The following is a 57671-nucleotide window of genomic DNA, read 5'->3' as shown; positions in this document are numbered from 1 at the left end:
AATGCATTTGATATTCAGCCTAATCAAGAATTTGTTTCTATTGGGCAGCCAATACAGAACACGCAATTATATGTATTAGACCAAAATCAACGCTTGCAATCAATAGGAACTGAGGGTGAGTTATATATTGGTGGTGCTGGTTTAGCGCGTGGATACTTAAATCGTCAGAATCTTACTACTGAAAAATTCATTTCGCACCCATTTCGATTGGGGGAACGACTATATCGAACAGGAGATTCAGTAAGATATCTAACTGATGGAAATATAGAATTTATAGGTAGAATGGATCATCAAGTCAAAATGCGTGGTTTTAGGATTGAATTAGGAGAAATTGAAGCCACTTTAGAAAAATGTTCGTTTATTAAAGAGGCTGTCGTATTAGTTAGAGAAGACCGTCCAGGTGATCAACGATTGGTTGCATATGTAATAAGCGATGGAAATACCGAGGAGTGGAGAGAGTATTTACAAAACCAATTACCGAATCATATGATTCCAGCGCACTTTATAGAGTTAGAACACTTCCCACTTACTCCGAATGGGAAAATTGACCGAAAGGCCTTGCCAGCACCTGATGAGCAAGCTATTGAAGATTTAAATGTGCTACCTCGGACGCCATCGGAAGAGCTTATTGCCTCGGTTTGGAGCCAAGTGTTAGGAACAGAAAATATTGGTATTCAAGATTCCTTCTTTGAACGTGGTGGGCACTCACTACTTGCTACTCAAATTGTCTCTCGATTGCAAGAACTGTTCCAAATTAAAATTCCATTACGTGAACTTTTCAAGCACGATACAGTGGAAGCATTGGCGAAACGGGTGGATCAGTTACGAAAAGAAGATAAAAAACGAGAGGTTGCTCCCCTTGTACCTATGAAACGAGAAGAAATTATCTCACTTTCCTATGCGCAGAAACGTCTATGGTTTATTGATCAATTAATGCCAAATAGTGCTATGTACAATATTCATGCAGCGTGTCGCTTAACAGGTGAATGGTCAATTGAAGCATTGGAGGCCGGATGGAATCAATTGTTGGAGCGTCATGAATCATTAAGGACGATAATTCTAGAACAAGAGGGTGAACCTTTTCAACAAGTTCAATCTCATGTATTCAGACATATTCCTCAAACGAATCTAACAGATCTCTCTTTGGAAGATAGGGAAAGAGAAATGAAACGGCTCATTCAAAACGAAGCTGAGGAACCATTTCATTTTGGACAAGATCCTCTGATTCGAACACGAATATTGAAAGTGGACAGGGAAGAATGGATTCTCATTTGTACGATGCATCATATTATTTCAGATGGATGGTCAATGGGAATCTTACTTGAAGAATGGATGGCTTTTTATGAAGGAGCATTAAGCGGAAAACCGGCGGAATTGAAGGAATTATCTATCCAATATGCAGATTTTGTCATGTGGCAGAAGGAATGGCAAAAAGAAGAAAATTTGAATCAGCACCTTCAATATTGGAAGGAAGAATTATCTGGGGAACTACCGGTTTTACAATTACCGATGGATCGTCCTCGACCTGCAGTTCAAACCCATCGTGGTGCAAGTCAGTCCTTAATAGTGGCGAATTCCCTACAGGAAAAGCTCAAAGATTTAAGTCTGCAAGAAGGATGCACTTTATTTATGACATTGATGGCAGCGTATCAAAGCTTCCTTTCTCGTTATACAGGACAGGATGACATCTTGGTTGGAAGCCCAATCGCTAATCGAAATGTGAAAGAGATTGAGGGATTAATAGGTTTCTTTGCAAATACGTTGGTTTATCGAGCTGATTTCAGTGAAAATCCGTCGTTCCAAGAACTTTTGTCGCAGGTAAGAAAAAAAGCACTAAAAGCATACGAGTATCAGGACATCCCATTTGAGAAAGTGGTAGAATCCGTAAAGCCGGAACGGAATACAAGTCATTCACCAATATTCCAAACTATGTTTACTTTACAGAATGCGAAGCAAGAATTTCCTCAGCTATCTGAAAGACAAATGGAACTCATGGAAAGCCATGCTTCTGTAGCGAAATTTGATTTGAGTTTATTTGTTACTGAGACGGAAGAAGGATTATCACTAACCTTTGAATACAATACTGATTTGTTTGATGATACAACCATTGAACGTATGGCAAGTCATTTTGAGCATTGGTTAAATCAAATTGTCTCTCATCCAAAAGGTGTATTATCAGAACTGAATATGTTATCGAAAGTAGAATATAAGCAACTACTAGAGGAATGGAATAAATCGCGTGTTATAGATATGGAAGAAAGTACGATTCATACAATGTTTGAAGAACAGGTGAAAAAAACACCAGAAGCAATTGCAGTAGTGTGCGAAGATGAAGAACTAACATATCGAGAGTTGGACGAACGCTCGAATCAGTTGGCACATTATTTACAAAAAAATGGTGTAACATGCGAATCATTAGTTGGGATTTGCGTCACACGTTCATCTGAGATGATTGTCGGTCTCTTAGGAATTATGAAGGCGGGAGGAGCATATGTCCCAATTGATCCAGTGTATCCGGAAAGTCGACTACAGTACATTTTAGAAGATGCTCAAATAAAGGTACTGGTGACACAGGAAAAGTTACAACAAAAAATGGTTATACCTAAACTCGTCAACGTGATTTGTATTGATAGTAATCGAGCAGAAATAGAACAAGAAGTAACTACGGTATGTACGAGTGAAGTGACGGGCGATAACTTAGCCTATATTATCTATACTTCAGGTTCCACTGGAAATCCAAAGGGAGTAATGATTGAGCACAGGAATACAGTAACAATGATTCATTGGGCGCATCATACGTATTCCCGAAAGGAATTAGCGGGAGTGTTAGCTTCAACTTCGCTATCTTTTGATTTATCCGTTTTTGAAGTATTTGTTCCCTTAACGATGGGTGGTAAGGTGATTGTCACTGAAAATGCTCTACATCTAGAGAAGTTGTCTACCAAAGGTGTAACTTTGGTTAATACTGTACCATCGGCAGCGAAGGAACTGGTTCGAGCAAAAACAATCCCTTCTTCGGTAAAGGTGATGAATTTGGCTGGAGAACCATTGCCATATTCGCTTGTTCAAGATTTATACGAGAGAAGTACGATCGAAAAGGTGTACAACCTATATGGACCGTCCGAAGATACTACGTATTCCACGTATATGGAATTAGAAAAGGGTGTCATGTATAGGGTACCACCAATTGGTAAACCAATATTCAATACAGAAGTATATGTACTAAGTGCCGAACAAAAAATGGTTCCAATTGGTGTAGTTGGTGAGCTATACATTGGTGGATCAGGGTTAGCACGTGGATATTTAAACCGCCCTGACTTAACGCAAAATCTTTTTATATCGCATCCGTTTAAAGAAGGAGAGCGAGTATACCGGACTGGAGATCTAGTAAGGTATTTACCAGATGGAAATTTGGAGTATGTTGGACGAATTGATCATCAAGTAAAAATTCGTGGGTTCCGGATTGAACTAGGAGAAATTGAAGCGGCATTACAAAGGCATATATTAGTTAACGAAGCTATTGTAATGGTGCGGGAAGATTATCCTGGCGATCCACGTTTGATCGCCTATGTTGTAGGAGACGGGGATGCTCAAAAGTGGCGTGATTATCTCAAGGATCAACTACCAAATTATATGATTCCATCCTATTTTGTTGGATTAAATGCATTTCCACTCACTCCTAATGGGAAAATTGATAGGAAGGCTTTACCAGCACCAGAGAAGCAGGAGATAGCGAGTTGTTATATTGCTCCTCGTACGTCTACGGAAAAAACAATTGTTTCGATATGGCATGAAGTTTTAGGTATGGAAAACATCGGAATTCAGGATTCGTTTTTTGAAATTGGTGGACATTCATTACTTGCTACGCAAGCTGTTTCCAATCTTAAAGAGGCTTTTGGAATCGAGATACCATTGCATGATTTATTTATGTTTCATACGGTGCAGCAATTGGCAGAACAGATTGATCAATTGCTCGATAACAAAAATCAAGAAATGCAGAATGATAGTAAGGAGAATGTAAGTCTTCAAGACTATGTTCAAAAAGAAGCAGAAGTGAGTAATGATGAAGAATTATTGGAACTACTTAAGCAATTAGAGGAGCTATCAGAGGAAGAAGCACAAGGGATATTCGAGAGTAATTTGATTGAGGAAGGGGTAAAAAAATGAGAAGTGATTTACTTGCAAAGCTGAGTTCACTTTCTCCTGAGAAGAGAGCATGGCTTCAGAAGCAAATGCAAAAAAAGGAGAATAAAGAAGCACTCCCGTTGTCTTATGCACAACAACGTTTGTGGTTTATGGACAGATTTAACCCAAACAGTTCTTTATATAATATTCCAACAGTATGGCATCTAAAAGGAAATTGGATACCTGAAGCATTAGAGAAGGGATTCAATCGACTCATTGAACGTCATGAATCATTACGAACTGTTTTTAAAGAAATAGGAGAACAGCCTGTGCAACAAATTGTCGAATTCCTTCCTAGCGCATTACCTGTAAGGGATTACTCTCAACTTCCTCTAGAAGTAAAAGAAAAAGAGGTAGATAGTTTAATTGCGAGAGAAGCGCAAGAACCATTTGATTTAATGAATGGTCCTTTAATTCGTAATCAGCTTGTTCAATTAGAGAAGGATGAATGGTTATTACTGTGTACGATGCATCATATTATTTCTGATGCTTGGTCCATTGGTATATTCATGAATGAATGCCTTGCTTTCTATGAAGAAGAAACAGGCGGAAATCCTGCTAAATTAAGTTCATTATCTATTCAATATGCAGACTTTGCGAAGTGGCAAAAGGAGTGGTTGCAAGGTGATGTGCTAAATCGTCAGCTTACGTATTGGCAGGAAGAATTGTCTGGTGAGCTTCCTATCTTACAACTGCCAGTGGATCGACCTCGACCGGTTAAGCAGACTTACTCTGGGGCTGCGCATCACGTGATTTTTCCTTATAAATTGCTCAGTCAATTGAAGGATATAAGTCGACAAGAAGGATCCACTTTATTTATGACTTTAATGGCCGCATACCAGAGCTTTCTCGCTCGTTATACGGGACAAAAAGATATTCTAGTTGGTAGCCCGATTGCAAATCGGAACCATAAGGGAGTAGAAGGATTAATTGGTTTCTTTGTTAATACATTGGTTTATCGATCAGATTTGAGTGGCACCCCTACTTTTCGGGAGATTTTGAACCAAACAAAGAAAAAGGCGTTAAAAGCTTACGAATATCAAGATATACCATTTGAAAAAATGGTAGAAGCTGTGCAACCTGAACGAAGCATGAGTCATTCCCCTATATTTCAGACCATGTTTACGCTACAGAATATAAAACAAGAACGACTAGATTTGCCTGATAGAAGTATTGAAATGGTAGAAAGTAATATGTCTATTGCTAAATTTGATTTGAGCTTAACTGCCTATGAAGTGGAAGAAGGTCTATTCGTCTCATTTGAATACAACACGGATTTATTTGATAGTAGTACCATTGCACGTATGGCAGGACATTTTGAGAACTGGCTAAATGAAATCACGTATCATCCAGATGAATCATATACAAAGCTGTCAATGTTATCGGATACTGAGCAAAAACAACTCTTAGAAGAATGGAATGATACGGACGTAGTTTATGGTCATGATTGTATGATTCATGAGCTATTTGAGCAACAAGTTGCACGGACACCTGATGCAGTGGCGGTAGTTTATGAGGGTGGAAAGCTAACGTATCAAGAACTAAATGAAAAATCGAATCAATTGGCACATTTTCTACAAAAACGAGGTATCGGACCTGAATCATTGGTTGGTATATGTATTGAACGTTCTCCTGATATGATTATCGGTCTCTTTGGGATTTTGAAGGCAGGTGGGGCTTATGTCCCACTGGACCCAAGTTATCCTGAAAACCGCCTGAGATATATTTTGGAGAGTTCACAAATTCAAGTGCTGTTAACAAAAGAGGCACTACAGGACTGGTTACCTAAAGATATTCAAGCAATTTGTTTAGATCGGGATCAAGTGATGATTTCTAAAGAGAGTAATTTAGCTCCGGTAAGTGGAGTAACAGCAAATAACTTAGCCTATATTATATACACTTCGGGTTCGACGGGAAATCCAAAGGGGGTAATGATTGAACATCATTCCGTTATCAACCGCCTACAGTGGATGCAGAAAAAATACCCATTGTCCGGGGAGGATACAATCCTACAAAAGACACCGTTTTCATTTGATGTTTCTGTATGGGAATTATTTTGGTGGTCATTTGTAGGAGCACGTGTTTGTTTACTTCCACCAGGAGGAGAGAAAGATCCTGCGGTGATTGAAGAGTATATTGAACGATATCGCGTGTCCACCATGCACTTTGTTCCGTCGATGTTATCTACTTTCTTAGATTATATGGAACTATATAATTCGAAAAGGGATGTATCGTCTTTAATTCAAGTTTTTACTAGTGGAGAAGCGTTAAACACTGAGCAGGTTCGCCGGTTTAAGGGGATCTTTTACAATGTTCAGCAAACAAAGTTAATTAACTTGTATGGTCCTACTGAAGCAACTGTGGATGTGACTTATTACGATTGTGATTTAGAAAAAGAACCAATGCTTATTCCGATTGGTCGTCCGATTGATAATACAGAGTTGTATGTGTTAGATCAATATCAACAAGTCGTCCCGATTGGTGTGGCAGGGGAACTTTACCTTGGAGGAGTAGGATTAGCACGTGGCTACTTCAATCGACCGGATTTAACTACTGAACGTTTTATTCCGCATCCCTTTAAGGATGGGGAACGATTATATCGAACGGGTGACTTGGTGAGATATATGAATGATCGTAACTTAGAATATATTGGAAGAATAGATAACCAAGTTAAAATTAGAGGATTCCGAATTGAATTGGGAGAAATTGAAGCAGCTTTACATGATCACTCATCTGTAAAAGAGGCAGTCGTGTTGGTGAAGGAAGATCGACCAGGAGATAAGCAGTTAATAGCTTATGTAGTGGGTGAAGGCGATACTGGGGAGTGGCGTGAATATCTCAAGAAGCAACTGCCACATTATATGGTTCCGGCATACTTTTTCAAAATTGAAGGTATGCCACTCACTCCAAATGGTAAGGTGAATCGGAAAGCCTTACTGGAATTAGAAGAACAGTTCATAAGTGAAGATATTACCTCATCACGAACACCAGTGGAGGAGCTTATCGTTTCCGTTTGGAGCCAAGTGTTAGGAATAAAAAATATTAATGTTCAGGATTCCTTTTTTGAAATCGGTGGTCATTCACTACTAGCTACTCAAGTAGTTTCACGTTTACAGGGAATTTTTCAAATTGAATTACCAGTACGTGAACTATTTGAATATACAACGGTGGAGTCACTGGCAAAGCGATTAGATCAGTTACGTAAAGGAGATAAAAAACGAGAGATTCCGCCGCTGATACCAATGAAACGAGGAGAAGCTATCCCACTATCTTATGCCCAACAACGCTTATGGTTCATTGATCAATTTACACCTAATAGTGCCCTTTACAATATACCAATGGTATGCCGCCTTACAGGGAATTGGCTACTTGAAGCATTGGAAACGGGATGGAATCAACTAATAGAACGTCATGAATCACTGCGGACGGTCTTTCACGAAGTGAACGGTCAACCCGTACAGCAAATTGAACCGTATGCTTTTCAATCAATTCCGAAAACGGATTTAACTATGCTTTCTTCTGAAGATCAAGAAGAAGAAGTTAAACGTTTAATTCAACAAGAAACAGAAGTGCCATTTGATTTAACAGAGGGTCCATTAATCAGGGCAAGTATTTTGCACGTGGGAGAGGAAGAATGGATACTCCTTTGTACTCTACATCATATCATTTCAGATGGATGGTCAATGGGAATCCTACTTGAAGAATGGATGGCATTTTATGAGAAAGCAACGGATGGAAAGGTAGCGGAACTTGAACCATTGCCGGTTCAATATGCCGACTTTGCTCAGTGGCAAAAAGGATGGCTAAAGGAGGATGTGCTTGATCAACAACTCCAATATTGGAGGGAAGAATTGTCTGGGGAGCTTCCTGTACTCCAACTTCCTATGGATCGCCCGCGTCCCGCGATACAAACTCATCACGGGTCGATATACACTCTGGTTCTGCCAAGCACGTTACATGATAAATTGAATGAACTTAGTCGAAAAGAAGGGGCTACACTCTTCATGACGCTTTTAGCTGCATATCAAAGTTTTCTATCTCGTTATACGGGACAAGAAGATATTCTGGTCGGAAGCCCAATTGCGAATCGGAATTATAGAGAAATTGAAGGACTAATTGGTTTCTTCGTTAACACGCTGGTTTATCGAGCTAATTTGAGTGGTAGACCGACATTTCAAGATGTACTGTATCAGGTTCGTCAAAAGGCATTGAAGGCGTATGAATATCAAGATATTCCATTTGAAAAAATTGTAGAAGTTGTGCAACCGGAGCGAAGTACAAGTCATTCGCCAATCTTCCAGACTATGTTCATTTTGCAAAATATGAAACAAGAGTTTCCGGTGTTATCTAGTAGAAGTATTGAAATGATAGAAAGCCATAGTCCAATTGCAAAGTTTGATTTAAGTGTAATGGCAGCTGAGACGGAAGAGGGGTTACTTTTTACTTTTGAGTATAATAAGGATTTATTCAATGCTACTACTATTGAACGGATGGCAGGACACTTTGAGAAATGGCTACATGAAGTTTCTCATCGTCCACAAAATCCGTTGCATGACCTGAGTATGCTATCAGAACCGGAGCGTACTTTGTTATTAGAAACATGGAATGACACTGTAATGGAAATGTCTCATCAGGGTCTTGTTTGCGACAGATTTGAGGAGCAAGTAGCAAGGCGTCCTGATGCGATTGCGGTAGTTGACCAAACAAAACAGTGGACTTATGGTGAACTGGATACACAAGCAAATCAGTTGGCAAATGTTTTACAACGAAAGGGAGTAGCCCCAGAGTCAGTGGTAGGAGTTTATCTTCCGAGGTCAGCTGAGCTGATGGCAAGTTTACTGGGCATTTTAAAAGCTGGTGGAGCTTATGTCGTTTTAGATCCGTTGTATCCAAAATCAAGGTTAGAATACATGATTGAAGATGCAGGAATTCAATTTGTAGTGACGGCGGAAGGACAAGAAGGACATTTCGCACACGTCGAAATGGTGAGGTTAGAAGAATTAACGGTGGAAAGCGTAATCGCACCTACACGTCAAATAAATCCAGAGAACTTAGCCTATATTGTCTATACCTCTGGTTCTACAGGAAAACCGAAGGGTGTCATGGTTGAATATCGCTCATTAATGAATATGGTTTCTTGGCATCAGGAAGTTTATCATATTTCAGCAGAGGATCGTGCGACTCAGATTGCAGGGGTTGCTTTTGATTCGGCTGTCCAGGAGATTTGGCCGTATCTAACTGCTGGCGCAGCACTCTACTTGTCAACAGAGGAACTGAGAATTAATCCAGAAGCACTAAGGGACTGGCTCATTGATTCACGAATAACAGCTAGCTTTGCACCTACGCCTATTCTGGAAAGGCTCTTGAAATTATCTTGGCCAGATAAAACGGATCTTCGTTTTATCATTACTGGTGGGGATCAATTAACGCAGTATCCATCTAACGATATTCCTTTTGCGGTAATTAATCAGTATGGGCCATCGGAAAATACCGTTGTTACCACAGATTGTTATGTACCTGTAGGAGTGACAACAGGTACGCCATCGATTGGTCGACCGATTGCGAATACAGAAGTTTATGTGTTAGATTCTCATCTTCAGCTAGTACCAATTGGTGTAATTGGAGATCTCTATATTGGAGGGAAGAATCTTGCACGTGGATATGCTAATCGTCCGGATCTTACAAAGGAAAAATTTATTCCACATCCTTTCAAGTCAGGAGAACGTCTCTATTATACAGGAGACAAAGCAAGTTATCTTTCTGATGGTAATCTCCAGTTCCATGGCCGTATAGATGACCAAGTGAAAATTCGTGGTTTCCGGATTGAATTGGGAGAAATAGAAGCTGTTTTGCAGGCACATTCTTCTGTGAAAGAAGCAGTTGTATTGGTACGAGAGGATAATCAAGGTGACAAGAGATTAGTAGCTTATGTAGTTGGTGAAGGAAGTGTACATGAATGGCGAGAACATCTACAAACACATTTACCAAATTACATGGTTCCAACAAACTTTATTGAGATGGAAGTTTTACCACTTACACCGAATGGAAAACTTGATTTGAAGGCATTGCCTATACTTAGTGAACAATCCGCCGAAAATACTGTATACCCACGAACTCCGCTGGAAGAACTTATCGCTTCAGTGTGGAGGCAAGTGCTAGGAATAAAAGAAATTGGTGTTCAGGATTCTTTCTTTGAGCTTGGTGGTCACTCTCTACTTGCTACACAAGTGGTCTCACGTTTACAGGAAGTCTTTCAAATCAAATTGCCAGTACGTGAACTGTTCGAATATTCAACGGTCGAGGCATTATCAAAACGAATAGATCAGTTACGTAAGGGGAGCGAAAAACGAGAAATTCCACCATTGGTGCCGATGGAACGCGGAAATAATATTCCACTATCTTATGCCCAACAGCGCTTATGGTTTATTGATCAATTTGCACCTAATAGTGCACTTTATAATATGCCAATGGCATGCCGCCTTACAGGGAATTGGTTACCTGAGGGATTGGAGTTGGGATGGAATCAGTTAATAGAGCGTCATGAATCTTTGCGGACGGTATTTCATGAAGAAGAAGGTCATCCTGTGCAGCAGATTCAACCTTATATTTTCCGTCCTCTTCCGCAAATGGACCTAACTAAGCTTTCATTAGAGGAGAGAGAAAGAAAGTTGGAGCAATGGATTCAAACTGAAGTCGAATCTCCATTTGATTTAGAACAAGGGCCATTGTTCCGTGGGAAACTCATAAGAATTTCAGAAGAAGAATGGGTTCTTCTGTGTAATATGCATCATATTATCTCAGATGGATGGTCGATGGAAATCTTACTTCAAGAATGGATGGCATTTTATGAGAATGCGATTGGTGAAAAACAAGCAGAGCTGGAACCACTACCAGTTCAATATGCAGATTTTGCTCAGTGGCAAAGAGAATGGTTGAAAGATGAAGTACTAAATCAACAGCTTGCATATTGGAAGGAAGAATTATCTGGTGAGTTACCAGTCTTAATGTTGCCAATGGATCGTCCGCGTCCGCCAGTGCAAACCCACCATGGATTAACTCATAATGTGCTGTTGTCACGCTCATTACTGGATAAATTAAACGAACTAAGTCGTCAAGAAGGGGCAACGCTTTTCATGACCTTATTGGCATCGTATCAAAGTTTCCTTGCTCGTTATACGGGACAAACGGATATTATTGTTGGCAGCCCAATTGCAAATCGAAATTATCGAGAAATTGAAGGGCTGATTGGTTTCTTTGTCAATACATTGGTTTATCGAGCTGATTTAAGTAATGCACCGGCATTTCAAGAGTTGTTGTCTCAAGTGAGGATAAAAGCATTGAAGGCGTATGAGTATCAAGATGTTCCGTTTGAGAAAATTGTAGAGGTTATCCAACCTGAACGAAATACAAGCCATTCTCCGATTTTCCAAACCATGTTTACTTTGCAAAATACGGGACAGAAGCTACCAGAACTACATGGAAGAAATATAGAAGTAATAGAAAGTAATGCTCCTATCGCTAAGTTTGATTTAAGTTTAACTGCTGCAGAAGTGGAAGAGGGTTTATTACTTACTTTTGTTTATAGAACTGATTTATTTGACAGCTTAACTATTGAATCCATGGCTGAACATTTTGGGAACTGGTTGAATGTAATCGTGGAGAATCCTGATAAATCATTAGCTAAGTTGCCTATATTGTCAGGATTACAGCAAAAACAGTTGGAGGAGTGGAATAATGATGCTGTAGCATATCCACAGGAAAGTACGATTCATCAGCTGTTTAAAGAGCAAGTAAATCGTACACCTGATGCGGTAGCAGTGGTAGATGAAAAACAGAAGTTAACGTATCGAGAGCTGAATGAAAAAGCTAATCAATTGGCCCACTATCTTCAGCAATGCGGAATTGGGAATGAATCATTGGTTGGACTTTGCTTTGAGCGTTCAGTTGAGATGATTGTTAGTATTATGGGGATTTGGAAGGCTGGAGCAGCCTATGTTCCATTAGACCCATCATATCCAGAGAGTCGTCTACGATATATTTTGGAGGACACTGGAATTCAAGTATTAGTTACGAACGAGTCATTGGAAGACTGGATACCTAAAGAAATCAAGATAGTTTGTCTAGATAGGGATCAAGCAATGATTTCACAAGAAAGCATTCTTTCACCAAAATGTGAAGTAACAGGAGAAAACTTAGCGTATGTTATCTATACTTCAGGATCAACGGGGAATCCAAAGGGTGTCTTGATACAACATCATTCTGTACTAAACTTGTCGCATGGTTTACAAAAAGAGGTTTTCGAACATGAGATACCATCTAACATGCATGTCGGTTTAAATGCGTCAATTGCCTTTGATGCATCTATCCAGCAATTACAAATGCTGCTTTATGGTTCAAGTTTGTATATTATTCCGAATGAAGTACGAAGTGATCCGGAGCAGTTTGTAGCTTATATTAGGGAGAACAAGTTAGAAATCTTTGATATAACACCTTCATTGCTTCAATTACTTATAGATGCCGGATTGTTAGAAACGTGCGATGGCGTTCATGCTCCAAGTAAGGTACTGGTTGGTGGTGAAGCAATTATGCCGTCATTATGGGAACAGCTAGTAGAGACTGATAAAATACAGTTTTATAATGTATATGGACCTACAGAATGTACGGTTGATGCAACATGCTATCATATCAAAAAAGATAGTAAGAGAGTAACAATTGGACGTCCATTGCCTAACGTCCAAACTTATGTATTAGATAGTAATAGGTTGCTAGTTCCAGTTGGTGTGATGGGGGAACTTTATATCGGAGGAGTAGGTCTAGCAAAGGGGTACTTGAATCGTCCAGAGTTAACATCCGAACGATTTATTTCTCATCCATTCAAAGAAGGCGAGAGGTTATATAGAACAGGCGATCTTGTGAGATATCTTCCTGATGGTAATATAGACTACTTAGGAAGAATGGATAATCAAGTGAAGATTAGAGGATTTCGAATCGAACTTGGGGAGATTGAGTCGACTTTACAAGAGCATGACTTGGTAAAAGAGGTAGTTGTAATAGTTAGGGAAAATCAGTCGGGAGATAAGAGGTTAGTAGCTTATGTAGTGGGCGAAGGTAGTGTAGAAGAATGGCGAGAGTATCTTAAAACAAAACTGCCAATCCATATGATACCTTCCTACTTTGTCGAAATGAAAGAATTACCGCTAACCATAAATGGAAAGGTTGATCGGAAATCGTTACCTATACCAGATTATCAAGGAATACAAGAAGGCTACGCAGCCCCAAGAAATGAACGTGAACATAAGCTTTCTATCATTTGGGAACGTGTGCTAGGTTCAAAACGTATTGGTATTTATGATAACTTTTTTGAAATTGGTGGAGATTCAATTCTTAGCATTCAGATTGTCTCTCGCGCAAAGCAAGCTGGTTTACAGTTGACACCAAAACAACTATTTGAACACCAAACGATTGCTGAGTTAGCGCAAGTAGTCAAAGAAGAACAAGGTGTACAAGCTGAACAAGGAATTATAACTGGAGAGACGATACTTACACCTATTCAGCAAAGGTTTTTTGCGCAAAATCATCCTAATCCACATCATTGGAATCAATCCATGTTCTTTAGAACGAAAGAAAAATTGGACATAGGATCACTGGAAAAGGCAGCGCGTAACCTTCTACTTCATCATGATGCCCTGCGTTTAAGATATGAACGTTTACCTAATGGGACTTGGGAACAGTGGAATGAAGGAATTGAAGAACAATTGATGCTGACTGTCATTTCATTAGACGAAGTGCCGGAAGCGGATTGGCATGAAGTTATTCAAAAAGAGATTAATGTTGCACAAGAAAGATTGAATTTACATGATGGTCCTTTAATGAGAATGGTGTATTTTGATGAAGGTGAGGAGACTGGTCGATTATTTTGGACAATTCATCACTTAGCCGTGGATGGTGTTTCTTGGCGGATTTTATTGGAAGATTTGCAAACAGCATATACGCAAGCGGTCCAAGGGCAAAAAATTCAATTACCTATGAAGAGTACATCTTTTAAAGAATGGTCGGAGAAATTACAACATTACGCTCAAACTGGAATATCAAAAGAAGTGCTACATTACTGGGAGCAGCAGGTTGAACAAGACGTAGTTATACTGCCAGTAGATGGTACTATAAGTAATCCAGTAAGCGCAGTAACTGAGGAAATTACTGTGGTGTTAAACGAGAATGAGACCCGTATGTTATTGCAAGAGACTTTAAGCACTCACCGTGTCCAAATCAATGAAGTATTATTAGCAGCATTGGTACAAGCTACAGCAGCATGTACGGGGCAGCCGATACTAAGCGTAGATTTAGAGGGACATGGTCGAGAAGAGATTATTGAAGATGTTGATTTATCGAGAACCGTGGGATGGTTTACAAGTATTTACCCAGTTCATTTAAATATTACTAATGCTAATACGCCAATTGCAGCATTAAAAGCAGTTAAAGAACAAGTTCGCAAAATTCCTAATAAGGGTGTTGATTATGGGGTGTTGCGTTACATGAACACAACAATGTGTGAGCCATTAAGCTCCCAATATACACCGTCTATTAGTTTTAACTATCTTGGACAATTTGACCAAATGTTTTCTAGCGATGCAATGTTTATTCCGGAGAACGAATTTAAGCGTTTAGATCATGCTGCCGGTTCCAAGCGATCGCATGTAATTGATGTAATTGGGGTTGTAACGGATGGAAAACTTCAGTTCACTTGGGTATACAATGTTGGACAATTTGCCAAATCAACGATTCAAAGTATTGCACAGAATATGCTATATCAACTGAGTACATTGATTCAATTTTCAGATAGAGAATCTGCACTGACCATTTCGGATTTTGCAATGGCTAATCTTAGCCAAGAAGGTTTGACAAATGTACTAAACAAAATGCATCGCGGAAAGAACAATCAGATTACTGATTTATATCCACTATCACCTTTGCAAGAAGGTATGATTTTCCACACATTGCATGACCAAGGGGATGAACATGTTGCACCGTATATAGTGCAATTGAGTTTTATGATTCGAGGAAAAATGAATATTTCTACATTTGAGCAGGCGTGGAAATCTGTAATTCAGCGGCATGAAATTTTTCGTACAGCATTTGTATGGGACGAAATTGAAGAACCTGTACAAGTGGTGTATGAAAATATCCCATTTAAAGTGAACAAAGAAGACTGGCGTACAATGACAAGTGAAGAGATAGAGGAAAAAAGAAAAGTCTTTTTGGCATTAGATCGAAAACAAGCCTTCCAATTTGATGAAGCACCATTGATGCGGGTAACAGTCATTCAAGAAGGTGAGGAAGAATATCGGATTGTTTGGACCCATCACCATATTTTACTGGATGGATGGAGTTTACCATTAGTATTTAATGAATTACTTACAGTCTATCAGAAGAGAATGAATGGAGAAGCTGTGAAGTTACCTAAGTCCTCACCATATAAGAAATATATCCAATGGCTAAGAGAGCAAGATAAGGAGCAGGCGGAACAATTCTGGAGAGAGAAGCTAAAAGGTTTTACTGCGCCAACTTTGCTGGGCTTAGAAAGTAAAGAGGAAGAAAAAGGTTACACAGAGAAGGTTACGTATTTATCAGAAGAGCAGACTCAAGCGTTACAAGGATGGGCGAAACGCAATAAACTTACTTTGAGTACAGTAATTCAAGGTGCATGGGCATATCTCATGAGCCGATATAGTGGAGAAAATGACATTGTTTTTGGTGTAACAAGCTCAGGGCGTTCTACGGATATTATTGATGTTGAAAACATCGTAGGTCCTTTCATTACAACGTCACCGACGCGAATTCAATTGATGGATGATATAAAATTAATAGATTGGTTGCAGAAGATACAAGAGGAAGAGATAGAAAGAAGACAATATGAGTATGCTTCTTTGACAGAGATTCAGGGGTGGAGTGAAGTTCCTAGAGGAATACCGCTGTTCAATAGTTTATATGTGTTTGAAAATTATCCAGTGAAAGAGGAGTCTTCAGAAAATCTGGAAATTGGTGAATTGGAAGGGGTAGAACAAACCCACTACCCATTAGGGTTAGCTGTAGTTCCAGGAATCCAGTTATCGTTAAAGTTAATGTATGACCGTAGTAAGTTTAATAGAGTAACCATTGAACGAATGCTGGGTCATTTACACCAAGTGTTAATGCAAATGCTCAAAAACATTGATCAAAATCTATCGGAGCTAGTATATATTACGGAAGCTGAACAAAGAAAGCTATTGGAAGAATGGAATAATAATACTATATCCTATCCACGTGAGAATGCAATCCATCAACTATTCGAAGAGCAAGTACATCGTACGCCTGACGCGTTGGCAGTGGTAGATGAAAAACAGCAACTAACATATCGAGAGCTGAATGAAAGAGCTAATCAATTAGCTCATCATTTACAGAAATGTGGAATTGGGACAGAGTCATTAGTTGGCCTTTGCTTTGAGCGTTCAGTTGAGATGGTTGTTGGTCTCATGGGAATTTGGAAGGCTGGAGCAGCCTATGTTCCATTAGATCCATCGAATCCGGAAAGCCGCCTGCAATATATTTTAGAAGACACGGGAATTAGAGTGTTAGTTACAAATGAGGTATTACTAGGATGGATACCTAAAGACATCAAGACAGTTTGCCTAGATAGGGACCAAGCAATGCTTTCTCAAGAAAGCAAACTTTCACCAATATGTGAGGTAACAGGGGAAAACTTAGCGTATGTTATCTATACTTCTGGTTCGACAGGGAATCCAAAGGGGGCTTTAGTACAGCACCATTCTGTAATAAACCTATCCTATGGTTTACAAAAAGAAGTTTTCTCACATGAGATACCTAGTAATATGCGCGTCGGTTTGAATGCGTCAATTGCCTTTGATGTATCTATTCAGCAATTACAAATGCTGCTGTATGGTTCAAGTTTATATATTATCCCAAGTGAAGTTCGCACTAATCCGGAACGATTTGTGTCTTATATTAGGGAGAATAAATTGGAAATGTTTGATATGACACCTTCATTACTTCAATTACTTATAGATGGAGGATTACTAGAAACAAGTGCTGATGTTCATGTGCCAAGCAAGATATTGGTCGGTGGTGAAGCAATCATGCCGTCATTATGGAAACAGCTAGTAGAGACTGAAAAAATTGATTTTTATAACGTATACGGTCCTACAGAATGTACGGTTGATGCAACGTGTTATCATATCGAAACAGATAGTAAGAGAGTTACAATTGGACGTCCGTTGCCGAACGTTCAAACTTATGTATTAGATAAAAATTTGTTACCTGTTCCAGTTGGTGTAACAGGTGAGCTATATATTGGTGGTGCAGGTATAGCGCGAGGATACTTGAATCGTCCAGAATTAACAACAGAGCGATTCATCCGTCATCCATTTAATGAAGAAGAGCGTTTATATCGTACGGGAGATTTGGTTCGTTATTTACCTGATGGTAATTTAGATTACTTGAGAAGAATTGATAATCAAGTGAAAATTAGGGGCTTTCGTATTGAACTTGAAGAGATTGAAGCGAGTATAGAGAGGCATCCAATGGTAAAAGAAGCAGTAGTTTTGGTGACAGAGGATAAGCTAGGAGAGCAGAGATTGGTTGCTTATGTAGTTGGAGATGGAAGTATGCATGACTGGCGTGAATATCTCAAGACACAAGTACCGAATTATATGGTTCCCGCACACTTTATAAAGGTAGACAAGATTCCTCTTACACCGAATGGAAAAGTTGATCGAAAGGCATTGAACAGTTTAACAATTCAAAGAGAAAATAATTTGTCTACACCAATCATTCCAAGGGATGAAATTGAATATCAGTTGATTAAAATCTGGCAGGATGTGTTACAGATAGAAGATGTCTATGTAAATGATGATTTCTTTAATAGAGGGGGACATTCTCTCCTTGTAATTAAATTGATTTCAAAAATTAAGGAGAAGTTTGGAAAAGAGATTAAGGTGTCTACATTGATTAAGAATCCAACATTGGAAGGAATCGCATGCCTTATTCGCGATAAGCATGATATGACAAAATCTGTATCAGCGCTGGTTCCACTACAAGAATCAGAGAAAAGACCTTTCTTCTGTGTTCATCCGTTTATGGGAAATGTATTCTGTTACATTCAACTAGCAAGATTACTTAAGAACCATTGTTCATTTTATGGTTTACAGAATCCTCTTATAGAAAAGGGAGAAATTGATGAATTGACCTTGCCGGAAGTAATTCAACTTTACATTGAAGAAATCAAACGTGTTCAGCCAGAAGGTCCATATCGTCTTGGAGGATGGTCTTTAGGCGGTGCGATTGCTTATGAAATCGCAACTGTACTAAAGAATCAAGGTGAGGAAGTTGAGTTGTTGATACTAATGGATACTAAAGTACCTTCAGAGCAGGACTATAAAACAACGGAGGATATGCTCTCATATATATATGAGCATTTCATTTCTAGAGATTTTACTGAGCGGGGGAAAGGCCTCTTCCATGAACAAGATATGCTTGTAGAGCGATTACTTATGGAAGGAGTACTCCCGCCTGATGCAGATCTTATGAATTTGAAGCAAGTTATCAATGCTCATAGGAAATGCCTAAACATAATGGCAGATCATGATTTAATACCATACTCTGGAGAAGTTCTCTATTTTAGTGCTGAGGAAGGAAAAGAGCTGTTTACAGATTGGGGACCTTTATTAAAAGGAAGAGTAAATAAGTATTCTGTCCCTGGATCACATGAGGAAATAGTAGACTTCCCCGCAGTTGAAAAGATAGCTAAGTACCTATTAAATGAATTTGAAGAGATAAAAGAAACATCCCTTTCATTAACTGAAAAGTAGAGAGTGCAAAAGATGCAACGCTATGAACGAAAAGGGCAGCCCAATAACTGCAAATAAAGTGTAGGCAATAATGAATATATCAAGAGTATTACTTTTTAAGAGGATAATGTAAAAAGTAATTGGTAGAGACATAGAAATCTTTGTAATAGAAGCGAATGCCTGATGATATTACTGAGGAAAGGTGCATATTTTCATTGATATGTAAATATGCACCTTTTCTATTGTATTTGCAATTTAATAAAGTTAATTTGAATTTATGTAACGCACATATATGAAGCCATCTTTTAAAAAAGGAAGTGATTTATCATACACATTCAAGCTGTGAAAATACCAAAGAATATTGAAAGTCATTTGTTTAAGCAACTTAGTAACTTGGTTTCAAATGAGAAGAAAGAACGAATAAAGCGTTTATTAAACTCATGCGACGTTAATAGGACCCTGATAGGGGATTTACTAATCCGATCTCTAATCTGCCAAAAGTATAAAATTAATAATGAAGAAATTAGATTTAAATATAATGAGTATGGAAAACCTTTTGTTGAAAATTTTTCTGACTTTCATTTTAATCTGTCACATTCAGGAGAATGGGTGGTTTGTACTACTGCTAATTTTAATGTGGGTATTGATATAGAAAAGATTTCAGAGATAGAGGCTCTTAAATTAGCAAAAGAATTTTTTTCAGCGGATGAATTTTATGATATATCTAATATGAATTCTGATGAACAAATTATTTGTTTTTTTGATTTATGGACATTAAAAGAAAGCTATATAAAAACGATTGGAAAAGGGCTTTATACCCCATTAAATTCATTCTCTATAAAAAAAGAATCACGAACTTTAATTTCATACAAGAATATACCTAAAAACTTTTACTTTAAACAATATAACATTGATCCAAATTATAAGTTATCTGCTTGTGCAACAAGGGATGAATTTCCGCAAGAGATAATAATTAAAGACATTTATGCAATTTTCCAAAATATATACAAATTTGAAAGTAAGGAGAAAATCAATGCAGAAGACTAAACTTTTTTGCTTTCCACATGCTGGGGGATCTGCGTTTAGTTACGCAAAATGGAAAAATCACTTTAATCCATATATTGAGGTAGTCCCGGTAGAGTTAGCTGGTAGAGGATATAGAATTGAAGAAAACTTGTACCAAAGTATGGAAGAGGCAGTAAATGATGTCTACAATAAAATAGTTATGCAGATAGATGATTCGCCCTACATTCTATTCGGGCATAGCATGGGAAGTTTGATCGCCTATGAAGTAGCCAGAAAAATAAAAGATTCTAAAAACGTATCGCCTGAATTTCTTGTTTTGTCCGGTAGAAATCATCCAAATAGTAAAATAAAAAATATCCGACATAATCTTTCTAATGAGCAATTTAAAAGAGAAGTTATTGCAATGGGAGGTACACCATCTGGGGTACTGCAATCAGAAGAATTAATGGAGATCTTTCTCCCTATTCTAAGAGCAGATTTTAAAATCGTTGAGACGTATATTCATGACAAAAATACACAACCATGTGATATTGATTTTCTTATATTTAATGGGGAAAATGATGAATTTACTACATATGATCAAGTAATAAAATGGGAACGATACACAAGTAAAACGTGTACTTTTCATTCTTTTGAAGGTAATCATTTCTTTCTAAATGAAAATATTGAAGAAATAGCAAATAGTATTAAAAGAAAGTTAGATTCTAAAAGATTATCAAATAGTTTTTAGAGTTTTATAAGTATGCTCATAGCTAAAAATATTAAAGGGTTTGAAGTATACACTTCTTGTGCAGATATGCATGGCAAAAAGACAATCGAGTACATTCGGTGGTCTTTTTCTATTTTTATGGAGTTTGTGGCGAAATGCTAGACTTGCTAGATTGTGGATCTAGTAGCCGTTGAATGTGCGGGTTCAAGTCCTGTCATTCCGACCACGAGGGGGTATAATTTAAGGGTAAAACAGGGGCCTCCAGAACCTCTGATGTGGGTTCAATTCCCGCCATCCACTTATACTTGTTCATTAAAAGGTTTCACAAACAATATGTAATACGTTATGGGTGCTTACATAAATTTATTGATTTTCAGTTAAAAAGTATTGTGCGATTATACACGTTATGTTACAGTAATGTTACTAAGTTGTTACAATATATCATAAATGTTTCGGTATTATTTCTTGTTATTTCCGTAATGTTACAAAAAAATATAAATATTGTTATGTGTATAGGAGTGTGTGTAGTAAAAAGTCTGAGTTGAAAGTACGTGCACACTTTAAATTTCCTTTTTGTCTGAATGAAGAAGACTACCAACTAATTAAGGGCTTTAAAGTAACCACTTTAAATAAAATGTGCTTCCTTTCCCACACACAATTGAGTACATATTTAAAGTACAGTCTAATTGCTACACAGACTCTTGTACATATAAACATTAAGGTGAAATAGAGGTAAGAATTCATTACATAAAAAGCATTACCAAGCTAAACGTACAAAATATTATCTGTGCATTTTGATGAAATGTTAAAATGCCTAGATGATATTTTTTTGAAGAATTCTTGGATATGTTTACGAATAACAATTCCTAATACTTAATGATTCTCTACTACTAAAACATCCGATAATTTATGTAATTAGATTTATAGGGTGTATGTACATTCACTTATATAGGGAAAATGAGGTTTTTCATATGAAGTATAGTTATAAAGTGTTTATATTTATTTGGACAATTATTTTATTGTTTTTTCTACTTTATTTTGGTTACAGTGAAATTTCCGAAAACGAGCAAATGCCAGTCATAACAATCAAACAATAAAAATAAGAAATACTACAAAAGCAAAACATAATAAAAATAGATACCCGAAAATGTTTAAGAACAGGAACAATTACATGCATAAACAACCTTACGATTTCCATGCATACCCCACGTCATTTGGGCAATAGGGGAAAAGTATTATTATTTGGCGTGCGCAATCTTCCATCACTAGTAGAAACGGAAAGTTCCGTATACCTGCTGAAGGAGGAAGATGTCTACCTGCCAGGGGGCGGATCTATTCAGCATCTAGAAATATTGGAATTAAAAGTGTAGAAAACAAATAGTGAAAAGAGAACATATCTTGTCATTCCTTTTTTATTCTTGTAGATAAGTCTGGGGAGAAAACGGGGATTTCTGCACGTAACATAGATCTCATCGGTATACTAATTGTGTTTTACGTATAGCTGGGAGTTGGTGTGATGGTATTTGCAATGGATGTGAGATTCCGTCATTCTTTTCATGAAATTGAATCATTAGACATTCCAAATATATTGTTTCCGAGTCAGTGCAGGAAATTGTATCAAGTGATTGGAATCGGCATTCAAGAAGAATTCCGCAATCCCTATGTCATTATAAAAGAGCAACATGGTTCCGTTACATTCCGATTACCAGAAGAATTATCAACATGGGTGCAGAACAAATTATTACTTGTTAAAGGGGGCCAGTTTGTTTCCATACTGCATTTCAGTTAGCCATGCGAAGTTTTGTGCCATTTTTTGATCTCGGATATAAAAAGAATAGTCTGTCAGGTTAGGTGAGGAGATGCCACCTCTGACTTTCACATCATACGTAGGATGTGGTGTAACTTGAATCAATTCAGATTTATGATTCTGAATAAACATTCTAACCTTTTCAAACTTGTTAATTACGGGCTGTATCTCCATTTTAAACCGATCATAGGGATATGTTTTATTTTTATTGTAATACCTATCCAGTTCAATCAACTCTGACACTGCTGTATCAAATTCACTCTTTACTTCAGGATTTACTTTTTGCAACCATTCTTTTGCATAAGAGCGGAATGAAGATCTATAAAACAAATTCATATCAAAACCAGCTAATGTGAGTGGCTTTCCTTTTTCTTTTTGTTCTTTCATATAGGTAAATAATTGTTCAAGTTCCTCAGTTTTCCATACAGAGTATAAGGATTGTTTCATCGCTTCTGTAGCGGTTGAGTTATCAAAATTTTGCTGAACAGCTGCTGCTTCCCAAAGCCCTGTTTCAAATGCAATCACATCATATTCCAGGTGTAACAGCTTGAGAGGAAGTGCTGGAAGACGGGATCCCTAAGAAAGCAAAAAAACTAGGTGTGAAATAATTAGTTATTTGTGATGGTGGATTCTCCTAGGTGGAGGGTTCGCCGTTTTTTATTATATGTTATGTTGTGGTTTTTATATAAAGCATATTGAAAAGATGGATTAAATCTTCTGGAATGATGTCTCCATAATTAATAACTTGTACAATAACCTTTCAATTATCACTAAATCCATTCATATCAACAAGTTGTCCCATATATCCCTTTGTAGCAATATCTTTTAAAGTACGCTAAAAAATACCCTTTATTTTATCTTTATCTTATCTTTACCTTATCTTTAAATTTTTATATTAAACTTAAAACCTTAAAGTATTGATGTTTGAGTCTAAAAAGGGCGGGAGATAGATGTTCATTACATAGTTTGTAAATAACCAATTACCTTTGAAAAATTAAATTTTTTATACGAGGAGGAATATATGAAGGATACAAGTAAAAAACAAATTATAAAAGTGTTCCTTATTAGTATTTTAGGCTTAGTAATAATACTTGGAATGCTATATTTTAATCATAAAACCAATATTCAACAAAATAAAGCGCAAGCCACCGAAAAACGTGTATTGCAATATGAGTCTACCTTAAAAAAAGAATTAGAAAAATATAATTTAGGAGAGAAAACACCAATTTTATTAGGAATTATGTATCAAGAGAGTAGAGGTGAGGGAAACGATCCTATGCAGTCATCTGAATCACTTGGATTAAAGCCAAATGAAATTCAAGAGACAAGCTTGAGCATTGAACAAGGGGTAAAACACTTTGCTAAAATGTACAAATATGGAACGGACAAGGATGTTAGCATGGATACAATTATTCAAAGCTATAATATGGGGCCAGGTTATATTGATTTTGTTGCTAGTCAAGAAGTTAAACAACACTCGGAGGATTCAGCCAAAAAGTTTTCTAAGATGAAAGTTGATCAAAATCCAGCGATGTATACTTGTGGTGGAAATAAAAATAATTTTAGGTATCCATATTGTTATGGTGATTTCACATATGCCACAAAGGTAAATGAAAAAACAAAACTTATTGAAGAACTTCTTCGAAATGTACATAGCTCTTCTAAATAAGTTGCAGAATAAAATATAATGATACCGTCAGTTAATAATAATAATAATAGCTAAGAAAAAACTACTTCCTTTCTTAATTCACATAATTTTCAAAAATAAATCCTGTGGATGTTAATATTTGTTATATAATATATTTGTCAAAGCATTACCCCTAAAGTTTCTACAGTCAATCTGTAAGATAGTTTGTTTGGCTCGTATATTCACCTTAAAACAAAAAGAACTTGTAGAGAGTCCTACAAGTTCTTTTTGTTTTAAGGGTTAAATGTGGATTTAAAATATAGTTGCAATTTTTTGAGGGGGAAAAGTAAATGTTTATAAAAACAGAAAGATTATTAATACGGAAATTTGAGTTCAAAGATTGGCAAGCTGTTCATGAGTATGCATCAGATATCAATGTTATGAAATACATACCTGAAGGGGTTTTTACTGAAGAAAATACAAGAAACTTTGTGAATGAAAACATTGGTGAAAACGCTAAGAACTTTCCTGTAGTATTAATTCATAAAGATATTCTGATTGGTCATATAGTTTTTCATAAATATTTTGGTGAGCATACATATGAGATTGGTTGGGTGTTCAATCCTAAATATTTCAATAAAGGATATGCTTCTGAAGCAGCACAAGCTACATTGGAATATGGCTTTAAGGAAATGAAATTACATAGGATTATAGCTACATGTCAGCCACAAAATACCCCATCATATCGAGTAATGGAGAAGATTGGAATGAGAAGAGAAGGCTATTTCAGGAAGTGTATACCACATGGGAATGAATGGTGGGATGAATATTATTACGCTATTTTAGAAGAAGAGTAGTGTTTCAGAATGCATTATTTAAATTGACACTCTTATTCCTAAATAGGCAAGTTGACTATCTTTATTGGGGATTCTTGCTACTAAAGGCGAAGTTTATTTCCGGTATCGCTGACGTGCAAAACTTTGTATAATCTGATCTTATCTCTAAATCACAACTGTTACCCCATCACCATCAAGTTAAAGTTTCGTTTTATTTTGCTAACTTGATGGTGATGTGACGTAACCTTAATTATTTAAAAATTTTAAAAAGGCCCATTAGTCATGTTAAAGGGACCTTGATCACGCAAATGATCTGTAAACCAATTCATTTTTGATATACAGATCATTTGTATAATAATTTTTATAAATAATTGCTAAATAGTGAATTTACATAAATGCTTTTAGTAGTTCTTGAATTAATGGGATTGCTCCACCTATAAATTTTAAAACTGCCATTGCGATTTCCATATTATTCTCTCCTCTTTTTCGTATTAAGATGTAATAAATCTTTATAACTTTATTATAGTAAGCGCTTACAATAATAACAATACATTTCCGTATGCAATATTGCATATTTATACATTAGATCTCTATTATTCATTTTTTAATGGTACTATAGCGAGGTGAGAGTCTTTAAGGGTTCTCCTTAATAGGAGGAAATATGGAAAGAGTGCAAGCGATTTACAGTAATCAAAAATTTAAGAGTTGGGTTAAACAGGTATTAGCTGTAGGAGGAGTAATAGGGTGCTGTTATTTGGTGTTATATGTTTTCTGTTTCTTAGTTATCATGTAAATAGTATACAACTAAACTAGTAGAGTCTTGCCTAGAGAGGTAAGGCTCTTTTATTGTAGTACCTGGAGATGAGCAAACTACATACAATATCTCTCAGGTTTTTCAGATCACTTTGTAGGATTCCTTGTTTAGAACACTAATTCATATCATTGAAAACAGAATTCTATGGATAAAAAATATGTTTTTACTAGATACATACTAAAAAGATAAGCATAAATTATATTAGATTTTGGCAAAATCTTTTTGAATTGGAAAAGGATTTAAATCTTACTTATAGACTTGATTCCTTTTTATATAATATAATCCTTATATTGATACGTAAATATAATACAGTAATAATAAATTAAAAGCAAGAATTTTAGTAGCGGTACGTTCACACATCCATCAACTTAAGATTTTCAAACAAAAAATTCTTTTTTTAATTGATTAATAGTAAACGAGAAAGATTGGCAAATTAACAACTAAAGAGATTTCTTCAGGTAAAATCTATCAAAAGGTCCTTTACAAAATTTATACATAAGTCAATTATAAAATCATGTAAATATTATGTATTTTTGTAAAAGAAATTCATTGACACTTGTGTATATAAGTAACTATACTCGTTACATCAAATTGAATGCGTGATAATACGATTTTATTATTATTACAAACATGTAAATATAAAAATAGAAAATCTCAATTTGATAAATACAATGGTAGAGGTGTTTATTTTAATGAAGCACAAATTAATTGCAACAGGTATCCTTGCAGGAGCTATATTATCCTATTCTTCTAATATTTTAGCAGATACTCATAAATTCCCTGATGTTCCTACATGGGCTGATAAATCCGTTAACTATTTAGTTGATAAACAGGTATTAAATGGTTATCCAGATGGAACTTTTGGTTCAAATGACTCCTTAGACAGAGCTTCGGCTACAAAAATTATGACAAAAGTTTTAGGTATAAAAATTGACCCTAATGCAAAACCATCTTTTACAGATTCACAAAACCACTGGGCTACTCCTTATATTGCTGCTGCTGAAAAAGCTGGTATTGTTAAAGGTGAAGGTAATGGAATCTTTAATCCATCCGGAAAAGTAACTCGTGCTGCTATGGCTACCATGCTAGTAAATGCATATAAACTACAAAGCACAGCAAATCATAACGAGCAGGTTAGATTTGAAGATTTAAAAGGGCATTGGGGAGAAAAACATGCCAATATTTTAATAGATTTAAAAATTTCTAATGGTACCGAGAACGGTTGGCAACCAAATAGATTTATAACACGTGCTGAAGCTGCTCAACTTACTGCAAAAACAGATATGTTACAACAAAATTTAAACGATGAAAAAGAGGTTATTACTGCTACCTCATATGAAGATTTAAATTTAACAGTGGCTTCGAAAATTACAGCTCAAGAGATTGATAGTTTTATTGCAAAATATCATTCAGATAGTCCCTTAGTTGGACATGGACAAGATTTTATCAATGCGCAAAATCAATATGGCGTGAGTGCTCATTATTTAGCGGCGCATGCGATTTTAGAATCTGGATACGGAAAATCAGAAATCGCATATCAAAAACATAATTTATTCGGTCTACGTGCATATGATGGAGATCCGTTTAAATATGCGAAATATTTACCAAGCTACGGCGATAGTATTGCTTATAACGCTAATTATGTACGAGAAAGATATTTAGAAGAAAGTGGTATGTATTATAACGGGTCAACATTAACTGGCATGAACGTGAAATATGCATCAGATAAAGGCTGGGCTAAGAAAATTGCGGGTATTATGGAACGTATTAAACCGTTTCGTGTAGAAGACTATACATATGCAAAAAAATTACCAAAGAATCCTGAAACATTAGATGTCGACGCGTTATCTAATGAAATTCCATATAAAATGTATGCAGACGGTTCAAGCTCAAATGTTGTATCATCAGCTACTTACTATCAGGTACCTTATCCATTTAATTTAAAAATTAAAAGTAGACCAGATGTAGCTGTCGAGGAGAATAAAGTTGGTACAGTAACTCCTGGAACAACCATCTTTATTTATCGTGAAGATCCGAATGGATGGGTAGAATTCTCTTTTGAAGCTAATGGAGAAAAATATTGGACATTAAAAAATAAATTAAGTATGTAATTAAAAAGATCTATTTCACTAGTTTTAAAAGTATGGGATTGGACAATTGATTCTCTAGATTGGAAATACAATAAATTACCCGTTGATGTAGCAGCTGCAAAGATTATTCAAAATGTCTTAGCAGGTGCTACATCCGCATACTTTTTCGGGAAAATGTTGCGCAAAGTAGGTTCATTTTCAACACTATCTCCTGGTTCACCGTAATCTTCAATGATGTAATATTCTTTATCTTTAATGTATATATTGAATATACAAATATATTGTGTTATGATGTGAATTAGAAACTCGCGTGTTTCAAATACAACATTTTTATCTTTTTGATGACCTCTTATCTTTCCGTAAGAGGTCCTTTTTTATCCCTCCGTATTGCATAGCCGCTAAAATACTATGAAAAGATACTAGAGACTACTACAATGTGATATTCTCTAGTATTTTTTCTTTATCCATATTATCTATTGTTGGGTAATTGATGAATTGTTAATTTTTGTATAATTTTCACAAAATAACTTTGAACCATTATTTATTTCAATATAAAATAATAAAGGTATATATATGAATAGGTATGTCCTTTTTATGTGATGATAATGCGAATTGAAGCGTAATACTGAAACGGTAAACGAGAAGAATCAGGGCCGAAACAGATAGTAAGGAGCAGACAATACTTATAATGAAAACGTTCATAATGGACTGTCTATGGATGGAGAAAAAATACGAAAAGATAAAAGGGGCAAATGAATATGAACAGAGCCTTTAAAGGTACCGTATTAGCAGGGATAAGTGTGGGTTTCTTGCTAGCTGGTTGTACAATAGAAACATATGTCCTAACGCAGTCCAGAATATAAGCAAGTAGATTAAGTATTCTAAGCAGATAAATGAAGACTATGGCGATGAAGAAATTGAAAGACAACTAAGAGGTATAGCATCCTGACTTTCTAAATAACATGAGTGTTTCTATAGAATGAATCCTTAGGAGGGCTATTGTGGAACCTTTAATCAATGCTATTTTATACTTTGTATTTTTATTTGGAGCACTGTTTCTTATACTGGGTACTGCATTGGTTTTATTAATCGCGGCTGCATTACCAGTAATCTGGAAGAAAAATCTATCATTCCTAATGATTAGCTTAGGTATAAATATACTTGTCATTCCATTGTCTTTTTTTATTGGCGGGATGGCAACAGATTCCCCTGGTAGTACGATGCACGATTTTTGGGAAGTATTTTTGTTTATTCAGATATTTCCGTTTCCCCTAGTACTGCTATCTTTAGTTTGGTGGCTTGTGCGTCGAAAAAAAGAAAAAGTTCATGTGTAGCGTTTTTAATGCAAATAAGCTGTCCGTTTGGGCAGCTTATTATATTTATTACTAAGCGTGATTATTTCCAAAATGAATGCAATACCACTATACAGTTAAATTGAAGGTGAACCATATTGAAATCTTATCAAACTTTATCCCACTTGTATGCATTAGGACTAGGCTGCGGACTTTGGAATAGAGAGGAGGTTATTTCATGGTGCGATAGGTTGATTGAAGCAAATGATCACCCGCCATATGAAATTATGGAGATATCTTTAATGTCTAAAGCAAAGCTGATATATATAGAATCGGCTTTACTGTCATATAGCCGCATAGTTGATGAAAACCCCTCGGTAAACATCCTTCTTTCAGTCTTAAATGAAAAGTTAGTAGTTCAGAAATGGAATATTAAACAAGCTATTACTTGCTCTACTCGATTACTAGTAAATAGAGGCCTGTATTGGGAAGAAGAATATTTTGATTTATACAGCCTTAATGATAGCTATGACTTAGCACAGGAAGGTATCCATTTTAATGAAAAAGATGTGATTTCTGCTTATATCGATACATTAGGTGTTTTTCGCGTCCATTTTAACGAGTTTGAAGATCTCTATTTACAAGTCATGAAACAGAAGTGGCAAGGGTAGAAGGCAGGAAAAAGAATCATTGAATCGTAAGAGTTACTTCCTGTATTTATCACCAAATTTATCTAGCCAAGACAAATCTGTCTTCGTGTTGATGAATTTTTGTCTCTTAATAACTTAATGCTATCGTTTTTATTTTTTCCGACAGCAAGCTAAGTTAGCATGTTTAATGCATAATGAGACGCCTGTAAATGAGCATTACTATTTAAATTTTTACCAGAGAGTAATTTAGTTAATTAGTAGAAAAAGGAAGGGGCCTATTTGGCTCCTTCCTTTTTCTCATACATACATAACGCTTGTTGACAACTTATGAAATAATAGCATTCATCGCTATTAAAATATAACATTAAAAGCAATTAATTAGATATGTAATTTTGCATATATTGTACTATTTCATGAATAGGAACAAAACTATTTATCTCTTTCTGTATGGAGACAAATAGATTTAGGTTTACTTAAGTTAAGAAGATCTGATCATTGATTACTGGTTAAACCATATTTCTACGTATTTGAAAAAAATTATATTTGATGACGGATCTATTGTCTTTAAGACGGGAGATAAAGTAACAGAAGAAAAAATTAAGAGATTATATTGGGCAGCCAAGGAAGTAAAAGCACAATATCACCGTGTAATTGGAAATGATAAAGCACTAGAACCGGGTAATGCTGATGATGTACTAACAATAGTAATTTATAATAATCCAGATGAATATCAATTAAATAGACAATTATATGGATATGAAACAAACAACGGTGGAATTTATATTGAAGAGAAGGGGACTTTCTTTACATATGAGCGTACGCCAAAGCAGAGTATTTATAGTTTAGAAGAGTTGTTCCGTCATGAATTCACTCATTATTTACAAGGAAGATATGAGGTTCCTGGTTTATTTGGAAGCGGAGAAATGTATCAAAATGAACGGTTAACTTGGTTCCAAGAAGGGAATGCAGAATTTTTTGCAGGATCTACACGTACAAACAATGTTGTTCCACGTAAAAGTATAATAAGTGGCTTATCATCTGATCCAGCAAGCCGTTATACAGCAAAGCAAACTTTGTTCGCCAAATATGGATCTTGGGATTTTTATAAGTATTCCTTTGCACTACAGTCTTATTTGTATAATCATCAATTTGATACATTTGATAAGCTTCAAGATTTAATCCGTGCAAACGATGTGAAAAATTATGATGCGTATCGTGAATTATTAAGCAAAAATACACAATTGAATGCAGAATATCAAGCATATATGCAGCAGTTGACTGATAATCAAGGTAAATATAATGTACCTCAAGTAACAAATGATTATTTAATTCAACACGCACCAAAGCCGTTAGCTGAAGTGAAAAACGAAATTGTAGATGTAGCAAATATAAAAGATGCAAAAATTACAAAACATGAGTCGCAATTCTTTAACACATTTAGCGTGGAAGGCACGTACGTTGGTGGGATATCAAAAGGTGAGTCTGAAGATTGGAAAACGATGAGTAAACAAGTAAATCAAACTTTAGAGCAGTTATCCCAAAAAGGGTGGAGCGGTTATAAAACAGTTACAGCCTATTTTGTAAACTATCGTGTGAATGCAGCTAATCAATTTGAATATGATATTGTTTTCCATGGTGTTGCGACAGAGGAAAAAGAAAAAACGACTACTATAGTAAATATGAATGGACCATACAGCGGGATAGTAAATGAAGAAATTCAATTCCATAGCAATGGTACAACAAGTGAAAATGGAAAAGTTATTTCTTATCTATGGAACTTTGGGGATGGTATAACAAGTACAAAAGCGAATCCTACCCACATATATGGAGAAAAAGGAACATATACTGTGGAACTAACTGTGAAAGATAGTAGAGGAAAAGAAAGTATAGAACAGACAAAAGTTACTGTAAAACAAGATCCGCAAACAGGCGGGTCCCTTGAAGAAGAGAAGATACTCCCGTTTAATACGCTTGTAAAAGGAAATCTGGTTACTCCTGATCAAACAGATGTTTATACGTTTAATGTTACAGATCCAAAAGAAGTAGAGATTTCTGTGGTAAATGAACAAAATATTGGGATGACATGGGTACTTTATCATGAATCAGATATGCAAAATTATGTAGCTTGTGGTGAAGATGAAGGAAATACTATAAAGGGAAAATTCGTAGCGAAACCAGGGAAATATTATCTGAATGTGCATAAATTTGATGATAAAAATGGTGAATATTCACTATTAGTAAAATAAATTCATTTCCGATATGTATACGAGAGTTGTATTTTAGGAGGAGTCTGTCACGATAGGCTCCCCCTATTTTTTTATTTATAAGGATGAAACTAAGCTTCCAACCTGTGTTCCGATTGGGAGGCATACAGGTGACACTCCAGGATTTAGTACTTTTGCTGAAGTACACTTGACGGAGAACGCATGCTTGTTATCAGGTTTGAGTAATACGAAAAGCGCTAACAGTCAGGATTCTTCTTCCATTTGGTGAAAAGGAAAAAATTTTCATGGAACAATAATTTCTCAAGTAGAATATTTTGTTATGTGGAAAATAAAGTAAAATGAATATTTACGTTATAGAAGAAGCGCTGTAAAATATTGTTTATATTAAGATTTTTTGTATATTTCAATAATTAATTCTATTGGCTTTCATTCCAATCAAAAAACTGTCATAAAAAAAGAGGGGGAAGACATTGTTTGCTAAAATTTGTTTGTAAAAGCTTTTAACCTGTTAAGAGCAATCCTAAGGTAGACTATTAATTTCTTTAATAATTTTTGCTTTCCTTTAGTACTTGGCATAATGCATTAAAAAGTTTAAATTTTGAAAGGAGAATTTGACATTTTATATATATAGTATTTTTTATTGTATTCCTAACCATTCAAAGAGAAGGGGATGTGATTAAGGTGAATAATACATATAATGAAAAGACGCATACATTGATTAAACAATTATTAAAAAAGTTTTCACCAAAAGTTCCTGGCTTTGCATATATGGCCAGTTTTGATAGCGGAGTAACGTATAAAGGTGCAGTTGGCTTAGCTTCTATAGAGGAAAATCTACCGATAACCACAAAGAGCGTTTTTAATATCGCCTCAGTTTCTAAACAATTTACAGCGTTTTCTATATTACTCTTAGAACAAGAGGGAAGATTGAGTTTAGATGATTCAATTGTAAAGTTTGTCCCTTCTATAGGAACATATGCTGAACCAGTAACATTGAGGCATCTAATTCATCATACTGGCGGACTAGTTGATTATATGGAATTGGCTCATGCGGAAAATATTGAATTTACTGATATATTAACTGTGGAACAATCGCTAAAACACCTTAATGGTCATCAAATTGCAAGGTTCCCTGTTGGCACAAAATTTGAGTATAGCAATACAGGATATTTTTTATTGTCATTGGTGGTAGAGAAGGTAAGCGGGAAGTCTTTACGTCAGTTTGCAAAAGAACGTATTTTTGATTCTTTAAATATGAAAGACACAACAATTGTAGATTGCTACCCAACTACTATATCAATTGCTAGGGGGTATTCAAAGAATGAACAAGGAGCATATATGGTCTATGAAAGCCCTTGGGAACATACAGGTGATGGGGCAGTTCATGCAACAGTCGAAGACCTGGTAAAGTGGGGAGAAAATTTAACTACAGGTACCGTTGGCGGAAAAGAACTTGTTAAAAGAATGAGCGAAATAGGTCCGGAAATTTCTCCAACTAGGGAAACGATTATTGACAATGAAGATTATGCTTTTGGGCTAAGGCTTGCAGAAGGTTTTAACTGTCGATACTTGGAACATTCAGGTAGCTGGGCAGGTTATCGTTCATACTTCATGCGGTTTCCAAAAGAATATTTGACTGTTGTAGTACTAAGTAACTATGATGGATTTGACTCTAAAAAATATGCTAATGAAATAGCAGGAATTATTTTAGAAAAGTAAAAAATAGGGTGTAGAAGAGTATCTGGATTTGGTTAACCACACGTTGTTTTAGGGTGTAATTGATTTTGGGAACGGAAGGCAGGCATATATTTATGCCTGCCTTTTTTGTATTAAAATGAACATAGATATTAATTTTTTTGTAAATATGGAACAATGTCATTACTTACACTGTCTATTAAGCGTTAAAACATTTTTTATTAAATAAATTACGAAAGGAATCATCATTTTTAACTAAGGGAGAAGATTGAATTGAAAAAATTATGGATGCTGCTTTTCGTTTGTTTCGCAGTTTTGTTGGTAGGATGTAATAAAAACGAACCACCAAAACAAGCATTTGAAGAATATATCAATTTATGGAATGATAGAAAATTTGCAAATATGTATGATCATTTATCAGACCATGCCAAAAAATCGATTTCTAAAAAAGAATTCACAGAAAAATATCAAAAAATCTATGAGGGGATTGGAGCTAATAATTTAAAAGTTAAAATGAAAGGAGAGAATACGAAAGATAAAGAGCTTTTTCTTTTTGAAGTTAAGATGGATACGGATGTAGGACCAGTTTCATTCATCCATGAAGCAAAACTTGTGAAAGATAAAGAGTCTTGGGAAATAGATTGGACACCAGACTTCATCTTCCCAGGTATGAAAAAAGATTACAAAGTACGTATGCAAATAGAGCAAGGAAAACGCGGAGAAATATATGATCGAAATGGAAAAGGGCTTGCAACGAATGGTAAAGCGACTGAGGTTGGAATTATTCCAGAGAAACTAGGCGAAACAGCAGCGCAAACGAAAGAAATAGTAGCACAATTACTTGATATGTCTATAGAAGAGGTCGAACAAAAGCTCACAGCGAAATGGATAAAACCAGACTCCTTTGTACCAATTGGCATTTTAAAAGAGGGAACCAGACAGAATGATTATATTGAATTAGAAGGAGTTTCATCTCACCCAGTAAATATTCGTACGTATCCATTAGGTGAAGCAGCGGCACACTTAACTGGATATATAGGAAAGGTGAATGCGGAGGAGTTAAAATCACTTCAAAAACAAGGTTATCAAGCAGATGATTTAGTAGGTAAGACTGGTTTAGAGAAAGTGTTAGAAAATAAATTGCGTGGTGAAAAGGGTGGACGCGTATTTATAGAAGATGAGAAGGGGAAAGAGATTAAAAACGTAGCAAAAAAAGAAGCAAAAGAAGGAGAAAATGTTACGTTAACAATTGATGCTGCAATTCAAGAAAAAATCTTTAATGAGATGAAAACTGAAGCAGGGTCTAGTGCAGCGGTCAATCCTAAAACAGGTGAAACAATCGCACTTGTAAGTAGCCCTGCTTATAATCCAAATATAATAGTTAGAGGAGCATCGAAAGCCCAACGAGAAGCATGGAGTAACGACTCGAAACTACCAATGACGAATCGCTTTACACAAGCATTTGTACCAGGTTCCGTATTTAAAACGATCACAGGTGCAATTGGTTTGGAAACAAACACAATAAATCCGAAGGAAGAATTTAAAATTCAAGGATTGAAGTGGACAAAAGATTCATCTTGGGGAAATTACTATGTAACGCGTGTAAAGGATGCAAGTCCAATTGATTTTGATAAGGCAATGAAGTACTCTGATAATATTTATTTTGCTCAACAAGCTTTGAAAATAGGAAAAGATCAGTATGTAAATGAACTGAAGAAATACGGTTTTCATGAAAAATTACTAATCGAATACGAATTTCCTATTTCAATCATTGCAAGAGATGGGATAAGAAACGATATCCAACTAGCAGACACAGGCTATGGACAAGGACAAGTATTAATGACACCACTTCATTTAGCATTAACATATGCACCGATTGTGAATGAAGGGAATATTCCGTCGCCACATCTTTTAAAAGAAGCAAAAGTAGCAGGGAATTGGAAAGAAAATGTGGTTTCTAAAAAGAATCAAGAAATATTAAAGAGTGCATTAATCAAAGTCATTAATGACCCTGATGGTGCAGGGAGAATTGCAAAGGTTGATGGTGTAACGCTTGCTGGTAAAACTGGTACAGCAGAACTGAAAGAGTCGAAAGAAGCAGACGGAAAAGAACTGGGATGGTTCGCAGCTTTCGATGCAAATGCGCCAGACATGATTGTTACAATGATGATTGAAGATGTAAAAGGAAGAGGGGGAAGTAACGTTCCAGGTGAAAAAGTAAAACATGTATTTCAGAAATAATACTTAATTATAAGGTGAATTTTTTGACTACATTTATTACATGTTTGCTTAACTCAAAGATATAAATTGGGGAAAATATAGAGCAATGAAATTTCGAAAAAGCATTCTTTCTAATCGAGAATGCTTTTTTGTTGCGACTCTAGAAAGTTAATACCTTATCTTAATTTTCATTTCTGAAAAGTTGGCATTGCTAATGGTAAATAGAAGAGTATAGCAAGTTGAAATGGACAAGTGGAGTGTTACGTTAAATTCAAAAAACAGATTTTCATGAGTAGAATTTTATCATTGTATGCTTTACTTGTTTTTTAGTAGTATTATTCTGCTTGAAAAAAGATAAACAATGGAACAAATGAAACTTGTATCTTGTCTATATATTGAAACCATAATAAAAGTGAGGGCAGTTTTTATGTTTATTCAAATAAGTTTGAGGTGTGGAAATGGAACAGACGTTTATTGAAAAGTGTAATCATGATGAGCTGGACTATGTTATAAAAGACTATTGGCAAGATGTATGGAATTATTCATTTATTATTACGAAAGATCCACACTTATCAGATGATATCACGCAAGATGTATTTATAAAGGTGTTTAAAAATTGGAATTCATTTCGAAAGGAGTCATCTATTAAAACGTGGATTTTAAAAATCACAAGAAATACGGCAATAAACTATTTGAAATCCTCCTATTTTAAAAGGATATCTTTAATAGGATTTTTTAGTGACGATAAGCAATCCCTGTCAGCAGAACAAGAATTTTTTAACCAAGAAGAGATGAAAGAGGTGTGGAAGGTTGTATTAAAACTACCTAAAAAGCACCGTGAAATAATTATATTGGACGCAAAATATGAATTATCATATGAAGAAATGGCTGAAACATTAGGAGTATCCATTGGAACTGTAAAATCGAGATTAAGTAGAGCGAGAAGTAAGGTTTCAAAATTAATAGGGGAGGGTAGTAGTGATGAACAATAAACAAAATCCTGACTGGTATAGAAAAATAAAAAAAGGCCCAATGGAGAATCGTAAAGATGAAGAAGAATTTATTTCTAAAATAAAGCAGTCTATATACGAAAATAATGAAGTGGATTTTGTAAAACATAAAAGACCATTTCGTAAAAAAGCATTACCTATTGTAGTTGTTTTAGTTTGTACAATGTTATTTTTTATTGTTCAACAACCTTGGCTTGATGATAATAAATCACCAGTACAAAGTAGTACTCAAATTAAGCCTAAAACAAAAGATGAGTCTGCTCAAGATCCATCATTAAAACAATTTATGAATGAACTATATCAAAGTACGAACTCAAAAAATGAAAATGACCTGTACAAAGCGTTAAATGATGAAGTTCTATTTAAAGGGAAGAGTTATAAGAAGGATGAACTGAAGTTTGATGAAGATATTTTTCATGAGTTGCAAGTCGCCCTTACAATGGGGGGAGAGTTTGGAAATGATACAAAGCAAGTATATAAAGTACCAAGTGGATTGACGGAAAGTAACCAACCAAAGCAAGCACATTTTATATATGCAACTGTTACTGGAAATAAAACAAAAATTTTAGCAGAACCAAAGCGAGAATCACAAGTTTTATATGAAGTATCTAATGAAATGGTAAAAGCTTGGATTCCAGAAAAAGTGCAGAATGATGAATATATAAAAATATCGACAATTAACGGTAATACTGGATATGTACAGAAAGAGTACATTTTAACTGATATTAAATATTCATTTATGTTCGAAAAGAATAATGAAGGTATATGGAAAATAATAAATATAGATTCTATATGGTAAAAGAGGAAGGTTCACTTTAATGAACCTTCCTCTTTGTTTTTATTCTCTTTTTGAAGAGTATTCCAGTACTCTAAAATTTCTGATGTAACGAGAGCGGCAATGTTTTTTTCGGAATTACTGCCAGGAATAACGACAGAAACGGCAATTTGTGGATCTTCAGTAGGAGCATATGCAATGAAAAGAGAATGATTTATCATTCTTTCTTGCTCATTTGGAAAACCTGTAATACCTGTTTTACCTGCGACGTCAAAGGGCAACTTTTTAATTTCCTCTATATTTTGACTCATTCCACCTTGCACGACACTCCAAAAGTTCATCGGGTAACGATTTGAACTTTCTAAAATGGTTTTAAACTTTTTGGTTTCCTTACCATCTTGACCAATAATCGCACTTACGATTTGAGGTTTATATTTATCACCTTTACTTGCCAATGTTGCTGCATATTGAGCGAGTTGAAGAGGAGTATGCACTTCATTTCCGCCCCACGAGGCATTTAATAAAGCGGAGATTCCATTTTCAAACTTATTAGAAGGATGGAATTCATACTGACCGTCTTCTTCAAAGGGTAAATCAATCCCGGTTTTAGAACGTAGGCCGAATTGCATTAAATAATCTGTCCATATATGTGCCACTTTTTCTACATTTCCATTATTTTGGTTAAATAATGGTAGAGCTACTTTTGCTGTCATAAATGTGTTAGATGAATTAATGATAGCCTGCCTCGGTGTAATCTCACCTGTTGGTGTTCCAGGTGCATTCGTAATGTTATTTTGATTATCATACTGAAAAGTACCTTTATCTAAATAAGTATCTTCGGGTTGAAAAAGTTTTTCGTTTAATCCAATTAAAATAGTAAGTGGTTTTATAGTAGAAGCCATATTTACATAAGATTCACCATACTTTAATTTTTGAATCGCTTTATTTTGCGAAAGAGATTTAATATTTTCTTTTCTAGAAGATACATGTGTATTTAATATATTTGGATCAAAAACTGTCGAGTTGACCATAGTTAAAATCGCGCCAGTTTTTGCATCGCTCACTACAGCATAACCAGCTTTAGCATCAGGTGTTTTCTTAATTTGCGATCTTAATGCTTCTTCTGCCTTTTGCTGCAACTCAGAGTCTAAAGCTAGCCGTACATCTTTTCCTTTTTGTACTTTTTGAATGTTCCATAAGAACTTTTTATTATTCAATTTAAAAATAAGAGTTTTACCTGGTTTTCCTTTTAAATCATTTTCATATTGCAGCTCAATCCCGCTTTTTCCAACAGCCATATGCTTTGAATTAAGGTCATTTTCTACATACCCAATTACTTGTGAACCAATTTCGTGTTTAGGATAATATCGAATCCATTCATCTTTAATTATTACATTATTGGGTTTGTTTTTGTTTATGAATGCAAGTTCATTCTCAGTTATATCAGAGTATAACGGTATATCATTCATAGTCTGCTTTTTACAAGATTGTTGTAATTGAGATTTTATGTTCTCTGTAGAAATATCATGTTGAAACTCGCTTGAAAATTGATTAAAAAAAGCTAATGTGCTTGATGTATCTTGTTTCGATAGCTTTTCATCATTAGAAGTGCAATATAGAGACTTAGCTTTCTTATTTGTAGCTAGTATTGCACCATTTCGATCAAAAATCTTTCCTCTTTCAGCTGAAGAAGTTGCGATAGTAATTGAAATGAAGTTGATTTTTAATAAAATTAGTAAAATCAAACCTACAATAGAAAGAACCGCAAATAATCTCCATCTTTTTGTATGTAACATATAACCCTCCCTTATGTAGCTTACTTCATCTTATATTTAATTATTTTTTTTGTAAATGTGGAACAACTGTATTGTTTAGGTTGTCTATTAAGTATTACAGCATGAAGAAAGGAATAATCAATATGAAAAGTTACTAGCAAGCCTATGTGTAAAATATAATATGAGTCACATTGCAAGCGACAAAAAACAAGTGAGAAAAAAGGAAGGGAGATTTATCAATTACGCGGCTATACAAAAAGGAATTAATACTTACAAAGATTTAGAAAAAAAGATAAGACACTATTTATAACCGAATAATGGTTTCAAATATATAGGGAACGTTTAAGTATTAGTGAGGAGTTCCGGAAGAATTATATGGAGGATTTATGAAAGAACAAAAAGGAAAGAAACAGAAGACATATATATCTATTCGGTTAAATATTATGTTCCTTTGCATATTTTTACTATTCTCAGCTATTATTATGCAGCTAGGGAAAGTACAAATTGTGGAGGGAGAGGCTTATAGGAACCAAGTGGAAAGTAGTCAAAATGCAATAACTAGTATTCCAGTTCCACGTGGACAAATTTTAGATCGAGAAGGGAAAACAGTCGTTAATAATAAACCTCTTCGCACAATTACGTATACAAGGGTAAAGGGGATTACGAGTGAAGCTGTTTTAAAAACAGCAAAAGACTTGGCGGAAGTACTTGAAATGCCCGAACAAGACATAAATAAATTAACCGATATCGATAAAAAAGATTTTTGGATGCAGTTGAATTCGAAACGTGCGGAGACAAAGATTACTAAGAAAGATATAGAAAAGTTTAAAGAAAAGGGTATAGAGGGGAAAGAGTTAGATAAAAAAATAGAAGACTTAAGACGAGGTCGCGTTACAGAGGTAGAATTAGCAGAATTAACAGCACAAGATTTAAAGGTGTTAGCTATTAAAAGTAAAATGAGTTCAGGTTATCAACTAACACCACAAATTATAAAAAAAGATGTAACAGATGAAGAGTATGCGCGGATAAGCGAAAATCTTGGAGATTTTCCAGGAGTAGATGCCACTGTTGATTGGGAACGTAATTATGTAAATGGTAATTTATTTCGTTCTATATTAGGAAATATTACGAGTAGTGAAGAAGGATTACCGAAAGAAAATTTAGATTCTTATTTAGTACGTGGATATAACCGTAATGATCGTGTTGGAAAAAGTTATATTGAACAACGATATGAAGATGTATTACACGGCACGAAAGAAGAAGTGAAAAATATTACTGATAAATCAGGAAACATTGTTAGCACAGAAATAATCTCTAAAGGAAAAAGTGGTAATAGTTTAACATTAACGATTGATATGGAATTACAAAAGAAAGTGGAAGAAAGTATAGAGAAAAACTTGAGAGCTTTTAAGAGTTCAGAGCCACTGCTCGATCGAGCTTTTGTTGTCATGACAAATCCAAATAACGGACAAATTTTATCTATGGCAGGCAAAAAGATTGTAGAAAAAGAAGGGAAAATAGAGGTTGAGGATTTGGCGTTAGGTAACATGACAACTTCGTATGAGCTAGGGTCAGCTGTAAAAGGTGCTACTTTATTAACTGGATATGAGACAGGGGCAATACATCCAGGAGATCAATTTTATGACGCGCCGATGAAATTTAAAGGTACACAAGCTAAAAAATCGTGGAATGTATCCGGATTTGGTAATATTAATGATTTACGAGCTTTACAAGTATCTTCAAATGTATACATGTTCCAGACAGCTTTAAAAATTGCGGGAGTCAATTACGTACCAAATGGCTCATTGGATATTAAACAAGGAGCATTTGATACGATGCGCTATTATTTCAAGCAATTTGGTTTAGGTGTCCCAACAGGTATTGATTTACCGAATGAAATAATTGGACAAACGAGAAAAGTAGATAGTCAACCTGGGTTTTTACTAGATTTTTCTATCGGTCAGTATGATACGTATACGCCGTTGCAATTAGCGCAATATATTTCAACGATTGCGAATGGTGGTTATAGAATGCAACCTCAAATTGTACAAGAAATACGAGAACAATCAATAAAAGAAGAGGTTGGCAAAGTTATACGTTCCATAGAGCCTGTCGTATTAAATCGAATTGATATGAAGAAAGAACATATTGATCGGATAAAAGAAGGGTTTAGATGGGTATTCCAAGAAGGTGATGGAACTGGCGTGAAATATTTCAAAAACGCGCCATATAAACCAGCAGGAAAGACAGGAACAGCCCAAACTGTATATGGTGGAGATGACCCGATTGGTAGAAATGCAAAAGGAGAACGTATGGAATGCTACAACTTAACGTTAGTTGGATATGCTCCATATGATAATCCAGAAGTAGCATTTTCCGTAGTAGTTCCATGGCTTCATGATGATAAAAATGGAATTAATTCTATAATTGGAAAGGAAGTATTAGATGTATACTTTGATTTAAAACAGCAACGTATACATGGTGAAGCTACTAGTACAGGTAGTTCTAAGCAAAATTAAGATACTTTTCTCAGGGAAGAGAACCTGTTTGTATAAAGCCATTTATAAGAAAAAATGAAATGTGAAATAAGAGATAGCGGCGATCATAGCTACTATCTCTTATTTTGTTAATAACTCTCATACTAGCTATAAAATTTTTTTCAGTTTATGGAACAAATTTGGTTCGGTGATTGTCTATTATGTGTACGTATAAAAAGGTACTAAAAATTTGGAAGGAATGATGATTTTGAAAAATAAGAGGATGCTAAAAATAGGAATATGCGTTGGTATATTAGGTTTAAGTATTACAAGCCTAGAAGCTTTTACAGGAGGGGCACTGCAAGTTGAAGCGAAAGAAAAGACTGGACAAGTGAAACATAAAAATCAGGCGACGCATAAAGAGTTCTCTCAACTTGAGAAAAAATTTGATGCTCGATTAGGTGTATATGCGATTGATACTGGTACAAATCAAACAATCTCTTATCGATCTAACGAAAGATTTGCCTTCGCATCAACCTACAAGGCTTTAGCAGCAGGAGTATTACTACAGCAAAACTCAATTGATTCATTAAATGAAGTAATCACATATACGAAAGAAGACTTAGTGGATTATTCACCTGTTACAGAGAAACATGTAGATACTGGAATGAAACTAGGAGAAATTGCTGAGGCAGCTGTTCGTTCAAGTGATAATACTGCAGGGAACATTTTATTTAATAAAATAGGAGGACCTAAAGGATATGAAAAAGCGCTTAGGCATATGGGGGATCGGATTACTATGTCTGATCGCTTTGAAACAGAATTAAACGAAGCTATTCCAGGAGACATTCGTGACACTAGTACAGCGAAAGCTATTGCTACGAATCTTAAAGCTTTTACGGTCGGAAATGCACTTCCTGCTGAAAAACGTAAAATTCTTACAGAGTGGATGAAAGGAAATGCTACAGGAGACAAACTTATTCGTGCAGGCGTACCAACTGACTGGGTAGTTGGAGATAAATCAGGTGCTGGCAGTTACGGGACAAGAAATGATATTGCTATCGTTTGGCCTCCAAATAGAGCACCAATTATCATCGCAATTTTATCTAGTAAAGATGAGAAAGAGGCAACTTATGATAATCAACTCATTGCAGAGGCAACTAAAGTTATAGTTAAGGCTCTTAGGTAATAGTATTTTAGTTTTCGCATTTTTAACATGAAAGTATTAAAAGTATAAAGTTAGAAAACGACTCTTTTCGTGTGATAAGAGTCGTTTTTGTATTCTTATTATTAAAAAGGTAAAAGTAAAAATATAACGAATATATATGACATATCTCATATGAAATTTCATGTACTGTATTATTTTATTAATTTAAATAAATTTCAAGAAAGTATAATATAATTCAGTTAGCATATAGAAGTGTTTGATGAGAATGTAAAGGAGAAAATATGAAAAAGAAGATTAATAGAATTGTAATGATTATTTGTATATTAGTAGGTTTTACAATCTTTTTATATTTACAGAACAATTTAATAAGTATAACTGAGATTAAAATAACCTCTAGTAAAATACCATCCTCTTTTAAAGGGTATAAAATTCTACAAATTTCAGACTTACACAATAAAAAATTTGGCGATAATCAAGATGTGTTAATTCAAAAAATGAAAAGTATAGACCCAGATATTATTGCAATTACGGGTGATTTAATTGACAGTAAATCATACGATGCAGAAGTTAGTATGCAATTAATACGAGAAATGGTAAAGAAGTATCCTGTATATTTTGTGACAGGAAACCATGAACAATGGTCTGGAAAGTATAACAGTTTAGAAAAAGAGTTGAAGAAATATGGTGTCAATGTTTTAAGGAATGAACATGTAGGCATTCGAAAGGGTGAGCAAGAGATAAACTTGCTAGGTATTGATGATCCAGAGTTTGGTACTGGAAACCGTGATGAAGGAAATATTATAATAGATGAAATTAAAAAAGCAAAAATTGAAATGCAGCCAGATAGATATAATGTATTATTATCCCACAGGCCTGAATTTATAAAGGAATATACGAATGAGCGGTTGGATTTGGTTTTATCGGGACATGCTCATGGAGGGCAAGTTAGATTGCCATTTATCGGAGGATTAGTTGCGCCAAATCAAGGTGTTTTACCTAAATATACAGCGGGTTTATATGTAGAACAAAATACATCAATGGTAGTGAGTAGAGGATTAGGAAATAGTATCATTCCGCAAAGGATTTTGAATAGGCCAGAAATTGTAGTCGTGCAGCTAAATTAAGCTGTACGATTTTTTTTATACAAAAATGAGTAAAGGGGCTTTCTGTATTTTGCAGGAGTAAACATTACAATTTTGTTAAAAATTTTCTACGTTACATAAAGTAACAAAATTTGACCCTCAGTGTTTGTTATAGTGTAAATAATCAAAAAACTTAAAATTTGTCGAGTGAAAATTGTGATAAGTAATTCATATAAAAAACTTAAAGGGGTGTACACATGCATAAAGAATATGAAATTGAAGAATACACGGCGATTGAGGAACAAATCCATTATTATTGTAAATGTTTATTAGTAAGTCATCCTGATCAAATAATAAAGTATTTAGAAAAAAGGTTAGAAAAATATGCAGAAACATTACAATATGCACATTTATATCCGGACACAGTTATTTTACCGTTACAGCAATTAGTTATCGAATATTCTTTAGACGTTGCTAGAATTCGGAAGTATATGAATTTAAAAACGTAAAGTGAAATTTATAGTTTAAATGAAACAGAGTCGACTTTAGGAAATGAAATTCTAATGTCGACTCTGTTTCATTGTTTAATATCGGTGATTGAACATACATACTAATCAACGAAGTTTGACATATAATTAAGCAAGAGTAAAATAAAAGTGAGTACTCACTCATTTTTATTGGAAAAGGAGGATGAAACGTGCAACAACCTTCAATTATTTTACAGACTGTATCAAAAAGTTTTGGAAAAAAAGAAGTGTTACACAATCTTTCATTGCAAGTTGAAAAAGCAGAGATTTTTGGTTTTGTTGGACCTTCTGGATCGGGGAAAACAACGCTCATTAAAATGATTGCAGGTATTAATGAGGCAACGAAAGGTGAAGTGCTTGTTAATAATACTAATATGCCTAATTTAAATGAGATGAAACGAATTGGTTATATGGCCCAGGCGGATGCATTATACGAAGAATTATCAGCATATGAAAATGCAGATTTTATAGCAACGATGTATGGACTAAAGGGAAAACGTAAAAAGACAAGAATTGCAGAGGTTTTTGAACTTGTACAATTGTCACAGTATATGAAAAAGCAAGTACAACAATTTTCAGGTGGAATGAAAAAACGCTTATCATTAGCAATAGCGCTCCTTCACGAACCAGAAATATTAATTTTAGATGAGCCTACAGTGGGGATAGATCCGCTTCTTAGAAAAACGATTTGGGAAAAATTTTATGATCTTAAAAAGAAAGGCACAACGATTATTGTAACGACGCACATTATGGATGAAGCTGAATTTTGTGAGCGTCTAGGGTTAATTAGAGAAGGGAAACTAGTTGCGGTTGGAACAACTGAAGAATTGAAAAAACGCGTGTCATCTGGACGGATTGAAGATGTCTTTTTGCTAGAAGAGGTGGTGCCATCATGAGAGTTACTGGTGTAATCATACGTATTATTCGTCAATTTTTTCGAGATAAGCGTTCGTTAGCAATGATGTTTGGAGCACCGATGTTATTACTTTGGCTTTTGTCACTAGTGTTTACACAGAAAGACTATATACCGCAAATTGCTGTTGTTGATATGCCCGCTCAAATAGTAAAAGTGATGAAAAATCAAGAAGCGTCAATTTATGAATACAGTAAGGAAAAGGCGATTTCTGAGTTGGAAAAACAAAAGGTAGATGCAGTATTTCGAATAGAGAATGGAAAAATGAAACTTCTGTTGGAAGGTAGTGATTCGTCAAAAAATCGTGCTGTACTTCAAGTATTGCAAAAAAGCACAGAGAAGAATGATGTATCGATTATGAAATCTGAAGTAAATTATTTACATGGCTCTAAAGACTTTACGATGTTTGATGGGCTTGGTCCTGTATTAATTGGTTTCTTTACATTTTTCTTTGTATTTATATTATCAGGTGTATCTTTCGTAAGAGAACGTTTAAGTGGTACGCTAGAAAGGTTATTATCCACCCCAGTAAGAAGATGGGAAATAGTCGCAGGTTATATTATTGGTTTTGGAATCTTTGCCTTTATACAATCCATTATTATCGTAAGTTTTTCCGTTTATATTTTAGATTTATACGTAGCTGGCTCCATATGGCTAACGTTACTTATTACATGTATGCTCTCTTTAACTGCACTAACATTAGGTACGTTTTTATCGGCATACGCAAATAATGAGTTTCAAATGATTCAATTTATACCGCCTGTTATTGTGCCACAAATCTTCTTTTCTGGATTGTTTCCAATGGAATCTATGAACAAGTGGCTACAAATGTTAGGGAAAGTATTTCCACTCACATACGGCGCTGACGCAATGAGACAAGTGATGATTCGGAATCAAGGGTTTACAGAGATTGCATTAGATCTTACTGTGTTATTACTTTTTGCAATATTATTTGCAGTAGGAAATGTATTTGCTTTAAAGAAACATCGCAAAATATAATAATGACAAAAAGGAGCTTTATAAATGCAGAAGGATTGGCTGGAGGAATTAATAGCTGCAACTAATACGGATAAACGAAATGAACGTCAAATGCGTATATTAGAGGCGGCTGTTGATATGTTTGGAGAAAAAGGATACGCTTCAACTTCAACAAGTGAAATTGCAAAGCGTGCTGGTGTAGCGGAAGGAACCATCTTCCGCTACTATAAAACAAAAAAAGATTTATTACTAGCGGTCGTAATGCCAACTTTAACTAAGTTCGCTGCACCATTTTTCGTACAAACCTTTGCAAAAGAAATATTTAAATCGGATTATGAATCATACGAAGGACTTTTAAGGGTTGTAATTCATAATAGGTTTAAATTTGCTCAAAAACACTTTCCTATGATAAAAATATTAATTCAAGAGGTGCCATTCCAACCAGAACTGAAAAATGAAATACAGCAATTAGTAGAAACAGAACTGTTTTCACATTTCAAAAAGTTGATTGTGAAATTTCAAGAAGAAGGGGAAATTATTGAGATACCACCATCTTCCGTACTACGTCTTACTTTATCAGCTGTATTAGGTTTATTATTAACACGATTTTTATTATTGCCTGAAGAAAAATGGAATGATGAAGCGGAAATTGAAAATACGATTCAATTTATATTGTATGGATTAACTCCACGATTTTAATCGTTGAAGTGTGAATTACATACATTACTTTTAAGTAAAAATAAATCGCCTTTAAAAAGGCGATTTATTTTCATTATATATTTTTGATAAATAAGTACTTGTTTACTAAAAACATTCTAAATCAGCGTGTTTCTTTGTCTCTTCTTCTAAGACCTAATAATCCTGCTAGTCCTAATAAACCAAGCCAAGCCCAATTATTATTTTTATCACGATTATCATTTAAATCATTTGTTGTATTTACATTTCGAGTTCTTACATCATTATTAACTCTGTCTAAGTTATTGTCATTTACTCGAGTTGAAATATCAGTGTTATTAACTCTATTCATATTATTTCCATCGTATTCAGCTTGCGTAGATGTACCTAAAAACATAATAGATAGTGCTAAAACACTTAAAATAGATGATAATTTCTTTTTCATAACAATCCCTCCTTTCTTAATCATTAATTTCTCCGAAGCATGTGTGTATTATTCATTTCACAATATCTAAACCCTCATTAATAGGGCGCACATTTATAGAAAATAGAGTTGAATGATTGTTAATATATCATTGGATATATATTTCTCATAAAAATAACTGAATCAAACTTTGCTTAAAATGTTAATCTTAGTACAATTTATATTATACGGGCTAGCAATAAGGAGGTAATAAGATGCGACAATTTGCAAAACCTACAATCGTCGTAAGTAAATGTTTAGAATTTGATGCTTGTCGTTATAATGGAGAGATGATTCCAGATGTAACAATACGAAATTTGCAGCCATTTGTTACATTTATACCTGTTTGTCCAGAAGTGGAGATTGGATTGGGGACTCCTCGTGAAACGATACGAATTGTAGAAGAAAATGGTGAGAATAGACTTGTGCAACCGTCGACACGAGAAGATGTAACTGAAAAAATGGAGCAGTTTTCAAATGACTTTTTACAAACGATACCGGATGTAGATGGTTTTATTTTAAAGAATCGTTCACCAAGTTGTGGTACGCGTGATGTGAAAATTTATTCTGGTTTTGAAAAAGCGCCAGCAAAGGGAAAAGGAGCTGGCTTATTTGGCGGAGCAGTAGTAAAAAAATTTTCGCATCTTCCTATTGAAGAGGAAGGTAGATTGTCGAATTTTATTATTAGAGAGCATTTCTTTACAAGGTTATTTACAATCGCATATTACAAAATGATTAAACACAATAAAAATATGAAAGAACTTGTATCGTTTCAGTCGGACAATAAATATTTATTTATGGCATATAATCAGGTGAAACAAAAGGAATTAGGTCGTATAATTGCAAATCAAAAAAATGAAAAGATTGAAGTGGTATTTGAAAACTATGAGAAGACTTTATATGAATTATTTATGCGTGCGCCCCGTTATACATCGAATGTAAATGTATGCGAGCACATTTTTGGATATTTTAAAACAAAGTTAAAAAAACAAGAAAAAGATCATTTTATAGAACTGTTACAAAAGTATGCAGAAAAGAAAATACCACTTAGTAGTTTACTTACAATATTAAAATCATGGGCTATTCGATTTGATGAAAAGTATTTATTAAGACAAACGTATTTCGAACCATACCCTGAAGCATTAGTAGAAATTTCTGATTCGGGAAAAGGTAGAGATTATTAAACAATAAATTACATAATTCGACACAAAATCTCCTATGTTGTTGTAGAACAATGTAGGAATTTTTTTGTGCATTAGTACAGAATCTGTTTTAAAATTAAGTTATGACAGAATTGTAGCAATTGTCTAACTAATATTCTTGTCTTTTAAGTTGTTATGTTTGTAGTAGAAACTCGCACGCTGTCGAAACTCAATATTCGATAAGGGGTGTGTAGCGGAATGGAATTTACTCTAACTCGCGAAAAACAAATGATTAAAGAAATGGTACGTGACTTTGCTGAAAAGGAAATCGCACCGAAAGCTGTATATTATGACAAAACTGCAGAGTTTCCATATGAAACATTTCAAAAAATGGGCGAACTAGGATTATTAGGCATCCCATTCCCAGAAGAATATGGAGGTTCAGGTGGCGATACGGTATCGTATGCGTTAGCAGTTGAAGAAATTGGTCGCGCTTGTGGTGGCACCGGTTTAAGCTATGCTGCAACAATTTCATTAGGTGCTTCTCCAATTTATTATTTCGGTACAGAAGAACAAAAACAAAAGTATTTAGTTCCAATGGCGTCAGGTAAAACATTAGGTGCCTTCGGATTAACGGAGCCGAATGCTGGATCAGATGCAGGTGGTACTCAAACGAAAGCGGTATTAGATGGTGATGAGTATGTAATCAGTGGTGAGAAGTGTTGGATTACAAACGCAGAGTATGCAAATACAATTATTGTAACCGCTGTCAACGGTATTGAAGAGAATGGTAGAAAACGTATTTCTGCATTTATCGTGCCTACTACGAGTGAAGGATTAACGATTTCAAGTCCTTACGATAAGATGGGTGTTCGCGCTTCTAATACTTGTGAAATCGTACTTGATGGCGTTCGTGTACCGAAAGAAAATATTCTTGGTGATGTAAATAAAGGCTTTAAACAATTTTTATATACACTTGATGGAGGGCGTATTTCAATCGCAGCATTGGCAGTTGGTATTGCGCAATCAGCCTTTGAACGTGCATTACAATATGCGAAAGAACGTCAACAATTTGGAAAGTCAATCTCTAATTTCCAAGCGATTCAATTTAAATTAGCTGATATGGCGACTGAAGTAGAGCTAGCACGCAATTTAGTACATAAAGCAGCTTGGTTAAAAGATAACGATAAACCTTTCGGCAAAGAAGCGGCAATGGCAAAACTATTTGCATCGGAAGCAGCAAGCCGTATTGCGAATCAAGCAGTACAGATTCATGGTGGATATGGTTATATGCGTGAATATGAAGTTGAACGACATATTCGTGATGCGAAACTATTAGAAATTGGTGAAGGAACTTCTGAAATTCAACGTCTCGTAATTGCTAGACATTTAGGATGTAGATAAAAGGGAGGAATCACTATGTTTCAAAAAATATTAATTGCGAATCGCGGGGAAATCGCTGTTCGTATTATGAAAACTTGTCAAAAACTTGGCATTCGCACTGTTGCTATTTATTCTGAAGCAGATGAAAATGCCCTTCATGTGAAAATGGCAAATGAAGCTTACTTAGTAGGTGGACCGCGTGTTCAAGAAAGTTATTTAAACCTTGAAAAAATTATTGAAATAGCTAAGAAGACAAATGCAGAAGCCATTCATCCGGGTTATGGTTTATTATCAGAGAATCCGTCTTTTCCGGTTCGCTGCAAAGAAGAAGGAATCGTATTTATCGGTCCTTCAGAAGAAATCATTACGAAGATGGGAAGTAAAATTGAATCACGTATCGCAATGCAAGCAGCAGATGTCCCAGTAGTCCCAGGTATTACTACAAATATTGAAACTGCTGAAGAAGCAATTGAAATTGCAAAACAAATTGGTTATCCATTAATGCTTAAGGCATCCGCAGGCGGCGGAGGCATTGGTATGCAGTTGATGGAAACTGAGCAAACGCTCACCAAAGCGTTTGAAAGTAATAAAACAAGAGCGCAAAACTTCTTCGGTAACGGAGAAATGTATTTAGAGCGATATATAGCAGATGCGCATCATATTGAAATTCAGCTTTTAGCAGATACACATGGTAACACAGTGTATTTATGGGAGCGTGAATGTTCGGTACAGCGCCGAAATCAAAAAGTAATCGAAGAAGCACCTTCACCATTTTTAGATGAAGGTACACGAAAGGCGATGGGAGAAGTTGCTGTACAAGCTGCCAAAGCACTTGGCTATACAAATGCAGGTACAGTTGAGTTTCTTGTAGATAATCAGAAAAATTTCTATTTCTTAGAAATGAATACGAGATTACAAGTAGAGCATCCAGTGACAGAAGAAATTACGGGATTAGACCTTGTAGAACAGCAACTCCTTATCGCAAGTGGAGAGAAACTATCATTTACTCAGGATGATGTAAAACGTAGTGGTCATGCCATTGAAGCTCGTATTTATGCAGAGGATCCGAAAACATTCTTCCCGTCACCTGGGAAAATTACAGATTTAACATTACCGTCAAATGTACGAATTGATCACTTCTTAGAAAATCATGTAACGATTACACCTTTCTATGATCCAATGATTGCGAAAGTCATTGCACATGGCGAGACTCGTGAAGAAGCAATTTCGAAATTACATGATGCTCTAGAAGAATTGAAAGTAGAAGGTATTAAAACGAACACGCCAATGCTACTGCAAGTTTTGGGAGACGAAGTGTTCAAAGCGGGTATTTATACAACGGGTTTTGTAACGAAACAACTCGTTAAAAAATAAGATCTAACAATATTAAGGGGGAAAAAATGATGACGAAAGTATACGCATCGATGGCAGGAAACGTTTGGAAGATTGTTGTAGGAGTAGGAGATACAGTAGAGGAAGAGCAGGATGTCGTCATTTTAGAATCTATGAAAATGGAAATTCCAATCATTTCAGAAGAAGCCGGCACAGTTATGAAAATTAATGTGCAAGAAGGCGATTTTGTAAATGAAGGAGATGTATTATTAGAAATTGAATAGGGAGATATAGGGGGAAGCGAATTGAAACTACCTAATTTTGCTGTCATTAAAGAAGTAGGACCACGTGATGGTTTACAAAATGAAAAAAAGATTGTTAGCACAAAAGATAAAGTAAAATGGATTCAACTACTTACAGAAGCAGGATTGTCGTATGTTGAAGTTTCCTCATTCGTTCACCCAAAATGGGTCCCAGCATTAGCGGATGCAAATGATGTGTTTTCTGAGCTGAAAAGAGATCCAAATGTTACATATGCTGCGCTTGTTCCGAACCAAAATGGTTTGGAACGAGCTTTTTTGCAAAATGTAGATGAGGTGAATGTTTTTTTATCAGCAAGTGAATCTCATAATAAAAGTAATATTAATAAATCGATTAAAGAAGCGTTAGTTGTAATCGAAGATATAACAAAACAGGCATTATTCGAAGGGAAAAAGGTAAGAGGCTATGTTTCTACTGTATTTGGATGTCCTTATGAAGGGGATATAAGTGTCACAGCAGTTGACGAATTATGTAATCAACTATTTTCATACGGCATTTATGAAGTTTCTCTTGGGGATACAATCGGTGTAGCGAATCCATTACAAGTAGAACAAGTATTAGAACATCTATTAAAGAAGTATGATGCTTCGCAGTTTGCCATGCATTTTCATAATACGTATGGAATGGCTCTAGCAAATGTAGTTAAATCATTAGAATACGGTATTACAACATTTGATAGTTCTTGTGGTGGACTCGGGGGCTGCCCTTATGCACCAGGAGCATCAGGTAATGTTGCTACTGATGACCTAGTACATATGCTCCATAAATTAGGAGTTCAAACGAATATAGACGAAGAAAAGTTATTGCGAGCTAGTCAATTTATTCAAAGTAAGCTAAATATCCAATTACCGAGTCATGTGTATAGAGCGCTTCAACATAAAACGATAAGTAGGTGAGAAGATGCTACAATTACAAAACATTTCAGTTGATTATGTAACACCTCACGTTGTAAAGATTTCGTTATATCGTGAAAGACAAGCAAACTCATTATCTTTAGCGTTATTAGAAGAGTTACAAAACATATTAACTCAAATAAGTGAAGAGTCCAATACGCGTGTAGTTATTCTAACAGGTGCTGGTGAAAAAGCATTTTGTGCTGGTGCTGATTTAAAAGAACGTGCTGGTATGAATGAGGAACAAGTTCGCCATGCTGTTAGTATGATTCGCACGACTATGGAGATGGTTGAACAATTACCACAGCCAGTTATTGCTGCTATAAATGGAATCGCACTTGGTGGTGGTACGGAATTAAGTTTAGCTTGTGATTTTAGAATTGCTGCTGAATCTGCAAGTCTTGGTCTTACTGAAACGACACTTGCAATTATACCAGGAGCGGGTGGTACACAGCGCTTACCGAGATTAATTGGTGTTGGTAGAGCGAAAGAATTAATTTATACAGGTAGACGTATTTCAGCGCAAGAAGCAAAAGAATATGGTTTAGTAGAATTTGTTGTACCAGCTAATTTACTTGAAGAGAAAGCGATTGAAATAGCAGAGAAAATTGCTAGTAATGGACCTATTGCTGTTCGATTAGCAAAAGAGGCAATTTCAAATGGTATTCAAGTTGATTTACATACCGGATTACAAATGGAAAAACAAGCGTATGAAGGTGTAATCCATACGAAAGATAGATTAGAAGGATTACAAGCATTCAAGGAAAAACGCACACCAACGTATAAGGGGGAGTAAATATGTTAGATCAAAAACAACAATCTAATTCATTTGAAGAACGAGTTGAAACGATTAAACAAGGCGGCGCACCAAAGTATCATGAACAAAATAAAGCAAAAGGAAAATTATTTGTTCGAGATCGTTTAGCGCTTCTATTTGATAATGGCGAATATGTAGAAGATGCATTATTTGCTAACTGTGAACAAACAGGCTTACCTGCGGACGGCGTTGTAACGGCAACGGGTAAAATACATGGTCGTACTGCATGTGTAATGGCCAATGATTCTACTGTAAAAGCTGGATCATGGGGATCACGCACAGTTGAAAAGATTTTACGTATTCAAGAAACAGCTGAAAAACTACGTGTTCCGTTATTTTATTTAGTCGACTCTGCTGGAGCGCGCATTACAGATCAAGTAGAAATGTTCCCAGGGCGCCGTGGTGCAGGAAGAATCTTCTATAATCAAGTGAAATTATCAGGTAAAGTTCCTCAAGTATGCTTATTATTTGGACCTTCTGCAGCTGGTGGTGCCTATATTCCAGCCTTTTGCGACGTTGTAATGATGGTAGAAGGAAATGCATCTATGTATTTAGGATCTCCTCGTATGGCTGAGATGGTTATCGGTGAGAAGGTAACTTTAGAAGAGATGGGCGGAGCTCGTATGCATTGCTCTGTATCAGGATGCGGAGATGTTTTATGCAAGACAGAAGAAGATGCGATTACACAAGCAAGACAATACATTTCATATTTTCCAAATAACTACTTAGAAAAGACTCCATTGGTTACACCTCAAGAACCGAAACAATTCGATAAAACGTTAGAACAAATCATTCCAGAAAATCAAAATGCTCCTTTCAATATGAAAGATCTCATTAATAGAGTTATTGATGAAGGTTCCTTCTATGAAGTGAAAAAATTATTTGCTCAAGAGCTAATTACAGGCTTAGCACGTATTGATGGTAAGCCTGTTGGTATTATTGCAAATCAGCCGCGTATGAAGGGCGGCGTATTATTCCATGATTCAGCTGATAAAGCTGCTAAGTTTATTAATTTATGTGATGCATATCATATTCCATTATTATTCCTTGCGGATGTACCAGGATTTATGATTGGAACAAAAGTAGAGCGTGCTGGTATTATTCGCCATGGTGCAAAAATGATTTCTGCAATGAGTGAAGCAACTGTACCGAAGATTTCTATCGTTGTTCGTAAAGCATATGGTGCTGGTTTATATGCGATGGCAGGTCCAGCATTTGAACCAGATTGTTGCCTGGCATTACCGACAGCCTCTATTGCGGTAATGGGTCCAGAAGCTGCGGTTAATGCTGTATATGCAAATAAAATTGCAGCTTTACCAGAAGAAGAGCGTGCTAGCTTCATTGCTGAAAAACGTGAAGAGTATAAGAAAGATATTGATATTTATCATTTAGCATCAGAGATGGTGATTGATGGTATTGTTCATCCAAACAATTTACGTGAAGAATTAAAAGGACGTTTCGAAATGTATATGAGTAAATATCAAGTATTCACGGATCGTAAACATCCTGTATATCCAGTTTAAAAGCCCTATTTAGGGCTTTCTTGCTCAAAAAGTTAAGGAGGGGAAAACATTGAAACAAGCAGTTTGGTTTCCAACAGAAGAGTACAAGGAAAAAACACGTTTATATGGTTGGATGAAATCATTGGGATATGAAGATTATGAAACTTTTTATAATAAATCTATCGAGGAAACAGCTTGGTTTTGGGGAGAGGCAGAAAAGGCAGTAGGCTATCAATGGATGAAACCTTATACAGACGTGTTAGATTTAGAAAATGGTACACCGTTTGCACAGTGGTATAATGGCGGAACATGTAACGTTGTAGAATCAGCTTTATCCCGCTGGCTTGCGGATGAAGAGACGAGAATACAGCCAGCACTTCAGTACGAAGGGGAAAATGGAACTTCAAAATCATTTACATATGAAGAGCTTGACAACTGGGTAAGTCGTGTTGCAAATGGTTTGAAACACGCGGGTATTGAGAAAGGTGACCGTGTAACAATTTATATGCCGATGATTCCAGAAACAGTTGTTGCGATGCTAGCTGTAATGAAAATCGGAGCAATTATTTCACCAATATTCTCAGGCTTTGCGTCTGATGCAGTCATGACACGTGTGCAAGCGGCAGGTTCAAAAATGATTATTACCGCAGATGGATTTTCACGCCGCGGTAAAATTGTTTCTTTAAAAGATGAAGTAGATAAAGCTTGTGAACATTGCCCAACTGTTGAAAAAGTTGTTATCGTTCGTCATGCAGGAAATGATTTTACACCACATAACTATGACTTTTCGTGGAGTACGCTAGAAAAAGAAAAACCATTCATACATGCCGAGGAAATGCAAAGTGATGATCCATTAATGCTCATTTATACATCAGGAACGACTGGTAAGCCGAAAGGAACAGTACACACGCATGCAGGATTTCCTTTGAAAGCAGCTTTTGATGCAGGATTTGGAATGAATATTAAACAAGGTGATCGTGTATTATGGGTAACTGATATGGGCTGGATGATGGGGCCGTTTCTATTATTCGGTTCACTCATTAATGGAGCAACGATGGTTATGTACGAAGGTGTTCCAGACTTCCCAGAAGCAGACCGGTTATGGGAGACAGTTGATAAATATGAGATTACTCATCTAGGTATTTCGCCAACGTTAATCCGAGCATTGATGGCAAAAGGTGATGAGTATGTCAATAAACATTCTTTAAAGAGTTTGGAAGTATTCGCATCAACAGGAGAACCTTGGAATCCTGATCCATGGATGTGGCTGTTTGAAACAGTTGGAAAAGGAAATGTCCCAATCTGTAACTACTCAGGTGGAACTGAAATCTCTGGTGGGATTTTCGGTAATGTTCTTATTAAGTCAATAGCACCGATTAGTTTTAACGCATCTTTACCAGGAATGGCAGCTGTCGTACTGGATGATCAAGGTAAACCAATTCGAGATGAAGTCGGAGAATTATGCTTAGAGAAACCTTGGGTAGGTATGACGAAAAGCTTCTGGGAAGATGATGAACGTTACGTAAACACATATTGGTCGCGTTTTGAAAATAAATGGGTCCACGGTGACTGGGTCATTTACGATGGTGAACAATATATCATCACAGGGCGTTCAGACGATACGTTAAATATTGCAGGTAAACGTATTGGACCTGCTGAATATGAATCTATTCTTGTGAAACATAACGATGTAATCGAAGCTGCTGCAATTGGTGTACCTGACGAAGTAAAAGGTGAAGTTTGTCATTGTTTTGTAGTGTTAAGAGATCATGTAACATTCACAGGAGAATTAAAGAAAGAATTAATGAGTTTAGTAAACTCTCATATTGGAAAAGCGTTGTGTCCTAAAGACATCCACGTTGTAGAAGATTTACCGAAAACACGTAATTCTAAAGTAATGCGCCGTGTTATTAAAGCAGCTTACTTAGGAAAAGAATTAGGTGATTTATCATCGCTTGTAAATCCTGAAGTAGTTCCGTTTATTCAGGGGTTACAGTCTAGTAAATTATAAAGTTAGAAAGGATCTCTATATAAATAGAGATCCTTTTTTTATGTTTATAAAAAGAAAAGAAGTGAATTTGATGAAGAAGAAAAATTTTACTATTAGTGTTAAGTATGTTTTTTAGTTTTAATCAAAATACGATATTATGGAATGTCTATTCAATGGAGAAATACTAATTTACAACAACAAGGTGATGACAAAGCGTGACTGCTTATATGTCTGTTTAAACCTTTACGTGTTAATATATAAAAAGCTAACTATAAGTGAACTGCACCCCAATTGTTAGACACAGTCTAACAATTGGAGGTACAGTTTTTTGTATGACAAAATTTACGAAGGATTTAAAGTTAACGCTCGTTCAAGGATTTAATCCGAAAATAATTTCTCAAGCAGAATATGCAAAACAGATGCATATTACAA

33 protein-coding genes and 3 pseudogenes (1 of these 36 running past the window's edge) are annotated in these 57671 nt (G+C 35.5%); 31 read left to right on the top strand and 5 right to left on the bottom strand.

Features of this window, described 5'->3' with window-relative positions:
- From ACTFRM_RS28475 to ACTFRM_RS28455, 5 genes are all read left to right on the top strand, one after another.
- Window positions 1-4167, top strand: the 3' portion of a protein-coding gene (locus tag ACTFRM_RS28475; protein WP_440043813.1) for an amino acid adenylation domain-containing protein. Its footprint begins 2304 nt before the window's first position; only the last 4167 of its 6471 coding nucleotides appear in the window; the start codon falls outside the window, past its left edge; the stop codon is at window positions 4165-4167.
- Entirely contained in the window at window positions 4164-19046 is a 14883-nt protein-coding gene (locus ACTFRM_RS28470; RefSeq protein WP_440043812.1) for a non-ribosomal peptide synthase/polyketide synthase, read from the top strand. Before ACTFRM_RS28475 ends, ACTFRM_RS28470 begins: the two co-directional genes overlap by 4 nt.
- Before the next feature lie 321 nt (window positions 19047-19367).
- Complete coding sequence (locus ACTFRM_RS28465) at window positions 19368-20072, top strand: 4'-phosphopantetheinyl transferase family protein (RefSeq protein ID WP_440043811.1); 705 nt, start codon at window positions 19368-19370, stop codon at window positions 20070-20072.
- A complete protein-coding gene (locus ACTFRM_RS28460) occupies window positions 20059-20781 on the top strand; it encodes a thioesterase II family protein (RefSeq protein ID WP_001172944.1) in 723 nt (240 codons plus the stop codon). Before ACTFRM_RS28465 ends, ACTFRM_RS28460 begins: the two co-directional genes overlap by 14 nt.
- 1495 nt (window positions 20782-22276) lie before the next feature.
- Window positions 22277-22549 (top strand): hypothetical protein, encoded by a 273-nt coding sequence (locus tag ACTFRM_RS28455; RefSeq protein WP_002164541.1) that lies wholly within the window; start codon window positions 22277-22279, stop codon window positions 22547-22549.
- Here the strand turns inward: ACTFRM_RS28455 and ACTFRM_RS28450 are convergent.
- Window positions 22502-23092, bottom strand: a complete 591-nt coding sequence (locus tag ACTFRM_RS28450) for an erythromycin esterase family protein (protein ID WP_002042143.1) — start codon at window positions 23090-23092, stop codon at window positions 22502-22504. The two genes, ACTFRM_RS28455 and ACTFRM_RS28450, sit on opposite strands and share 48 nt — an antisense overlap.
- Before the next feature lie 496 nt (window positions 23093-23588).
- Here ACTFRM_RS28450 and ACTFRM_RS28445 point away from each other — a divergent pair, with 496 nt between their 5' ends.
- Both ACTFRM_RS28445 and ACTFRM_RS28440 read left to right on the top strand, forming a co-directional pair.
- Window positions 23589-24236, top strand: coding sequence for a lysozyme family protein (locus tag ACTFRM_RS28445; RefSeq protein WP_000655735.1), 648 nt, complete (start codon window positions 23589-23591; stop codon window positions 24234-24236).
- A 308-nt stretch (window positions 24237-24544) separates the two neighbouring features.
- Window positions 24545-25051, top strand: a complete 507-nt coding sequence (locus tag ACTFRM_RS28440) for a GNAT family N-acetyltransferase (RefSeq protein WP_440043810.1) — start codon at window positions 24545-24547, stop codon at window positions 25049-25051.
- A 366-nt stretch (window positions 25052-25417) separates the two neighbouring features.
- Here ACTFRM_RS28440 and ACTFRM_RS28435 read toward each other — a convergent pair whose 3' ends face one another.
- Window positions 25418-25603 (bottom strand): hypothetical protein, encoded by a 186-nt coding sequence (locus tag ACTFRM_RS28435; protein ID WP_001987408.1) that lies wholly within the window; start codon window positions 25601-25603, stop codon window positions 25418-25420.
- Window positions 25604-26536: 933 nt separating this feature from the next.
- On the opposite strand from ACTFRM_RS28435, the gene ACTFRM_RS28430 reads away from it, so the two are divergent.
- Window positions 26537-27955: an S-layer homology domain-containing protein gene (locus ACTFRM_RS28430; protein WP_000680975.1), complete on the top strand. Its 1419-nt coding sequence runs from the start codon at window positions 26537-26539 to the stop codon at window positions 27953-27955.
- A 24-nt stretch (window positions 27956-27979) separates the two neighbouring features.
- Window positions 27980-28093, top strand: a pseudogene (locus ACTFRM_RS28425) (polysaccharide deacetylase); the annotation flags it as partial.
- Here the strand turns inward: ACTFRM_RS28425 and ACTFRM_RS28420 are convergent.
- A pseudogene (locus ACTFRM_RS28420) lies at window positions 28081-28188 on the bottom strand (peptidase M56); the annotation flags it as partial. The pseudogenes ACTFRM_RS28425 and ACTFRM_RS28420 sit on opposite strands and share 13 nt — an antisense overlap.
- Before the next feature lie 747 nt (window positions 28189-28935).
- On the opposite strand from ACTFRM_RS28420, the gene ACTFRM_RS28415 reads away from it, so the two are divergent.
- From ACTFRM_RS28415 to ACTFRM_RS28385, 7 genes and pseudogenes are all read left to right on the top strand, one after another.
- The gene (locus ACTFRM_RS28415) at window positions 28936-29268 is read left to right on the top strand and encodes a hypothetical protein (RefSeq protein WP_000433519.1); all 333 of its coding nucleotides are present in this window, start codon (window positions 28936-28938) and stop codon (window positions 29266-29268) included.
- A 116-nt stretch (window positions 29269-29384) separates the two neighbouring features.
- On the top strand, window positions 29385-29897 hold the full coding sequence (locus ACTFRM_RS28410; protein WP_440043809.1) for a protein kinase: 513 nt from the start codon (window positions 29385-29387) through the stop codon (window positions 29895-29897).
- Between the two features lie 509 nt (window positions 29898-30406).
- Window positions 30407-32122, top strand: a pseudogene (colA, locus tag ACTFRM_RS28405) (collagenase ColA); the annotation flags it as partial.
- 660 nt (window positions 32123-32782) lie between these two features.
- Window positions 32783-33820 (top strand): serine hydrolase domain-containing protein, encoded by a 1038-nt coding sequence (locus tag ACTFRM_RS28400; protein ID WP_001066665.1) that lies wholly within the window; start codon window positions 32783-32785, stop codon window positions 33818-33820.
- A gap of 249 nt (window positions 33821-34069) precedes the next feature.
- Complete coding sequence (locus ACTFRM_RS28395; RefSeq protein ID WP_000737757.1) at window positions 34070-36037, top strand: penicillin-binding transpeptidase domain-containing protein; 1968 nt, start codon at window positions 34070-34072, stop codon at window positions 36035-36037.
- A 437-nt stretch (window positions 36038-36474) separates the two neighbouring features.
- Window positions 36475-37008: an RNA polymerase sigma factor gene (locus tag ACTFRM_RS28390; protein ID WP_173600795.1), complete on the top strand. Its 534-nt coding sequence runs from the start codon at window positions 36475-36477 to the stop codon at window positions 37006-37008.
- On the top strand, window positions 36998-37825 hold the full coding sequence (locus tag ACTFRM_RS28385; protein WP_440043808.1) for an SH3 domain-containing protein: 828 nt from the start codon (window positions 36998-37000) through the stop codon (window positions 37823-37825). Before ACTFRM_RS28390 ends, ACTFRM_RS28385 begins: the two co-directional genes overlap by 11 nt.
- Before the next feature lie 11 nt (window positions 37826-37836).
- On the opposite strand, the gene ACTFRM_RS28380 is transcribed toward ACTFRM_RS28385, so the two are convergent.
- Window positions 37837-39597, bottom strand: coding sequence for a peptidoglycan D,D-transpeptidase FtsI family protein (locus tag ACTFRM_RS28380; protein ID WP_000903362.1), 1761 nt, complete (start codon window positions 39595-39597; stop codon window positions 37837-37839).
- A 365-nt stretch (window positions 39598-39962) separates the two neighbouring features.
- Here ACTFRM_RS28380 and ACTFRM_RS28375 point away from each other — a divergent pair, with 365 nt between their 5' ends.
- The 7 genes from ACTFRM_RS28375 to ACTFRM_RS28345 all read left to right on the top strand — a co-directional run bounded on the left by ACTFRM_RS28375 (window position 39963) and on the right by ACTFRM_RS28345 (window position 47420).
- Entirely contained in the window at window positions 39963-42095 is a 2133-nt protein-coding gene (locus ACTFRM_RS28375; protein WP_000662981.1) for a peptidoglycan D,D-transpeptidase FtsI family protein, read from the top strand.
- A 220-nt stretch (window positions 42096-42315) separates the two neighbouring features.
- Window positions 42316-43242 (top strand): class A beta-lactamase Bla1, encoded by a 927-nt coding sequence (bla, locus tag ACTFRM_RS28370; RefSeq protein WP_002164538.1) that lies wholly within the window; start codon window positions 42316-42318, stop codon window positions 43240-43242.
- Between the two features lie 260 nt (window positions 43243-43502).
- Window positions 43503-44345, top strand: a complete 843-nt coding sequence (locus ACTFRM_RS28365) for a metallophosphoesterase (RefSeq protein ID WP_000727181.1) — start codon at window positions 43503-43505, stop codon at window positions 44343-44345.
- Between the two features lie 215 nt (window positions 44346-44560).
- Complete coding sequence (locus ACTFRM_RS28360; protein WP_000548621.1) at window positions 44561-44812, top strand: hypothetical protein; 252 nt, start codon at window positions 44561-44563, stop codon at window positions 44810-44812.
- Window positions 44813-45000: 188 nt separating this feature from the next.
- Window positions 45001-45726, top strand: coding sequence for an ABC transporter ATP-binding protein (locus ACTFRM_RS28355; RefSeq protein ID WP_001187059.1), 726 nt, complete (start codon window positions 45001-45003; stop codon window positions 45724-45726).
- Complete coding sequence (locus ACTFRM_RS28350) at window positions 45723-46742, top strand: ABC transporter permease (protein WP_440043807.1); 1020 nt, start codon at window positions 45723-45725, stop codon at window positions 46740-46742. The genes ACTFRM_RS28355 and ACTFRM_RS28350 overlap by 4 nt, the downstream gene beginning before the upstream one ends.
- 24 nt (window positions 46743-46766) lie before the next feature.
- Entirely contained in the window at window positions 46767-47420 is a 654-nt protein-coding gene (locus ACTFRM_RS28345; RefSeq protein WP_001168184.1) for a TetR/AcrR family transcriptional regulator, read from the top strand.
- A gap of 121 nt (window positions 47421-47541) precedes the next feature.
- Here the strand turns inward: ACTFRM_RS28345 and ACTFRM_RS28340 are convergent, their stop codons facing one another.
- A complete protein-coding gene (locus ACTFRM_RS28340) occupies window positions 47542-47841 on the bottom strand; it encodes a WGxxGxxG family protein (protein ID WP_000728157.1) in 300 nt (99 codons plus the stop codon).
- Window positions 47842-48074: 233 nt separating this feature from the next.
- Here ACTFRM_RS28340 and ACTFRM_RS28335 point away from each other — a divergent pair, with 233 nt between their 5' ends.
- The 8 genes from ACTFRM_RS28335 (at window position 48075) to ACTFRM_RS28300 (ending at window position 57260) form a co-directional block, all read left to right on the top strand.
- Window positions 48075-49043: a YbgA family protein gene (locus ACTFRM_RS28335; protein WP_001248638.1), complete on the top strand. Its 969-nt coding sequence runs from the start codon at window positions 48075-48077 to the stop codon at window positions 49041-49043.
- 216 nt (window positions 49044-49259) lie between these two features.
- Window positions 49260-50405: an acyl-CoA dehydrogenase gene (locus tag ACTFRM_RS28330; protein WP_000397279.1), complete on the top strand. Its 1146-nt coding sequence runs from the start codon at window positions 49260-49262 to the stop codon at window positions 50403-50405.
- A gap of 15 nt (window positions 50406-50420) precedes the next feature.
- Window positions 50421-51758 carry an acetyl-CoA carboxylase biotin carboxylase subunit gene (locus ACTFRM_RS28325; RefSeq protein ID WP_173600793.1) on the top strand — a complete coding sequence of 446 codons (1338 nt, stop codon included), beginning with the start codon at window positions 50421-50423 and terminating at the stop codon, window positions 51756-51758.
- Between the two features lie 26 nt (window positions 51759-51784).
- Window positions 51785-52000 (top strand): acetyl-CoA carboxylase biotin carboxyl carrier protein subunit, encoded by a 216-nt coding sequence (locus tag ACTFRM_RS28320; RefSeq protein WP_001987345.1) that lies wholly within the window; start codon window positions 51785-51787, stop codon window positions 51998-52000.
- A gap of 21 nt (window positions 52001-52021) precedes the next feature.
- Window positions 52022-52933 carry a hydroxymethylglutaryl-CoA lyase gene (gene mvaB / locus ACTFRM_RS28315; protein ID WP_440043806.1) on the top strand — a complete coding sequence of 304 codons (912 nt, stop codon included), beginning with the start codon at window positions 52022-52024 and terminating at the stop codon, window positions 52931-52933.
- Between the two features lie 4 nt (window positions 52934-52937).
- Window positions 52938-53726 (top strand): enoyl-CoA hydratase, encoded by a 789-nt coding sequence (locus ACTFRM_RS28310; protein WP_000939818.1) that lies wholly within the window; start codon window positions 52938-52940, stop codon window positions 53724-53726.
- Window positions 53727-53728: 2 nt separating this feature from the next.
- Window positions 53729-55270, top strand: a complete 1542-nt coding sequence (locus ACTFRM_RS28305; protein WP_000886744.1) for an acyl-CoA carboxylase subunit beta — start codon at window positions 53729-53731, stop codon at window positions 55268-55270.
- Between the two features lie 49 nt (window positions 55271-55319).
- Entirely contained in the window at window positions 55320-57260 is a 1941-nt protein-coding gene (locus tag ACTFRM_RS28300) for an AMP-binding protein (RefSeq protein WP_086408040.1), read from the top strand.
- The last annotated feature ends 411 nt before the right edge of the window (window positions 57261-57671 follow it).

It is taken from the genome of Bacillus cereus group sp. MYBK227-1, from assembly GCF_051916325.1.
In the GTDB taxonomy this organism is placed as follows: domain Bacteria; phylum Bacillota; class Bacilli; order Bacillales; family Bacillaceae_G; genus Bacillus_A; species Bacillus_A cereus.
This window is presented reverse-complemented; position numbering and strand designations above follow the sequence as displayed.

Coding starts and splice junctions, on each gene's coding strand:
- ACTFRM_RS28470 (WP_440043812.1), top strand. CDS start 4,164: ATGAGAAGTGATTTACTTGCAAAGCTGAGTTCACTTTCTCCTGAGAAG.
- ACTFRM_RS28385 (WP_440043808.1), top strand. CDS start 36,998: ATGAACAATAAACAAAATCCTGACTGGTATAGAAAAATAAAAAAAGGC.
- ACTFRM_RS28435 (WP_001987408.1), bottom strand. CDS start 25,603: ATGCAATATTGCATACGGAAATGTATTGTTATTATTGTAAGCGCTTAC.
- ACTFRM_RS28430 (WP_000680975.1), top strand. CDS start 26,537: ATGAAGCACAAATTAATTGCAACAGGTATCCTTGCAGGAGCTATATTA.
- ACTFRM_RS28310 (WP_000939818.1), top strand. CDS start 52,938: ATGCTACAATTACAAAACATTTCAGTTGATTATGTAACACCTCACGTT.
- ACTFRM_RS28330 (WP_000397279.1), top strand. CDS start 49,260: ATGGAATTTACTCTAACTCGCGAAAAACAAATGATTAAAGAAATGGTA.
- ACTFRM_RS28305 (WP_000886744.1), top strand. CDS start 53,729: ATGTTAGATCAAAAACAACAATCTAATTCATTTGAAGAACGAGTTGAA.
- ACTFRM_RS28375 (WP_000662981.1), top strand. CDS start 39,963: ATGAAAGAACAAAAAGGAAAGAAACAGAAGACATATATATCTATTCGG.
- ACTFRM_RS28390 (WP_173600795.1), top strand. CDS start 36,475: ATGGAACAGACGTTTATTGAAAAGTGTAATCATGATGAGCTGGACTAT.
- ACTFRM_RS28440 (WP_440043810.1), top strand. CDS start 24,545: ATGTTTATAAAAACAGAAAGATTATTAATACGGAAATTTGAGTTCAAA.
- ACTFRM_RS28345 (WP_001168184.1), top strand. CDS start 46,767: ATGCAGAAGGATTGGCTGGAGGAATTAATAGCTGCAACTAATACGGAT.
- ACTFRM_RS28455 (WP_002164541.1), top strand. CDS start 22,277: ATGGTATTTGCAATGGATGTGAGATTCCGTCATTCTTTTCATGAAATT.
- ACTFRM_RS28340 (WP_000728157.1), bottom strand. CDS start 47,841: ATGAAAAAGAAATTATCATCTATTTTAAGTGTTTTAGCACTATCTATT.
- ACTFRM_RS28445 (WP_000655735.1), top strand. CDS start 23,589: ATGAAGGATACAAGTAAAAAACAAATTATAAAAGTGTTCCTTATTAGT.
- ACTFRM_RS28460 (WP_001172944.1), top strand. CDS start 20,059: ATGCAGAAGACTAAACTTTTTTGCTTTCCACATGCTGGGGGATCTGCG.
- ACTFRM_RS28335 (WP_001248638.1), top strand. CDS start 48,075: ATGCGACAATTTGCAAAACCTACAATCGTCGTAAGTAAATGTTTAGAA.
- ACTFRM_RS28365 (WP_000727181.1), top strand. CDS start 43,503: ATGAAAAAGAAGATTAATAGAATTGTAATGATTATTTGTATATTAGTA.
- ACTFRM_RS28325 (WP_173600793.1), top strand. CDS start 50,421: ATGTTTCAAAAAATATTAATTGCGAATCGCGGGGAAATCGCTGTTCGT.
- bla (WP_002164538.1), top strand. CDS start 42,316: ATGATTTTGAAAAATAAGAGGATGCTAAAAATAGGAATATGCGTTGGT.
- ACTFRM_RS28320 (WP_001987345.1), top strand. CDS start 51,785: ATGATGACGAAAGTATACGCATCGATGGCAGGAAACGTTTGGAAGATT.
- ACTFRM_RS28380 (WP_000903362.1), bottom strand. CDS start 39,597: ATGTTACATACAAAAAGATGGAGATTATTTGCGGTTCTTTCTATTGTA.
- ACTFRM_RS28360 (WP_000548621.1), top strand. CDS start 44,561: ATGCATAAAGAATATGAAATTGAAGAATACACGGCGATTGAGGAACAA.
- ACTFRM_RS28350 (WP_440043807.1), top strand. CDS start 45,723: ATGAGAGTTACTGGTGTAATCATACGTATTATTCGTCAATTTTTTCGA.